The sequence below is a fragment of the Flavobacterium sp. GSP6 genome, assembly GCF_003984855.1.
Classification (GTDB): Bacteria; Bacteroidota; Bacteroidia; order Flavobacteriales; family Flavobacteriaceae; genus Flavobacterium.
Window position 1 is genome coordinate 1 of sequence record NZ_RYDO01000016.1, and the last position, 57,671, is coordinate 57,671.

The window sequence follows — 57,671 nt, forward strand, 5'->3', positions numbered from 1 at the left end:
CAAGCTACAATTACTTGCGGCAAAACAACAAAATATTCTGGTTTCCAAATCTTCGCGTTAGGGATAGTAGTGGAAAGTCAATAAAAAAACTGAAATTGCATCATTATTTAGTCAGTAGCATCTTCTAAAACTAGTAAAACAATCTCATTAACAAAAAATTCATGTCGTTAAAAATAATACACACCGCCGATTGGCATCTTGGACAAACCTTTTTGCAAAAATCAAGAATAGAGGAACACCAATATTTTATAGAGTGGTTGTTAAAAACCATACAAACGCAGGCTATTGATGCCATTATTATTGCAGGTGATGTTTTTGATGTTTCGAGTCCTTCGGTAGAAGCTATAAATAAATACCATTATTTTTTATTGGAGGCTTATAACTTAAATGTACAGGTCATCATTATTGGTGGGAATCATGATTCGGCGTCTCGATTAAATTCTTATAAAGATATTTTCAAAATTTTAAATGTAAGTATTGTCGGTGGAGATCTGAACAATGTGGGAGAATTAATCCCAGTTTACAAACGCGGAACAACAAATGCCGCAGCCGTTATTGCCGCAGTGCCTTACCTTCGTGATGGTGATATTCGTAAAATTATCGAGGGCGAAACCGTCAATGAAGCCCATGGTTTATTTACATCGGAAGTAAAAAAGCACTACGATAATTTGTTGAAACAGGCAAAAACGAATTATCCAGGTGTACCCGTTATTGGCACGGCGCATTTGTATGTAACCGGCTGTATTCTAAGTGAACCCGCCGAAAAAAGAATGCATTCTTTAGTGGGCACACTCGGACAAATCCCATCGAGTGTATTTTCAGCCGGATATGATTATATTGCCATGGGGCACATTCACAAACCTCAGATGGTCCAACATCCGGATAATGTGATTGCAAAATATGCCGGTTCCCCTATTCCACTCAGTTTTAACGAACGCAATGATCTTAAAGAAATAACTGTTTTGACGATTGCCGATAATAAAATAGCCCATGAATCTCTGTCCATACCTTTGCAAAGGAGTGTGATACGATTTGAAGGAAAGGCTGATGAAATTATTGAAAAAATAAAATTACATAAACCGTCACAAGTATTGCCAACTTGGGCAGAAATCATAATTACTGAAGCTGTCAATTTTATTGACTTTAATAACGAGATAAATGATTTATGTATTGATAGAAAAATAGAAATTTTGAACCGAACTACTAAGTATACCTCAATTAATAATCAATCAATAAGAGAAGAATATATTGCCGGTACCGATAATAATCCTTTGGATAATATCCCAAAAATCTTTACTATAAGATGCGAAAAGAAAGGAATGAATGAAGAAAGTATTGCCGGAATAATGCCGTTGTTTATGCAGATATTGAATGAAATTAATAACACACATTAGGTTTTCAAAAACATTTTTTGACCCAAGCGATAACCCACCGGCGAAGCATTACAGAATTCTGTCCGATTTCAATAAAAAAATAGCATCTTCTTATGAAATCGCTATGATTCCAAATCACAAACAGGAATGAAGAATGGCGATACCATATTCCTTTAAAAAGCAAATATTATCTTAGTATGAAAATTTTAAAAATAAACATCAACAACATACAGTCTTTGAAAGGGGTTCAACCCGAAATTAATTTTACCGATGGAATTTTAGCCCATGCGGGTTTGTACGCTATTACCGGTCAAACTGGTGCTGGAAAATCGACCATTTTGGATGCAATTACTTTGGCGTTATACGGTAAAATAAATCGATATGGTAATGACAAACCGAGTTCTGAAATAATCACCCGCAATCAAAAAGAAGCTTATGCAGAGGTTACATTCGAAGTAAATGACATCGTTTATTTGGCCAGATGGGCAGCTTCATTCAATAAAAATAACAAAATAAATGCGACGGATGACAGAAAATTGTCTAGAAAAGAGAATGGTGAATTTCGGTTAATTGCCGAAAAAGTATCAAACGTCAATCCAATGATAGAAGAAATTATTGGGCTAAAATACGAGCAATTTACCAAATCCATTTTATTGGCTCAAAATAATTTTTCAGCGTTTTTAAAAGCAAAACCGGATGAACGTGCCGAAATGTTGAGCAAAATAACGGGAACACAAATTTATGAAGAAATCTCGAAGAAGGTTTTTGAGCATACAAAAGCCTTTGAAACTGAAATTAATAACCTAAGAGCCACCATAAACGGAAATATTTTAAATGAAGAAGAATTAAATGCTATTGCCGTTTCATTTGAAGAAAAAGAAAATACGATTAAGGAAATAGAACCGAAATTAACACGAATTCTGGCGGAAATTGCTTGGTTGGCGGCTGTTGAAAACACGAAAACAGAAATCAATCAGCATAAAAATTCGCTTGAATTGGTGAAGCAACATTTTTTAGATAATATCGAATTATATCAAAAATTAGAGCATTACAGCAAAGCAACACTAATTGAAAAAGATTGGCTAGCTTTTCAAAACAGTGAAAAGGAGTGCACTAAAAATACCGTAAACACGCAAAGAACGACTGATGAAATTGAAAGTCTAAATAAAAATTTGGCTACCATTGCACCCGAATTAGAATCTGCAATCAAAAAACTAGAAGAAACTCAAAAAGAGCAATTACTTAAAAAACCATTAATTGAAAGTGCCAAAACAACTTTTGGAGCGATTGCAAATAATAATGAAACCCTAAAACAAAATGCTAAAGATTTAGTAACAGCAAAAAGCAATTTCGATTCAAACCTAGAAGATTTGAAGGCTCAAACAGCCAAAAAATCAATCTTAGATTCTGCAATTGAACAGAACCAAAAAACCATTGTACAACATGAAAAATATGGCTCATGGGAAACAGAGAAAGGAGCTGTGATTTTAAAACGGCAGGATATTGAAAAATCTCAAAAAGAAATTGAATCGTTTAATATTGAAAGTTTACAAAAACAGATTTCTGATTATGATACAAAAAATATTGGGATAGAAAAGTTATTGCAAAACACAAGACACGAAAACACTACATTAAAATCGGAAGTTGATTTATTAGAATTACAAAAAAAGGATTCAGATACCTTAGAAAATTTGTCGAAACTAAAAGACAATACAAAAACCGATTTAGAAAACTGGAAGAAATTATTAGAGTATTTTCCAAAATTAGAAAGTCAAAATGATCAATTAAGACTAAATTCTGCCGAATTAATTACCGCTAATTTATCCAGGGAAACTTTAGAAACAGCAATTTTTGACAAAAAAAAATCGCTGGGGATCTTACATGAAAATAAAAACTTAAAACAGTTATTGGCGAGTTTTGAGGAACACCGACACAATTTAAAAGAGGACGAAGATTGTCCGTTATGCGGTTCTAAAGAGCACCCTTATGCCATGAATTTACCTGAAATATTTTCTAAAAATGATATTGACGATGAAATCAAAGATCTAGATTACGAAATTAAATTAAAGGAAAATGAAAAGGAAGAAGCTGTAAAAAAAGTGGCAAGTTCCAGTCAACAAATCATAAACACGAATGCAACTATTGCTGAAATTCAGGAAGCTATTGCTAAATTAAAATACGTTTTACAAGTTGAAAAAGAGTTAAAAATGGAGGATATTGAAGCTGCAATTCTCAATTTGGAAGCTGAATTTGACTTTGTTCAAGCCCGGATTAATAAACTATCGGAATTGAATGCAGCTTATGACCGTGTTAATAAATTGTATTCCAATAAAACCAGCCATTTAAATGAAATTCATTTGTCCGATACTGCCTATCAAACTGCCAAAAAACAAATAGACGAAAAGGAAGTTAACATAGCCGAAAATTTCGCTTTTATAAAAAAGATATTCTATTCATTTGATGAGAATTTAGAAGAAAATGACATCGCAGCCGTTTCTGAAATCGGCAAGAAACTAGGGGACAATTTAAGAAAACTGAATGCCGGTAATGAAATTTTAAAAGCCAATCAGACTGAAATTGTAACCGTAAACAATGCCATAACGGCGTTTTTAACAAAAAATACCAGTTTAGAAGAGAGTGTTTCAAAGTATATAAAAGAAGATGAAGCGCTTAACACTAAAAAAGGTTTGCTAGAGAATGAATTTAGAAATCAAACGGACAATTTTGAATTGAAATCACCACAAGAGGAAGAATCCCGTTTGCAAATTAAAGGTAAAACGGAACAAGATTCGGTAACCAAATGGAAAGGTAAAAAGGAAATCACCTTGGCTTCTATCAAAAACAAACACGTTGATGTAGGGCAATTGGTTTCCGAAAAATCAGAACTAGATGATGTATTTCGTTTGGCTACAGCCCAATTGAATGATAAGCTGACTGAAAATGGTTTCGAAAACAGTGTCCAATTACAAGAAGCATTAAACTTAGAAAACAGTGCTTTGTTAATTGCACAAAAACAAACATTCGAGACTAAAAAACAACAAATTGAAGGAGCATTGAATGCTAATTTACTCAAACAAGAGGAACTCAATTCCAATCCTTTAACGGCTAAATTAGTAGAAGATTTAAATCTCCAAAAAGTGGCTTCAGAGCAAGAAAAAACAAAAATAAATCAAGAAATTGGACAATTAAAGGAACAAATTAATAATGACAATAAAATAAAAGAGGAAAATCAGCTGATAATTGATGTAATCAAAACAAAAAACAATGTATTCCAGAAATGGGATTTATTAAATAAAACGGTAGGTTCTTCCGATGGCAAGGCTTTTAAAAAATTCGCTCAAGATTTCACCCTTTCCTTATTGGTGCAACACGCCAATAAGCATTTAGAAACCATGTTCAACAGATATGAACTTTTTAAAGATGACACCTCAGATGAAATGGAATTGCAAATAAAAGACAATAATTTTTTTGGTGAAATTCGCAATATTAATTCGCTTTCTGGTGGTGAAACTTTTTTGGTAAGTTTATCGTTAGCGTTAGGATTATCCGACCTTGCGAGTAAGAATACTAAAATCCGTTCTTTATTTATCGACGAAGGTTTTGGTTCACTCGATCCCGAAAACTTGAATAATGCATTAGACACGCTCGAGTTGCTTCGCCAAAATGACGACCGCCAAATTGGGATCATCTCACATGTGGAAGAATTGAAAAAAAGAATTACCACTCAAATTCAAGTAAAAAAATATACGAGTGAGTTTAGTACTATTGAAATTGTGGATTAACAACGACGAATTAGCACCAGTATAAAGTACCATTTTGTCGCAAATATCTCGTGTTTTGCGACAAAATAAAACGATTTAAAATACTGCCAATTCGCATTCTTTTAATTAATCCTCTGCCTCTGCTGTTTTTGAAATCCACTGATTCTCGATTCCCCACTTTTTATTTGGTACAGCAGCAGTTTCAAGGATCAGAGTTCCTCCTTTGCTAATCTCCTCTTGTGTCAACCAATTTCTGTATATTGGCTGGCCGTTTAATTGGGCTGATTGAACATAAAAGTACTCTTTATTATAATTAGACACTTGTATGTGAAATGATTTTCCATTTTCCCAATTTAATTTTACGGACTCAAAGATTGGAGCTGTCAAATAATAAATGGGGCTACCAATATTTGCCGGAGACAGACCTATACTTCGCATTACAAACCAAGAGGACATCGTACTGGCATCATCATCCATAGTGCGGACATAAGCTTGGGGTTCGTTTTTATAGATCTTTTTTATATTCTTTGGTGATTTTTAGGATTTCAAACTATTTATTGAACAAAAAAAATGGTGTCTTAACATTTAAGACACCATCTTTACTTTTATATTGTAGGCAATATTATCTTTTTACTCTAACTACTCTTGTAAAATTAGGATAGTTATATTTCCCCAAAACAGATCTTTCCATTTCTAGTTTATAAACTCCCCATGGTAACTTTACTTCAGTTTTAATTAGTTCAATCTTAGCGGTAAGTGGAACATTATTAGAAACTTTTTCTGTTAGCAACTCATACATAACCCGACCGTCCATTTGTTTAGGAATTGTTAAATTATGTAGATGGAGAACAGTGGGAATTATATCTACATTTGATGTAGGCAAATTACCTTCAAACTTGTTCTTAAAACTAGGGCCATTAGCCAGTAATGCAATATGAATTTCATAAGGGCTAAATCCACCATGACCTGCAACACCTTTTGCGAAACTTGTACCTGCATATCCAGCATCATTTTTGTTATCATTCCAGTTCATGTCTACAAGAACATCTCCTGATCGGCCATGATCCCAATATATTGATTCGAAAGAAAGCGTCCCTTCTACAAAACCATTTACATCTCCTTCTTTTAAAGCTTTTGTATAAATACCGCCTATCCAGTTCTGTTCCTGTAAGGCTGCAACAATATTTTTTATGGTCTTTTCATCATGATCCTTTACATAAACTGCTCCTTCAGCAACCACTACTTCTGTTGATTCCTTGTCTTTTTTTAGTCCTTGCTGGATTAGGAAATCTGCAAGGCTTAGTTTTCCAATATGTGTCACAAAACCATGATCGGAAGAAATGATAACATTAAAGTTTTGATCAAGTCCTTTTAATTGAAGTGATTTTATAATCCTTCCAAACTGCTCATCTACATATTTGATAGACTCAATTGCTTCGGGCGATCCTATTCCGTTTTTATGAGCAGCCGAATCTGGGTCGCCATACCACAATGTACTAACTAAAGGACCATCTAACGTTAATCCATATTTTATAACGGCATCTGTTAACCATTTGTGTTTTCCAAGACCGCTTGGAACTGTTCCAATTTCACCTAGTATTTTAGATTTCATAGTCTCTGGTAAAATCATAGTGGTATTAATGATTGCGCCTCCACTGACCTTATGATTTTGCATTAAAGCTTGTCCTGTAGAACCTGAGCTAAAAACAAAAAGACTTTTACCATTTTGTTCTAAAACTTCTCCCAGCGAAACTGATGTTAATAAATGATTATCTGTAGCTTTAGCGATTTTATTTAATTCCTCTGCATCACCAGTGTTTAAACCTGATGTTTCTTTTATCTCAGGAAAATACACCGTATTTCCCATTAATCCATGACTGCCTGGATAGCATCCGGTAGATAGCGAAGATGCATTAACCCTAGTTACTGTGGGGAATACACTGTGGTGCTGTTTACCATAACTTCCTTTTTTACTGAATAAATATACATTCGGCATTAATTCAGGGGTGATATAATCCGGTCTTAAGCCATCAAAGAAGACAATTAATGTTCGAATATTGGTTTTATCAACCTTTGTTTGCGCTTTGCTAGCAGTACTACCAAAGAGCGCCAATGATAGAATTAAGAAACTTTTATTTACGATTTTCATAATAGAATGATTTAGTTTTAAATTTAATCCAACTGGAACGCCTAGGTCTTTGTGGCTCTTAGAAGTATTTCCCTGTTTCTGTTTTATTTTTATATTTAATAATGTAAAATAATTCTACTTTTTATTTAATTATTTAGCCCACCAAACTTTACTAACGGTATTATCTCCTCCCATTGCTGCTGAGGCTGCTGCAAGATTTTCAGGATTAAGCGATTGTAGATATGTTGGATAAGGCACCCGATTTGGAAATACTCTTTCTGCTGGTATACCCGTTCCTCTTGGCAAAATCGGATATCCCGTTCTTCTTTTTTCAAACCATGACTGATAGTCAACAAAAAACGAAGCGTAATATTTCTGTGTAATGATTCTCTCTAATTGCGCTTCTACTGATGCATTGGTATCATAAACTACGCCCGCTTGTGTAAGATAATTTGAAGGCATAGTTGCGCCCCATTGGATCATTGATGCAGTTATTGCTGAATCATAATGCTGCTTAGGCGATTTTCCGGTATTAAATCCTTTTAATGCTAATTCTGCTTTAATAGACTCTACCTCAGACCAAGTCATCATTATACCCAATTGGGGTAAAGTTTTCATAAGATCATTATAGCTTGTATTGGCTCCGACCTGGTATTCAGTAGTTATAGGATAACCACTTTCTATACCTTGGTATACATTTTGACCTCCAACCATTACTGTTCTAAACCATATAGTTCTTCTTGGATCGTTATCTGTATTCATTTTATTGATGAAGTATTTGGTAACATAGGTACCATCTCTCCACTCCAATTGTCGTGTATTAAAATACGGATTGTAATAAGGGTATATTCCTGTATATTTAAAAATAGCATCATCAGTATTACTAGTAAACACAGGGTATTTTACAGGGTCCGCTAATAGTGCCGTAATTTGTTCATTGATATTAATCTCGCCATTACGTTTCGATAATCGTAGCAATAATCTCATTTTTAATGAATTACAGAATTTTTTCCATTTTACAATTCCGGGATTTGCACCTCCTGAAAGGCTATTGGAATTGTATAAAAGATCACCACCATAAGTCAGCGCTTTAGAGGGATCAAGCAAAGCATTGGCTTGTTCTAAATCACTCAGGATTTTAATATATATATCCTTTTGTTTATCGAATGCAGGTTTAAGGTTGCCTTCAGTTGCTTTAACGGCTTCTGAATAAGGAACATCTCCATACAAATCTGTGATAATAGAATAAGCCCAACATTTATAGATCATCGAGATCGCTTTATAGTTATTCTCTCCTAATGCTTCGGATGTTCTATTAATATCCTCTATATCTGCCATATAACCATAGAAACTTGTCCATATTCCTGCACCAGGATTAATTACATATCGATGCACTCCCTCACCCGAAGGACTAGATCGTGGTGCATCAACTTGCATCAACTCATGGGTAAGATTTCGAGAAGCAGTGATACTAGAATTAACAATTCTATATTGCAACTGTCCCAACATAACTCCCGGTGTGATCTGTTTAGGTCGGTTTGGATCGGTATTTATATCCTCAAAATCTTTGGTACAAGAGGATAGTAGTACTACAAACAAAAAAAGAAAATTATATGTTTTATTCATTTTTATCATGATCTATTGATTTAAAATTTTAGAGTAAGATTAGTTCCTATAGTTCTCGTGGAGGGAAATTGAGCTAATTCAACTCCTGGTGTCAGTGTCCCATTATTTAGATTTCCTCCTTCAGGATCAAAACCAGGAAACTTAGTAAAATTAAACAGGTCTCTTCCGAAAAAAGCAAGACTTGCCGATTTCATTCCTATCTTTTTCAAGAGGGTTTTCGGTAAGTTAAATTCGATCCGAACCTCTCTAATCTTAATAAAAGAAGCGTCAAATATATTGGTCTCTCCATTACCGATGTTATAATAATTTTCATAATAGGAACTAGCAGCTACTCTTACAGTGTTTGGAATATAAGTTCCGTCCGATTGTAAAACGACTCCTTGTCCTACAATTCCGCCATCACGACCTGGAAGCGTTACTCGGGTTTTCCCTAAGGTATTATTCTTATGATTGGTTTGCGAATACATACTTCCTCCTTTTTGTCCGTCTAGAAGTACACTCAATCTTACTTTTCCAATGGTAAACTCATTCATGATTCCTGCTTTCCAGTCAGCAAATGCATTTCCTCTTATTTTCAACACTGGATCCAATGTTGCAGGCAAACCAGCCGAAGTATATATAATCTGCCCGTCAGGAGATCTCTGGAAACCTCTACTGTACATATCTCCCATTCTTCCTCCAACTCTAGCTTCTATGCTTACATTATTCTCGTGGTTATAAATAACTTGGTTTGTAATCCCTGGAGCCAATTCTTTTACATAACTTCTGTTTCTACTCCAAGTCAAGGTGGTATTCCATTTGAAATTGTTTTTGGCTATTATTTTTCCTGTTACAGCTAGCTCCATTCCTCTACTGTTTATTAAACCTGCATTTACGGTTGCATTAGAATAACCCGTAACTGGATCTAATGGAATTGCTAAAATCTGATTGCGACTATTATTATTGTAATAGGCCATATCAATTGATAATCGGTTTTTAAACATCCTAATATCAATTCCAGTTTCTATACTTGAAGTTATCTCTGGTTTTAAATTTGCATTAAATAAGATCGAAGTATTCGTAAAGCTATTGCCATAAATCCTGTCATAATACTTATCAGTTTGATACGGTCTTGTGTCATTACCAACCTGGGCCCAAGACAATCTAAATTTAGCAAAAGAGAAAATAGAGGGAAGATTTGTCATTTCGTGAATCAAGAAACTGGAACTGATAGAAGGGTAGAAAAAGGAATTGTTACCATATGGCAAAGTGCTTGACCAGTCATTCCGTCCCGTTACATCTAAAAATATTTTTTCCTGATAGGAGATTTGCCCTAAACCATAAAAACTGTTAATCGCTTTCTTTGTTTTTAAAGGATCTGCAACAGCTTGATCCAAGCTATTTGAAATTTGGTATATTCCGGGCTGCGATAACTGATCCGCATAAAGTCCTACAAAATCATAGTTTTGCCTCATTGAATTGGCACCTGCAATAATGCTATAATTGATATCCTTATTTAGCGCATTCTTATAGGTTAACAGTGCATCTGTATTTATTTCATAACTAAATACATTTTGTTCTCTATACATTCCACGAGCATATTTAGTCATACTAAAAGGACGTTGTTGTGATCTGAACTCATTTGACATATCTAGTCCAGAACGGACCATCAATTCAAGTTTATCATTAAACTGATAGGTAGCGGACAAGTTTCCAATTACCCCGTTTTTATTCATTTTGTTAAGCATTTCATACATACCTAGATAAGGATTATCAGGTCCCGTATTAAAAGGATTTTTTTGTTTTACACCTACTAGGCCAGGCTGCCAATAAGGTTTAAACCATTCCGGCTTAATGTTTGGAGCGGTACCAATCATTAGAAAATACATTATGGATTGATTGTTGTAACCTGCAGCTGGTAGATTATCACTTTTCTTATTCGTATAATTTACTTTACCATTTATTTTTAACTTATCAGAGATTTTTTGATTTATAGATAAGGAGGCATTTAATCTTTCGAAACCCGTATTAGGAAGAATCCAATCATTTTTTAGATGAGTAATCGATAATCGAGTAGAGCCGTTTTCATTCCCACCTTCTAATGCGATACTATTTGATTGTGTCGTTCCTGTTCTAAAAAATCCAGAAATATAATTTTTGTTGGCAACCCATGGTGAACGTTCAGTAGGTTTGCCATTTGCAGCATTAGGATTATATTGAAAATAAGATTGACCATCAAATCTTGGCCCCCAGGCTCTTCCTGCTCCTACATTTGTACTTGTATTTAGTCCGTCAGCACTATCTAAATAAGAATAGTATTTATCAGTTCGACCTTCTCCATATTCAAATTGATAATCCGGCCAACGATTCACTTGATCAAAACTAAAATTACTACTTATAGTTACTCCTATTCCTCCTCCTTTAGTTTTGCCAGACTTGGTAGTAATAATAATTGCGCCACCTGCAGCTCTTGTTCCATAAAGTGCCGTTGCACCTGGCCCCTTCAAAACTGTTATTTTCTCAATATCTTCAGGGTTAATATCTGATAATGTTGAACCAAAGTCAACTGGACTATCCTGAGAAAGGTGTGATGAAAATCCTGTACCGGTGATCTTACTACTTACAGGTACTCCGTCCAAAACAATCAAAGCTTGATTGTTATCAAGGTTAAGTGAGGATTCTCCACGAAGAGTTATTCTGGAAGAACCCATTGGACCAGCACCAGATCCCTGGATATTTAGACCAGCAACTTTTCCGGAAAGAGAATTTACCCAGTTATTTGATTTGGCATCTTTTACAGCATTTTCACCAAGAGATTGTGCTGAATATCCTAGCGACTTTTCTTCTCGTTTTATCCCTAATGCTGTTACAACCACCTCTTTTAGAGCCGTTTCATCTTGTCCTAGTATTACTTTAATTTCAGTCTTATTTTCTATATTGATTTCTTTCGTTTCAAATCCTACATAACTTATAGACAAGACTTTTGTATTTGCTGGAACACTAATCGTGAATTTTCCGTCAAAATCCGTTGTTGCAGTGATCGTGGTTCCTGCTACAAAAACAGAAGCTCCGGGTATTGGCAAATTAGATTCGTCTAAAACCACTCCTGTAATTTTTCGGTTTTCCTGATTCTTTTTTGCCGTGCTTTTTGGAGTAATCCCAACCAATTCTTTGACTAAAACTCCATTTTTTGTGACTTTAAAATCAATATTTGCCTTGGTTTTCAAAACCGCTAAGACTTGATTTAAATCTTGGTTATTTATCGTAATTGAAATTTTCTTTTGAAGAAAATTTTGGTCTGACATATAAATAAACTTATTATTTATTTGCTGTTCTATAAGAGTAAAGGTTTGCTTTATGGAAACGTCTTTTAGATTTAAATTGATTTGTTCTTTTTTAACTGCAATATTTTCAATAGCATTTGTATTTGAAGTCTTTGAATAAGATATCCCATTACCAAATAGAAGCAATAAGGATACCGTTAGAATAATTTTTTGTTTCATTTTATCTGTGATTATTTATTGTTTTTTACAAACCAAAACTGATTTTAGAATAGTTGGTTTTCTATTAATTATTAGATGGAGTTCAGCAACCCTCTTTTTTTATAGGATTCTAAAGCCTTACTAATATACTTTAGTGCAATAGCGATATGATTTTCAACCGTTTTAGGGGTGACGTTTTGAATTTCCGCAATTTCTTTGTATTTTAATCCATCGATTCTACTGAGTTCAAATGCCTGACGTGATTTTTTAGGAATAATATCTAATATTTCACGTATCAAATTAGTTTTCATTTCTTTTTGTTCATTTTCAATAATCTCCTGCTCCCTACTGGGCGAAAATATAGAGTTTATAGTTTTTGTTTCTTCGATTTGTTGGTGAAATGGCTCTGATTTTCGTATTTTTTTTAAACTATTTTTCACAATTACATAGATGTAAGATTTAGGGTTTTTAATTGTATCAAGAATATTTCTATTGGTCCACAACTGAATAAAAATATCAGCCACTTTTTCTTCAACAAGGCACGAGTTCGATTCATAACTCATTCCAAAACGACATAAAGGCGTGTAATACCTTTTAAAGAAAAGTTCCATCGCCTCGTATTGACCGTTCTGAATTTGCTTAAATAAATAATCGTCTGAAAAGCAATCACTACTAGCCATTTTTGTTGCATTAATTTTCATGGTACTTGGATATCTCGATGTTGTTTTGAATAGTTTTTGTGATGCTTACCTCTGAAATAAACTCCAGAGACGTTATAAATTCATCAATTGTCAGGTTTTTAAAAGCTCCTTTTATATGCTGATTTGCAATGTCAGCATCCTTAATGATAAAATTTACTCCATAGAATTGATTGATTTTTGGGAGTGCATCTTCAAATTTTTCATCATCCAATATAAGTATATTGTCTTTCCAAGCAGCAACCTTATTCACATCAAAATTCCTTTTGATCACTAACTTGGTTTTAGAATTCCATACTAATTCTTCATTTGGCAATAGGTTAATTTCATCCTTACTTTCTTTAAGCAATACGTTTACTTTTCCTTTTGCCAAAGAAACAGTTTGATCAATGGTATTGCTACTGACATTAAATTCTGTTCCTAAAACTTTCACATCAAAACCATTTGTATGTACAACAAAAGGAGAATTAGTATTCTTCGTAACTTTAAAGAAAGCTTCCCCTTGCAACCAGATGGCTCTTTGTGTACTGAAATCACTGGAATATTTAACTTCACTGCCTGAATTTAAAATAACGGTGCTGCTATCCGGTAACTTAAAAGTTAGCCGCTGCCCTTTAAGGGCAATTTTATGATTGGTATACCCGGAAGGAGTCATTCCTATAAAATAAAAACCCAGACAAAAAACCATAAGAAAAGCCATAGAAAAAACAGCCTTCTTTTTGATAGAAATTTTTACGGATTTTATCTTTTCTGGTTTATTATATTTTGTGATGATTTCCTCAAAAGAAATAGTTCGTATTGGTACTTCACTATTGGGATAATTCATCCAAATGGTTTGAAAATTTTCAAAAACAGCAAGGAGTTCATCATCTAAAGACAGTTCAATTTCAAACACAGATCGCTCTGCTATAGACATTTCGTTGGTAAGATACCGCACACATTTTTTTTCTTTCTGACTAACATTCAACATAAAAAATTCTCTTTACTAATAGGAGTCAAAATAAGAGAAATACCCCTAGTTTTCAATACCATCAAATCGACACGATATCGTTAATGAATTGTTAATCGTCCGGTTTAAATCAGCTTCGAATAGCTGAGCTTGAGAGAACACGCAAAGTCACAGTACTAAAAGAGATATCAAAAAAAAAGCAATAAGCTTCATTTATAAAAAAAGATCCATGATTAATACTTTCCAAAAAAACAACGAAAAGATATTTCCCATTGAAAAAAGCCTATAGTATTGCAACTGGGACAATGAATTTATCACCACTGGAAAAGCCAAGTCTTATTAGCGTGGAAAATAGTAAATAAGGGACTTACGTACTATTAGATACATTAAAAAATACTTCCATTTCATAAAACGGAACAACATAATAAATAGGGTTTTAACAGCAAGACATTCATTTAACTTCTTTTTTTATCGGACAATAATGGTTACTTTTATAAAAATTATTCAGGCTAGCCTACCACCAAAAAAAATGAAATGAAATTAACCAACCTGTTTTTCACACTGCTGATCGTATTTACTAATACCAGTTTTAAACCGGTACCCGCGCAAACGATTGTACCAACACCTGTTCAAAAACCTAGGGAATTATATCAACTCAAAACCTATATTTTCAAGACAGAACAACAAGAACAAACAACTGACAAGTACCTAAAAGAAGCTTATTTGCCGGGATTAAAAAAACTAGGAATCAAAAATATTGGGGTGTTCAAGTTAAAACCAAACGCCACAGATACCTTAAAAAAAATTGTGGTACTGATTCCGTTTTCCACTTTGGAACAATTCCTTGCACTTGACGAAAAACTAGCTAAAGACAAAACCTACATAACTGCCGGAGCAGCCTATTTGAATGCGGTTTACAATGAACCTTCATACTTAAGAATAGAATCCGTTTTGTTACAGGCTTTTTCAGACCATCCTTTCCTGACAAAACCCGCTTTGAACAGCACAAGATCCAGTCGTGTATACGAATTGAGAAGCTATGAATCAGCCACAGAAGCGATTTACGCCAACAAAGTAGCCATGTTTAACGGAGGAGGAGAAATAAAACTCTTTGATCGATTGGGATTTAATGCAGTTTTTTATGGCGAAGTGATCTCTGGTCCCAAAATGCCAAACCTTATGTACCTCACTACTTTCGCAGATCAAACAAGCCGAGAAGCACATTGGAAATCTTTTGTAGATTCGCCGGAATGGAAAGCCCTAATAGCCATGGAAAAATATAAAAATAATATTTCCCACATCGACATCACTTTTTTGTATCCAACTGAATATTCTGATTATTAGTTTTGCTTCTAGACATCTTGCAAAACCAACTACAGGTGGTTTTCTTTTAATCCTACATAGAAACCAAAAAAAAAAAATACCTCTCTTATTTTCTGTTGGAATTTGGTTTAATGTTCAGAGGTCTTTCCTTTATGAAAACGGCTATGAAAACTCAGGTACAAGACCTAAAAACGGTTAATGAGCCTTAAATTTATATCAAAAATTTAATGCCATATTTTTTTGATTTTATACTAACTTTCCTTTTTTTAATTTTGAACTTTGTTTACTTATTCCATTTGTACTTGAAATTGCAATTCTGATTTAAATTGGTTATTTTTAGCCACAAAATAAAACCACTTTTGAAAAAATATTTAAAGAAAAGTTTAAAAATTTTCCTTTGGATAATAGGATCCCTAATTCTATTGTTCTTAGTCTTGGTTGTGGCCATCCAAACTCCGTCTGTTCAAAATTATGTCAAAGAAAAAGCAGTAACCTATCTGGAAGGAAAAATCAAAACTAAAGTTACTATTGACCGAATAGAAATTGGATTTCCAAAAAAAATAATGCTGCAAGGTGTTTATTTTGAAGATCAAAAAAAAGACACCCTTTTTGCCGGAGAAAAACTAGCTGTAGATATTAGTCTTTTTCAATTGATGAATAATAAAGTCGAAATTAATTCCGTTCAGCTCGAAGGCATCACCACTAATTTGAGTCGGGATTCAAAAGCAGTTTTTAATTTTGATTATATCCTGAATGCATTTGCCTCATCAGAGGAACAAAAGAGCGATTCGCCACCCATGCAATTCTCTGTATCCGAAATTAAGCTCGACCGAATCCAGTTAACGTATTCCGATGCGATTACCAAAAATTATCTATCTACCAATCTAAATCACTTTGAAACGAAAATTAAAACTTTCGATTTAGAACAAATGAATTTCGAAATTCCAAAGGCTAAAATCAATGGACTACACTTTAAATTAAAGCAAGGTTTGGTTCAGAAATCCGCTGCTAAAGAAGTTCCCACAGGAAATACACCGGAACCCGTTTTCAAATTAAAACTAGGAGAAATTGATTTTGCAAAAATTGATTTTGATTACCAAAGTGAGGGAACAAAGTTATCTACTGCTTTTTATTTGAAAAAACTAGTAGCTAAAATTGACCGGTTGGATATCAATAACAAATTTGCGCTCCTTGAAAGTATTGAATTATCGGGTCTAAAAGGAGCTTTGGCTTTTGGTAAATCAGAACCCGCTAAAACTAAAAAAAATTCTGCTTCGGAAGAAGGCAATAACTGGCAAATCAAAATCAAGAATACGGAAATCAAGCGAGTGGATTTTAGGTATGACAACAACAATGTTGCGGCTGTTGCCAAAGGCATGGATTACAACCATTTGCATCTTACTAACTTAAACCTGCAAATTGATGCCATAAATTACGGCTCAACTAACATATCCGGAGTAGTTAATTCCTTAAGCGTTAAAGATCATAGTGGTTTGAATATCCAATCCTTCAACGCAGAATTTTACTATGGCAAAAAGAATGCGTTTCTCAAAAAACTGTATTTAAAAACACCGCAGACAGAATTGAGAAATGAAATCAGAATTGGATATCCATCTCTTGCCGCTTTGGCTGATACTCCGGGAGAATTGGGTCTGATTGCTTACTTGAAAAAAAGCAAATTGGGTATCAAAGATGTGCTGCTCTTTGTACCAACTTTAGCAAATACAGACCCATTTAAGAGTAATCCCAATGCCATCTTGCTAATCAACGGTGACATAACCGGAAAATTGAGTGCTATTACATTCCCATCTATGGAGATTAGCGGCATTGGTACTACAAAAGTAGCAGCAAGCGGCAGCATAGTAGGTTTGCCGGATGTAAATAAAGCCTATTTTGACTTGAATATCAAAAACTTACAATCAGGATCCAAAGATTTTATTGATTTTTTACCCAATGGAACAATCCCAAATTCGATCCTGCTGCCTCCGCAGTTCAATGCCAAAGGAACGTTTAAAGGAACCATTGCTAATTTCAATACGAACCTGAATCTGTCAAGTAGTTTTGGTTCTGCCAAGATCAAAGCGGCGTTGAATCAAAACAGAAAAAATTACGAGAAATATGATATTCAAACCGAGTTTACAAATTTTGATTTGGGACGCTTTATCAAAAATGATTCTATTGGAAAAATCACTCTGAAAGCAACCCTAAAAGGAACTGGATTTGATCCAAAAACAGCCAATGCCTCTTTGAATGGCAACATTCTAAAAGCAAATTACAACAAATACACCTATCAAAATTTAAGCTTAAAAGGAAACGTTCGCAACGGAAATTTCAATGCTACTGCCTACGCAAAAGATCCTAATTTAACGTTTGATTTAGTGAGTAACGGAAGCTTTAGAGACAAATATCCTACCGGAAAATTAAAACTGAATGTGGATATTGCTGATTTAGAAAAACTAAATCTCCATGCAGGACCACTAAAAATAAGAGGCGTTGTAGATGCTGACATTCAATCCGCAAATTTAGATTATCTCAACGGAAGTGTAAGTGCAAACCGCATAAGCATCACTAATGCAACAGAACAATTTGAGATAGACTCGATCACTCTTGTTGCAATATCTACTGCTCAAAAGAATACATTATTGCTGAGTTCCTCGCTTGCAAATGCAGAAATAAAAGGAAAATACACGCTGTCTAAAGTTGCTACAGCATTAACAAACTCGATTGCTAAATATTATGACAAGAATCCTACTGCTAAAAAAACAGTGGTAGGAAAGCAACAATTTGCTTTTCAAATTGGTATCAAAGACAGTCCTCTTTTAATAAAATTAATTCCTAGCATAAAAAGTCTGGAACCCATTAGCATCAGCGGAAGATACAACTCTGTCAACGACTCAATTGTTCTTAATGGCGCTGTTCCAAAATTAATTTATGGAGAAAACACGATAACCAATGTAATTTTCAAACTAGACACACAAGCAAATGCACTTGTTTACAGCTTAATTATAGACGACATTCAAAACAAACAAATTCAGCTCCCACATACGAGTATTACAGGAAAAGTAGCGCAAAATATCCTGGATTACACCTTACAGCTGAAGGATGCAAAAGACGCAGAACGATATGGCATAAGCGGAACACTAAAAGCGGCAAACGGAAATAACGAAGTTCGTCTTGACCCCGCTAAACTACTGCTGAATTATGAATCTTGGACAATAGCGGATGCTAATTTGATTCGGTTTGGCAAAAAAGGAATTTACGCAGATAATTTCGAATTAAACAAGAACGGCAGCACCATTCGCATTCAATCACATTCTGAAACTCCTAATGCGCCGATCACTATTGATTTCAAAGATTTTGACATTAAAACGATTACGAGTTTTGTGGAGAAAAAGGATTTACAACTGAGTGGTAAGATCAATGGAAACGCAGTGGTGAAAAACACAACTACATCGCCCGTTTTTACTTCGGATTTAAATATTGAAAATTTTACGTTCAAAAAAGATACCATTGGAACTATCAGTGTAAAAGTAAATAATGCCATTTTAAACCAATACGATGCTGTTGTTGCTATTACAGGTCAGGGAAACCAAGTCAAATTAGAAGGAAACTATAAAATAAACAACAGTAGTTTTGATATGAGTCTGGATATTGAAAAGCTGAATTTAAAAAGTATTCAAGGTTTTACGTTAAATAATATTACTGAAAGCACCGGTTTTTTGAATGGGAATTTTAAAATCACTGGAAATACCAACCAGCCCAAAGTAATTGGAGAATTACAATTCAATGAAATTGGTTTCAAAGCCACGCCGCTCAATTCTAAATTTAAGTCGTTAAATGATAAAATTATCTTTACTGAAAACGCTATTGTTTTTGACAATTTCATTATCAATGATTAGAGAGACAATGATTTAGCCATCAACGGAAAAATTGACAGTGCCAATTTTAGTAATTTTGGGTTCGATTTAGCCCTGGATGCGGATAACTTCAAAGCGGTCAATTCTAAAGCGAAAGACAATGATTTGTATTATGGAGAGCTGTACTTAGACAACCATTTAAAAATAACAGGAAATTTAGACAATCCTATTGTCGAAGGAACCATACGTATTAATAAAGAGACTAAATTCACTATTGTTTTGCCCCAATCAGATCCTTCAATAGCTGATAGGGAAGGAATTGTAGAATTTATTGACCAAGACAATCCAAAATTAATGGAGACCATTGTTCTGGAAGAATTCAGCAGTGAATCCACTATAAAAGGGGTTAACGCATCCGTAAACATTGAGGTAAACAAAGAAGCTGAATTATCAATGGTAATTGACAAAGCCAACGGGGATTTCTTGAAATTAAAAGGCGAAGCGCAATTAAACGGAGGAATTGATCCTTCAGGAAAAACAACGCTGACCGGACGCTATGAATTGTCCGAAGGGAGTTATGAAATGAACTTTAACGCCATCAAAAGGAAATTTGACATCAAAAAAGGCAGCTACATTCTATGGACAGGAGAGCCCACAACTGCTGATATTAATATAACTGCAATTTATAAAACAGAAGCGGCTCCAATTGATTTAGTAAATGACCAATTAGGAAGTGTTACCACCGAAGTGAGAAATACCTACAAACAAAAAATCCCTTTTGAAACCGCATTAAAAATGAATGGTGCTTTGCTCAAACCCACTATTTCATTTGATATAGTTTTGCCGGAGGGGAACAATAGTGTTTCAACAGAGATTATAAATACCACTCAGGCTAAACTGACCCAATTGCGTCAGCAACCTGATGAGCTGAACAAACAGGTTTTTGCCTTACTGCTCTTGAATCGTTTTATTGGAGAAAACCCATTTGCCAGTCAATCCGGCGGAGCTACCGTTTCCTCACTGGCCAGAGAAAGTGCCAGTAAAATTTTATCCCAACAACTGAACAACCTCGCCGGTGATTTAATTCAAGGAGTAGAGCTGAATTTTGATCTGAATACGTCCGATGATTATACTACCGGGCAACGCGAGAACAAAACAGATCTGAATGTAGGCATTTCAAAAAAATTGCTGAACGACCGATTGAAAGTTACTGTTGGCAGCAGCTTTGGGATTGAAGGGCCCCAGCAAGCCAATCAAAATACCAATAATATTGCCGGCAATGTTTCCTTAGATTATCAACTCTCAAGAGATGGAAGGTATAAAATGAGAGCCTACCGCATAAACAAATACCAAGTGGCGCTGCAAGGGGAAGTCGTCGAGACTGGAATTGCCTTTATAATCACTTTAGATTATAATAAATTCAAAGAATTATTTACAAAAAGTGAGGCGAAGAAAGCAAAGCAAAAAAAATAAATAAAAGTTTTTTTACCATTAAGAAATTAGACCAATTGATTTTCCTTAATAAAAACCTAATCTCTTAGTGGTTTAATTTTTTTTAATAAATAATAAAATTAATGAATAATAACCATTTAGTATCTTTTATTTTCTTTTCAATGTTGGCTTCATCGTGCAGCAACACTCGCTTTTTGCCAGAAGGAGAGCTGCTGTATACCGGTGCTAAAGTAACCGTAGAAGGAAAAGAAACCTCTAAAAAAGAAAACAAAGCATTAAAAACCGCTCTTGGAGAAGTGGTAAGACCAAAACCCAATTCCTCGATTTTAGGATTGAGGCCTAAGCTATACATTTATAACTTGGCTGGGACGCCAAAGAAAGAAAAAGGATGGCGCTACTGGTTAAAAACTAAAGTAGGCGAAGCCCCTGTTTTATACAGTCAGGTAGACTTAGAATACAACAAAAACGTTTTACAAAATTTCACAGAAAACAATGGCTATTTCAATACAAAAACAGCGGCTGATTCAACACGACACGGAAAAAAAGCAACTGCAGAATATCTTGTAAAACCCGCAAAACAATACAAAATCAGAGCCGTCAAATTCCCTGTAGACTCCGCAGTGATTTCGAGTGCTGTTCGCAATACCAGACTTAGAAGTTTGTTAAAAAAAGAAGAAGGATACAGCCTAAATACCATCAAAGAAGAAAGAATCAGAATCGATTCCAGGCTAAAAGAAAAAGGATTCTTTTATTTTAATCCTGATTATTTAAAAGTACAAGTAGACTCGACAGTTGCAGATCATCAGGTCGATCTTATTGTAAAGATAAAAGAGGAAACTCCGAAACTGGCCGAAACTCCGTACAAAATTAATAAAATCATCGTATATCCAAACTATTCTATTAGTTCTGACAGTTTAAAAATCAGTATCGATACCATTACAAAATATAATGATTTAACCATTATAGATCCAGAAAATTTATTCAAACCCAGGATTTTTGATCGGGCTTTATATTTTAAAAAAGGGGATCTATACAACCGTAGCGACCATAATTTATCATTGAACCGATTGGTAAACCTAGGTACTTTCAAATTTGTAAAAAATCAGTTTAAGGTTTCTGATACACTCGGAAATTATTTAGATGCCTATTATTACCTGACGCCATTGCCTAAAAAATCGCTTCGGATGGAATTATTGGCCAAAACAAATTCTGCTAATTACACCGGAACCGAACTCAATTTAAACTGGAGCAATCGCAATGCGTTCCGGGGTGCTGAATTATTAACAATCTCAGCTTTTGGGGGTGTAGAAGTGCAAGTTTCCGGACAAAATAATGGTTTCAATGTGTACAGAGTTGGTACCGAAGCTAATTTAATTTGGCCCCGATTTGTATCCCCTTTTAAGCTAAACCCGTCAAGTGGTTTTGTTCCAAAGACAAAAGCAACATTGGGATATGAATTTCAAAACAGAACCAATTTATATTCCCTACAAACATTCAAAGGTTCTTTTGGCTATTTATGGAAAGAAAACGAAAGAAAAGAACACCTTTTAAATGTTACCGAAATCACATACGCCAGTCCGCAAAACATAACTAATTTGTACCATGAACAAATTGCAAACAACCCTTCTCTGGAGAAAGTGGTTGAGAAGCAATTACTATTTGGACCATCCTATTCCTATACGTACACTAATACTTTGCAAACAAGAAAGAAAAACACTTTTTACTACAAAGCTAGCCTTGATCTGGTGGGAAATATAGCAGGATTAGTTTCAGGAGCAAATATTCGAAAAGGAGATACTATCAAATTATTTGATGTTCCGTTTAGTCAATTTATCAAAATAGAGCAAGATTTCAGACATTATTTGAAATTAGGAAAAGAGTCTCAATTAGCCAGCAGAATCATTGCAGGAGCCGGATTTACGTATGGAAATTCAAATGAAATGCCTTTTATCAAGCAGTTTTTCATTGGTGGGACCAATAGTTTGCGAGCCTTTAGAGCCCGTTCCTTGGGACCTGGAAGTTTTGATGGAGCTGCAGCTAACACCGGCACTTTTTTAGCGGATCAATCCGGTGATTTAAAACTAGAGTTTAATACCGAATACCGAACTAAAATATATGGACTGGTAAAAGGAGCTTTGTTTCTAGATGCCGGAAATATTTGGTTACTGAATGAAAATCCGGATAAACCGGGAGCAAAATTTTCCAAAAAATTCCTGAATGAACTGGCCGTTGGAGTTGGAGCCGGATTACGCTTTGATTTCTCTTTTCTGATTCTGAGAACAGATCTTGCTTTCCCGTTACGCAAACCGTATTTACCAAATGGAGATCGCTGGGTTTTAGATCAAATCAGTCTGGGAAATAGTGCCTGGAGAAAAGAAAATTTAGTTTTCAATCTCGCAATTGGTTATCCTTTTTAGAAAAACAATGAAACAAAAAAAGAGCTCGATACCTCGTGCTCTTTTTATGTAACCTATCTTGTACACTCTTTAATTGACTAAGAACAATGCATTGCTGAACAATAGATTTCCATTTTCCCAAAAACCTCTGAATAATGGATTATCTATCATATAAATTACAGATCCATCGCCTTTTTTATCAACTGCAAAGCTCACGGTATTGTTCAGTTTCTTTTTGATTTCATTACCTACAAAACCATAACTCTTATAATCTTTAGGAACATAAGCAACATTTATGGCTTTTTTCAATAGTGAATAATGTCTGTCATCCGTTTTTAGACTGAAATATGTATCGCCTAAACCAAAAGACATGGGATGTGTTTTATTCAATAGGTTTTCAATTATGGCTCCGGGAATCGATTTAGAAATATACCTGCGTTCTGAATCCTGAAAATCTAAGAAGCGTTCTTTTAGTTCCTCTTCTTCAGCGGCTTTCTCAGAGCTTAATTTGTCTTCTTCAGTTGCAAAAGGACTTAATGCATATCCTTCTTTTGCTTCAAAAAGGGTAAGCGCACTATTCATTGCAATCACTTTTCCACCGTTTTTAATCCATTCGCCAATTTTCTTTTGTTGGTCATCTGAAAAATCATAATATCCGTCTGCTAAAATCAGTGTGTTGTAGTTAAAAAGATTAAATCTATTGAAATTATTTACTTCAACCACACTCACCGGATATGCAATAGTTTCTTGCATATAATACCAAGCGGCACCAAACTCTGTAGAGCCCACCCCTTTTCCGGATAATAAAACTACTTTAGGCGCTTTCAATAAATTAAAATTTTCGCCGCCTACATCTTTAGAATTAGACGAAAAACCTGTAAGTATGTAATTATAATCGGTTTTTATTTTTACGAGTTCACTAATCGTTTTTTCAAAATCAACCACTTTGGGATTATCCGCTTTGGTCACTAACAGTCCACCCGGCTCTACAATCACATCTCCAAAAATGGCTTTTTTCATCGCAGACCTCACTTTGATATTATTTTGGTGCAACAAAGACAACACCTGGGCTGAAATTCTGTTATTCCAAGGAATATGAAACGCATAAGCATTTTTAGGAACGATCTTTTCTTTCACTTCAATAGTTGCTTTAGTCTTTATGTCCAGACTATTTTTTAACGCATAGCCTTCAACACCGTACGCCAAGGGCAAAGCCCAAGAGGTAATATCATACGATAAACTGTCATTCAACTTTTGGTCCGGTTCAAAAAGCACTTGTGCTAAAACAGCTTTTTGTTGATCTACTTTTACAATTAAATCATTGGGTTCAATAGTAAAACCTTTATCTGTTTTTGTATTGTAATTGAATCCGGATACTTTTTGACTGGCATCAGCGTAACTGAATTCTACATTATTTTTTTTCAACAAATCCGCCATTTGAACCAACTTCGGATTATTTTTCATCACATACATTTTATAATTTCCCTTCACTGTTTTTCGGGAATTATTCATAAAACCTCTGAAACCTTTCAGCAAAACATCCGCTTGTGCGGCGGCTGATTCTACCACCGTCAGGACTGCCGTAGCGTGATGTGTCAATCGGTCTTGTATCGTCAAGGTGATTCCGTTGCCCATAGTAACGGCTCTCCCCGCACCTATTCCACCTTGTTCCATCGTCATACCAACCGCGCCATTGTATGTAGGATACGTATCCCCATAACTTGGATAAAACAAATCAAAACGTTCACCGGTGTTATACATCCAGTTTTGAGCATCAAATTTTTTAGAAATATTTTTACCTAAAGTGTAGTGAAAATCTTTCTGGTATTTCTCAATATATTCGTGCAAAGGTTCCGCTGAGGGTGGAAAAAAATACGGAGAATCGTATCCCATTTCATGCACATCTGTATGAACTTGTGGCATCCATTGGTTGTACAACGCAATACGCTGTTGGGTTTCCGGTTGTGTTTGCCACGCCCAGTCTCTGTTTAAATCAAATATATAATGGTTGTATCTACCGCCCGGCCACACTTCCATGTGCTCTCTGTCTGACAATTCCGGATGCGTTTTTTTACCTGAAATTTCTCTTAACCAATTTCCGTATCTGGAATATCCATCGGGATTGATGCATGGATCCAGTATTACAATGGTATTCTCTAACCACTTTTTAGTATCGGCATTCGAAGGATTTACTAATTCGTACGCCACGGTCATAGCACTTTCGGTTCCGGCAAATTCATTTCCGTGCACATTAAAACTCAACCAAACAATTAATTTATCGCCAATCATTTGTGATTTATTTTCGGATAAACCAATGGCTGCCAAATTGTTATTCCTAATTTGTTCCAAATTAGCCAAATTCTCCGGGCTCGATATAAAGTATACATTCAAATCCCTTTGTTCCGGCGTTACACCATATTTCTGGTGTTTGATAAAAGTAGACTTTTCCGTAAGATGCTTAAAATAATTTTCAGTCTGATGGTAATAGGTTATTTGTTTTCCGTAATTGGGTATAAATTCAGAAGGACTTTGCACTTGCGAATGAACACTCAGCACCAAAGTTAGCAGTAGATAAAAAGAAAAAATAATCTTTTTCATATTGTTTTGGGTTAGTTAAGCTTCAAAAATAGCCATTTACAAAGTATTGCACAAGCTAAATTTTGGATTAAAGAAATATTGATTTTAACAAAGTATTAGTTTTGCTAAATCCTTTTTTTTGAAGAATACTAACAATACAGCAATATTAATTATTAAAAAAACAATATTATTCTATTTTCAATTCGTATCCTTGCTACATTCTATTATATTTGCAGGTAACAAAAATTCACACTTAACATGGAAGAATGTATCTCCGTTTTTGATATGCTAAAAATTGGTGTTGGACCTTCGAGTTCACACACACTTGGGCCTTGGAGAGCTGCCGAACGCTTTCTTAGTGAATTGCGAAACGAAAATTTACTTCATGCGGTCAACAGGGTGAAAATAGATTTATACGGTTCCCTTTCCTTAACCGGTAAAGGACACGCCACGGATTTAGCCGTAATGCTGGGTTTGAGCGGACAAGATCCAGAATACATTCCCATAGAAAATATTGATGCAATTATCAAATCCATTGAATCAAAAAACAAAATCAACTTAGGAAACGAAAAGCCAATTGCTTTTTATTTCCTCCAAGATATCGTTTTTAATAAAAACTTCCTTCCCTTTCATGCCAATGGAATGACTTTCACAGCCTATATGACTGATGATCGTCAATACGTTTCTACCTTTTATTCTATTGGTGGCGGATTTGTAGTAAAAGAAGAACGCATCAACGCTAAAAAGAAAATTAAAATAAAATGTGCTTTTCCATATCCAATTGAGAAAGCGGCAGAACTACTGGATTATTGCATAAAAGAAAACAAATCGATATCGGAAATCATTTATGAAAACGAAAAATCAATGCGTTCCGAAGCAGTTATCGATCAGGAACTAATACGCATTTGGCACACGATGCTCGAATGCATGTACATTGGTTGTCATTCCGAAGGGATTCTTCCCGGCGGACTAAACGTGCGTCGCCGTGCTTTTGACATGCACCAAAAACTAATTGGTTTATCCAATTATAATTCCCCTCAAACCTGGCTTGAGGAGATCAGAAAAACAGAAGTGAAATTCCGCCAAATCCTGAAATGGGTTTCCTGTTTTGCCCTTGCGGTAAATGAAGTAAATGCCGCTTTAGGACGCGTGGTCACAGCCCCAACAAATGGAAGCGCAGGCGTAATTCCGGCCGTTTTAATGTATTATTTAGTGATTGAAAACCACAATGCAGGAGAAAAAGAAATCAAACAATTCCTGATGGTTGCCGGTGAAGTAGGCAGTATTTTCAAGAAAGGTTCTACCATTTCTGCGGCAATGGGCGGTTGTCAGGCCGAAATAGGCGTTTCATCTTCCATGGCTGCTGCCGCTTTATGCGAATTGATGGGCGGAACTCCTGCACAGGTTTTAATGGCTGCCGAAATTGCCATGGAACATCACTTGGGGTTGACCTGTGATCCTATTGGCGGTTTGGTTCAGATTCCCTGCATCGAAAGAAATACTATGGGTGCCATAAAAGCCATTAATGCCGCTGAGTTAGCCCTGGAAACCGATCCGAAAAATGCCAAAGTCCCTTTAGACAAAGTCGTGGACACGATGTGGCAAACCGCCAAAGACATGAACAACAAGTACAAAGAAACCTCCGAAGGCGGATTAGCCATCACCGTGAATATGTCAGATTGTTAATTTACGTATTAAACAAAAAAACAATGAAAATCAATTGGGTAATAGTTGGACTTGTACTCTTCTTCGGAATTGCTTTGATAGTATTTCTCATCAGAAAAAATCAAAAAGACAAAAAGAAATACAAACAGTTCTTGAATAAAGATTTCAAAAAAACAACTGAAGAAGATTCTGACTGGAATGATGATACGCATTGATGAATATTTTAATCATTTTAGAAAAATTTAGAAATAAAATCCAATAACGTATTATTAAAAACAAAAACTGCTTGCAAACAGATCCGTAAAACGGTTACAACCAAAGGAAATTTCACTAGTACCATATTTTCTCTTTTAAACTTAAAATAATCCAGAAAAGCACCCTTTAAACACTTGGCAGATGGCGACTCGCTTAAATTATAATCGACTTTAACGAAAATTTACAACTATTAAGCAAGAAAATAGTGTAATTATGCAAAATGATTAAACAAATTCGACATACTCTTTTAACTCGATATTTTTGGGGTTTCATGTCGTTATACCTGCTGAACTGCTTTGTTGATTCCCCGGATGCGCAACCAAATTATTTACCTGAGGATCTGACCCACAATGATCTGGAAAGCATTATTGAAATAGTGGTTGAAAAAATATTAGGATTCGAAAATGCCATACCTGAATACGATGATAATGATACCAATCAAGATTTTGCTGCAAAAAGTGCTTTTTTTATAGATTTTTTTGTAGTACCAAACAGTGCAATTAGTCTTTATAAAAAATATTTATATTTAAAAAAGGGGGAATTAGCTGAACAAAATTCGATTCCTCCGACCCCGTATTTTGAAATACACACGCCTCCCCCTGACATTTAATTTGTTATTTAGATCATTAATCCCTGCCTTATTTTCTCATGAAAACTAGGGTTGCAATTCGTATACTAAAACATAAAACAAATTAAAATGGCTCTTCAATATTTAAAAACAGCGGTATTTACTCTGCTATTAACGGTACTTACGGGTACACATTCTCAAGCACAAACAGAAAAAAACCAACAAAATACGATCAAAGACAGTCTTTACATTCAAGAAATTGAAGGCAAAAAAAAACGTCCAAAAGTGTTACATGCTGAACCTCTGTACATCGATCTCATTAGAGATTTGGGAGCCCGAAAAGGAGAAAAAGAATGGAATTTAGGTCTCGGTTTGACAGACAATATCACTCATGATGAATATACTGCACTGCTAGAATATGAATGGGCTCCAATTGATCGATTAGGACTTGAAGTAGAATTGCCTTTTTCAATTTATTACCCTACTTCCGGCAACGGAAATTCGCCGGGAAGTAACCTGAATAGTATAAAACTAGCGGCACAATATACCTTTTTTGTTTCAGAAAAAAAGAAAATATCAATGGCTGTTGGCTATATTCACGAATTTCTATTACCCAATTTTAACAACTACAGCAATAGTACTTTGATAACCGGAAATGGATATAATCCGTTCTTGGTGATTGCTAAACGCTGGGGACAAAATTTTCATACCCTTTTATACACCGGGCCACAATTTACGCACCACTTTTCAGATAATACAACACAGACGAACTGGCAGATTAATTCAAATATCCATTACATGATCCCCGGAACGCGAAATTTTATTGGACTGGAGTTTAACAAAGAAATTAATAATGCTGATTTTGATATGACAATCCGACCTCAAATGAGAGTAGAAATTACAGATAATTTACTAATAGGCATAGTAACCGGAATTCCTATAAATAGAGAAAACCAGCGGTTTAGCTCCTTTTTACGACTCATTTATGAACCTTCGTCGCATTAAAAAAACAGTGCTTTTTTGATGCAAGTTAGTAGGATCCGATACTAAAACCTTAAAATAAAGCGACCTTTCTTTAATTAATATTACCACTAGACTAGCCGGATTTTTTTAAACACAATCCGGTTAATCAGTGATAATTAGCGGGATAGTGTCAAGAGTCTTTTTTTGCAGCTGTTGTAAAACTCTCTCTTAATACAACAACGCACAAAAATGAAATCCTATTTGTTTTCATAGGATTAAATTATATATTTACGTTCGTAAAGAACCTTAAAATTCTTGAAAGCACATGTTTTTAGCTGATTTTACGCCATAAAAACGAAAAACATAATATTCTAAAAAACAGGCCTGATATGAAATGGACAATATCCTTTTATCTTATACTAGCACTAAATTTGATAGGTTATAGTCAAAATAATGATGAATCTGAGAGCATCAAAAAACTACTTGAAAAAGAGTCTGCCACATGGAGAGCTGGCGACAGCAAGGGACATACGGACTGCTGGTACATTCAGCCCTACAGCCGAATATTAATTTCAACTGGAGACGGAACCGTACTCGACATTCCGCCTACGGCTATGATTAATACAAATCCGGAAGCAATGGGTAACGGTGGCTATTCTGTAAATACAAATTACAAAATGAGTATTCATAAGGACAACGCCTGGGTAAGCCACAACGAAGAGTCAACGGCCAAAGATGGTAAAAAAACGTTCTCGTATGAAATTCGGTTATTAGAAAAAATTGATGGACACTGGAAATTAGTGGGGCAATCCATTCATATTTCTAAACAAACAGGTGAATAACTTGTAATTGAACTGCAGCTTACACTTTTTTTTTAATTAACACTCGGCAACTGTCTATTAATCACAAAAGACAAATACATCAACATTAATCAAGGTTCTGAATCTGCATTATGCTTTTTTAAAGCGCGCTTAATCATGGAAAAATATGCAGAAAATCCATCGATTTCATTATAAATATCCAAAACTAGGTGGTAAATACGTTAATACTACTGAAGAAACTACTTTACAGCAGATTTTTTATATCGTTTTCAAAGCTGCAATAAGCAAATCGATATCTTCTTTAGTATTATAATGGCTGAATGAAATGCGCAAACTTGGTTTCTTTAAATCGTCATTCGAAAGCATTTCGGCTAATACATGAGACGGTTTTATACTCCCGGACTGGCAGGCGCTACCGCGGGAAACTGCTATCCCTTTCATGTCTAAATGAAACAAAATCATCGCTGTCTTTTCGTCTGAAAAAGGCAGTAAAACATTTAAAACCGTGTAAAAACCATCGCTATTCCCATTAATTTCGAAACCTGGAAAATCAATTTCAAGCTTGGTAATTAAATAACTCCGTACTTCAGAAATGTGCTTTCGTTCCGTTTCTAAATTGGTGTATGAAAGTTCCAGAGCTTTTGCCATTCCTGCAATTTGATGTAGAGCCTCAGTCCCGGCGCGCAATCCTTTCTCTTGTTCGCCACCAAAAAATAAGGGTTGCATTCCTGAATTTTTTCGAATAAATGCAAAACCAACGCCTTTAGGTCCATGAAATTTATGCGCACTGGCCACGATAAAATCTATAGATAAATTTTGCAAATCTATGCCGGTTTTCCCTATGGACTGTACGGTATCCGAATGAAACAAAGCACTGTGCTCTTGACAAATACGGCTTATTCGTTCTAAATCTAAAACAGTTCCAATTTCATTATTCACATGCATCAAACTGACTAATGTTTTCTTATCCTGTGATAATAACTCCACTAAATCAGTAATATCAATTGCTCCATTTGACTTTATTGCTACATAATCAATCTGAATTCCATACTCTTTTTCTAAAACTAAAGCCGTGTACAAAACCGCATGATGCTCGATTTTACTGGTAATGATTCGTTGCACTTTCAAGTCCTTAACGGCTGACCGAAGAATCCAGTTATTGGCCTCGGTACCACAGGAAGTAAAAATTATTTCCTGCGCAGTGGCATTCAGGTTTTTGGCAATTGACTTTCTGGAAAGCTCCAGAACATTTTTTGCAGAACGCCCTAAGCTGTGCGTTGAAGATGGATTTCCATAATCTTCCGTTAATACTTTAGTCATTTCCTGGATTACTTCGGGACGAATAGCAGTTGTAGAAGCGTTATCGAGATATACTTTTTTCATTTTTTAAATTATAAAATTATTTTAAAACTGGTATTTCTGAAGGGACGAGTTTTAATTTTCGGGGAAAAAGCAGTTTTTCATTAAAAACAATAATTGAAACCAAAATCAGCAAATAAGAAAACAATTGAAGCGAGCTAACCTGCTCGTTATAATAAAATATAGCCAACAAGAAATTAATAATCGGGTTAATATAAATCATAATTCCCACCGCGGAAGAGTTGATTCCTTTGAGCGCATAGAGATTTAGAAACAAAGGGATAATCGTAAAAAAAACCACAATCAGGAACATGTAGCCGTAAAACAGAGGCTCTACAGGAATTGTTCCACTGTATTTTGGATAAAAAGGGAGCAGTACAAGTGCCGTAAAAATCAATTGAATCGTCAGGCTGAGGAATTTATCTAAATCATTATTTTTACGTTGACTCACTAAATACAGCGCATAAGTAGCAGCCGTAATAAGACTGTAGAATATATCCTGAAAATGATTAAAGGATAATAAAACGCAACTAAATACACTAATTAAAACAGCAATCCACTGCCATTTGCTCAGCGTTTCTTTCAACATGAAAAAGGCAAAAACAGTTGTTACAATTGGACAAATTAAATACGCCAACGAAGCCGCATTTACACTTACGTGATTCATCACATAAATGTAAACAAACCAGTTTGAGGAGAGAAATATACCTCCGCCAAGTGTTAGCATAACAACACTCTTCTGTTGTTTGGGAGGTATCGTCTTGAAGTGATTCCAGTTTTTACGCATTACATTTCTACGGAAAACAACATTGATCAACACCATGGTAATGGCACTAAAAAACACTCGGTAAAATAATATATCCAGCGACGGATAATTGTGTAAAGGCTTTAAAGCAAAACTAAAAAAACCCCAAACAAAAAAAGCTAAAAAAGCAGCCGAATAATATTTGTTAAGTCTCATCTATCGTATTAAATTTAGACAAAGATACTGATTTCAATCGGCTTTAAATTCTCACTATCTTTCAATTTTATAACTATTAAAACAGGTACTTTATCACTTAATTGATTAGTTGCTAAAACACAATATCCTGTTAAATAATCTATTTTTAAGCGGTTATGCATTTGGAATAAATTAAAAATTCTATTTTTGTTTTAAATTTTATAAAATGAAAAGAATTGTTAGCCTGTTGGTTTTTGCATTGCTCCTAAACGGATGTGATGATGGAGATTTAATTCAAGAAACCATCACTTTTGAAGATGTAGCCACACAAAATTGCACGACAAATGGGATCATTTATAAATTAAAAGATAGCGAAGCGTTAATTCTTGAAATAAAAAATGTTGTTTTTCCGACAGAAACAAGTGTGCAAGAACTGGATATCAATGGTACAAATCGAGTTTTTTACCGTTTTTATAACGGAACTGTCACAAATGCTACAATTTGCGAAACTATTCCTCCAGCAACACCTACAGTTACAGGCCAATGGACCGCAACTGGCGGGACAATTGTAATAACTACAACGGCAATAAAACCCCTAAATCCAGATGATAACAGTACTAAAATTACAGGATACAATCATAATATAACGTTCAAAAACATCACTTTTGATAAAGGAAACGGAACGCAAGTGTACGAAACATTCTTTTTTGGAGACTATCAAATAGCAGCAATACCGCTGCCTTTTAGTTTTAATAAAACACTGGAACAATGTGCTACTTCCAAACAATTATACGATTACAACAGCAGTGAAGCGCTAATTCTGGATATTGATGCCAGTTTAATCGTGAATGCCGTAACACCGCTGAACACTCCTAGAACCGGATTGATAGGCGACACAGAAAACAAACTGACGTATCGTTTGTTCTCTGGCTTGGTTACAGGAAATTATTTTTGTAATACTACTTTTCCTACTACTCCGACATTTAGTGAAGAATGGATTGGAGTGTCAGGAATAGCAAATACCAGCGGTATTATAGAAGTAACAACTACAACAAATGGATCAGGTTTTAGACATACTGTAGTGCTGAAAAAAGTAAAAATGAAGAAAGGAAACAGTGATTTTATTCTAGGTGATGCTTATATTTATGGAGATTTATTGACTACCAATTAGGGGCCAAAAAACTTATATTTCAGATAAGAAAAAGTTGTTTTCAAGGCTACAAAAATGGTCTTATTTAAGATGATTTCTCCATTGAAATTTACTTAAATTAGACCCTTTTTTTTTAATTAAAAATCCAAAAATGAACTTACATGGCATTTTGTTTAATGAAAACTTCTGTTGCTCCTTGACCGTATTTTTGATAATTACCTTCTTGAAAAGCGATGTTATCATACCGTCCCAATAAGAAATCCAGCTCTGCTTTCAAGACTCCTTCCCCGACTCCATGTATAAAAACAATCTTTGGAATGCGATTTTTAATCGCAAATTCAATATGGCGTTTTGCTGTTTCAGTCTGTAGCGTCAGAATATCATAATTCGACATTCCGCGTTTATTAGGCACCAGTTTTTCAATGTGTAAATCAAATTCAGGAGCTGGAATTTCGTGTTTAGATTTCCTTTCTTTTACAAAACAACGGGGTTTTGGGATCTCTTTCTCTTTTGCAATTTCACTTACATTTATTCTTCTGATTGAATCCATTAAGTTACTGGAATCGTTTATTTTAAGCAATTCATTGACAATAAACGTCATCATAAAACCATCCTCCGTTTCTATCGTAACCTGCTGGTCTTTGACTGACAACACTATCCCATTCATCGCTTCATCCAGCACGGAAACTTTATCTCCTTTATTGAACATTTTCGTCTTCTTTTTCTTGATTTTTACTCGGAGTTTTAGCACTCAACTGCATCATTCCAATCATAAAAACTACAATTGCAACAACCATGATGTACACGTTTTTTTCGGCACTCACCTGCTCGTATAAAGCAACTGTGATGGCGAGAATCATTATGGGGATTATATATTTTTTCATCTTTTAAAATATCAGATTCCAAAAGTACTGAATTTAAAATTACTCTATTTACTCTTGATAAAATTTCTTACTTTTACGTATACTTGTAAAAAAGAAAAAAAATTGAATATAGAAAAATACATGCTCCCGTGTTTCAGTAAAACACTCTTTGGAATAGAGTGTTTGGGCTGTGGTTTTCAGCGAGGATTTTTATTGCTTTTACAAGGCGATTTTGGAGGTGCCTTCGATAGGTATCCGGCAATTTTCACGACCTTATTATTTCTGGGAATTCTGGCTTTGAATTTCATAGACACCAACAGAAACTACAAAAAAATAATTATCGGCGCCGCTGTCCTTAATGGTGTTTTTATGATTGCAGGGTATTATTTTAAACACTACTAATGAGTTTCTTTTTATCCCCTTTACAGCAACAACAATTATTTGATTCGGGCTAGGATATCATTCATCATTTCGATTTGTACTTTCTGAATTTCAATTAATTCTTCTTGCTGATGCATAATCAAATGATCCAGTTTTTCATGAAGCATTCTGATTTCAAGTTCTGATTTCAAATTAATCATATAATCTTTTTTAGCTCTTTCCCGATCTTTTTCTTCCTGACGGTTTTGGCTCATCATAATTACCGGTGCTTGAAGTGCAGCCAAACAGGACAAAATTAAATTCAATAAAATAAATGGATACGGATCAAAACCTTTATTCAGCAGAATATAAATATTAGCCAAAATCCACAATAAAATAAACACCCCAAAAAGAATGATAAATTTCCAGCTTCCGCCAAAAGCTGCGACCTTGTCTGCCACTTTTTGCCCTACGGTTCGATCACCATTTTCATCCTCTACAGTATTCACCAGCGATTTATCTTCGCTTAAAGAACCGATTACTTTAGCCTCCAGATTAGACAATTCCCCTATTTCGACCAATAAATAATTCGAAATATATTTTTCCCGATACCTATTAAGTTCACTTATTGCTAATAATTTATTGGCATCAAAATCAGGATAATCATTTTGAATAAGTGCTAATATTGGGTTCCGTATGGTCTTAGCAGCTACTTTATCCGCTATTGGGAATACCTTTTTAGAAATGTCACTTATAAAAGTCGAATTACTTTTCATAGCTAGTTATTTATTGGCTAATTTAAAAAACACTTCTATCGAAACTAATAATCAATTTGTATACCTTGAAAATATAAACAGTCTAGCAATAGCTGTTTATATCTTAAAATTGTAAAAAAAGCTATTGATTTAATTTTTATTAATTCCAATTAACGGATATAACAAAAATTTCAATTGCATTCAAAAGCGATAAATTTAACAAAAATGTAGCAATAAACAAGATAGCTTTATTGACTAAAAACAAATAATCCAAAATTGTTCAATACCTTTACCATTCGTTTTAAAAACCATGAAAATGCCACTGAATTATAAAAATATTCCTTTCTGCTATTGTTGTTGCTATTTTTAAAATAAGCTTGTTAAAAATAGTTTTTATAAACGAATACTTATCAAATTTAGTCAATACTCGGATTATTACAAATCAAACACAACACACCCAATAGCATGAAATCTCAAACAATACTAGATTTAATAGGCAATACACCTTTAGTTGAATCTGCCCATTTGATACAAAATGACAAGGTAAAACTTTTACTGAAACTCGAAGGAAATAATCCAGGCGGAAGCATAAAGGATCGTGCGGCATACAACATGATCAAATCAGCATTAGAAAGAGGAGAAATCAAAAAAGGAGACAAGTTAATTGAGGCAACCAGCGGCAATACCGGAATTGCTTTGGCGATGATTGCCCAATTATTCAATATCGAAATCGAATTGATACTCCCGGAAGATTCCACTATAGAACGTACGCTTACTATGCGTGCTTATGGAGCTACGGTCATTCTAACGCCTGCTGACACCGGAATAATTGGTTCCAGAGATTATGCTGATAAAAAGGTAGCCGAAGGCGGATACATAATGCTCAATCAGTTTGCTAATGATGACAACTGGAAAGCACATTACAAAACCACAGGTCCGGAAATATGGAATGATACGGAAGGAACGGTAACCCATTTCATATCAGCAATGGGAACTACAGGGACAATTATAGGAACGTCAACGTATTTGAAAGAGCGGAATCCAGAAATTCAAATTATTGGTGCGCAACCCAGCGACGGTTCGCAGATTCCGGGAATCAGAAAATGGCCTCAAGAATATTTACCTAGAATTTTTGATGCTTCAAAAGTAGATACCATCATTGAAATTTCGGAACAGGAAGCACGTGCTATGACCAAACGTTTGGCACTTGAAGAAGGCATTTTTGCAGGAATGAGTAGTGGCGGTTCCGTGGCTGCAGCACTAAAAATAGCAAATACAATAGAGTCCGGTGTGATTGTCGCTATCATTTGCGACCGAGGCGATCGGTATTTGTCTTCCGATTTATTTGATTAAATACCAATACACTATAAAATCAACCTTCCTTTTCTCTATCTTTCGGATAAGAATGGAAGGTTGTTGCGTTTTACTGCACTACCACTTATTTACTGTTTTCAAAATTTCTAATCCGGTTACAAATGAAAAACATCCAATTTATTTACAGCATCTTATTTTTATCAATCGTTATGAGAGAAACAATACAGGCGCAGGACTGGCCAAATTTAAGCAAATACCAAGAGCAGAATGTTGCGCTGAAACCACCAGCAGCTGGACAACAACGAATTGTCTTTATGGGTGATTCCATAACCGAATTCTGGAGTGCAACCAATTCTGAATACTTTTCAGGAAAACCATATATAAATAGGGGTATTAGCGGTCAAACAACCCCGCAAATGCTCATCCGTTTCAGAGCTGATGTTATTGCTTTACAGCCAGCCGCAGTACTCATTTTAGCAGGAATCAATGATATTGCCGGAAATACAGGCCCCACAACATTAGATAGGATTGAAAACAATATTATTTCGATGGTTGAATTGGCACAAGCAAACCAGATCAAAATTATTTTGTGTTCCGTATTACCCGCTTTTGATTTTCCTTGGAAACCCAATCAAAATCCGGCTGAAAAGGTTATGGAGCTTAATCAATTACTAAAGAAATATGCTGATGCGAATGGAATTATCTACCTGGATTATTTTTCAGCTATGGTCGATGAGAGCAACGGATTAAAAGCTGCCTATTCCGGTGATGGAGTACATCCTAATAAATTGGGCTATCAGGTAATGGCGCCTCTGGCTGAAAAAGCGATTGCGCAAGTTCTAGCAATGAAACACTAAAGCACAATTTTGTGCCTAAAATCTTTTCCTTTTCCCTAACTTTGAGAAAACTAAAAAAAATTAGATGAAATCAACCTCAATTCTCTGTTTGTTCCTACTATTATTCATTACTCATGCCAATTACGCACAAACCACCGTCGATGATCCCGAAATAAAAAAAATGGTGGCTGAGGTACAATCGGAAAATGTGGAAGCTACGGTCCGAAAACTAGTGTCTTTTGGAACCAGACATACCCTAAGCGACACAAAAAGTAACACTCGCGGTATTGGCGCAGCGCAACGCTGGGTTAAATCGGAATTTGATAAATATGCTTTGGCTTCTGGCGGCAGACTAACTTCGGTTATTGACTTTTTCACCATCAAAGCAGATGGAAGACGTATTGCCACCGACAGCCAATTGGGTAATGTCATGGCAACCTTAAAAGGAACTGATCCTACGGACGATCGTGTATTAATTATAAGCGGCCATTTAGATTCTCGTGCTTCGGATGTCATGGATGCTAAAATTGATGCGCCAGGTGCTAATGACGACGCTTCCGGAGTAGCCGCCATGATGGAACTGGCCCGTATAATGAGCCAAAGAGAATTCCCTTTTACACTGATTTTTGTGGCTGTAGTTGGTGAAGAACAAGGATTATACGGAGCTAAGCATTTAGCGGATGTTGCCAAAGAGGGAAAATGGAATGTTATTGCCATGATCAACAATGATATGATTGGAAACAGTTTATCCAGCGGTACTTTATTACGAGACAATACTAAAGTGCGCGTTTTCAGTGAAACAATTCCATTCTTAGAGACAGAAGCCGAGTCAAAAATGCGTAAATCGACCAATCGTGATAATGACAGTCCATCCAGACAACTAGCGCGATACATCAAAACGGTTACCAATCAATATGTGGAGCAACTGGATATTAATTTAGTGTATCGCAACGACCGTTTCTTACGTGGTGGGGATCATACTCCTTTCAGTCAAAATGGATTTACAGCTGTTCGTTTTTGTGAAATGAACGAAAACTACGACCACCAACATCAAGATGTTCGAAAAGAAAACAACATCCAGTACGGCGATCTTGCAGAATTTATGGACTTTGAATACATGAAGAAAGTAACCTGTTCTAACTTGGCTACGTTCAGTAATTTGGCTTGGTCTCCAAAAGCACCAACAAACGTAGGAATTGAAGTAAAGGATTTGACTAATTTTTCTACTTTAGTTTGGACCGCACCTGAAGGGAAATCGGTTTATGGATACAACATTCTTATTAGAGAAACGGCATCCCAACATTGGGAAAAAACAATTTTTGTACAAGATACTAAAGCTGAAATCCCATATTCTAAAGACAATTTTTTCTTTGCTGTTCAAGCAGTTGATGCATTAGGACATTCCAGTTTACCGGTTTTCCCTTTGCCAATTCGTTAAAACACTAGAAGGTTTTAAACAATTAAAGTAATTTTTTATAGACACGTTTTTATTAATGAATCTTACTTGATGGTTCAACACAACAATAAATAAAAAAGCGTTTGCTTATGCAAACGTTTTTTTTTTATGTTTCCCATTTATAAATTAAGTATAAATGGTAAATATCAATGATCCGAAAATAATTAAATCAACTCTTTAAAATATTGCAGTAAAATACTGTCGTTTTTCAAGGTTGGTGTGAAAATTTCCAAAATACTTGGTTTTTCATTTTGAGCATACAAAGCAGTCAAACTTATTGCTAAACTCGCCTCATCACTGGCAATACAGTATTCAAAACCATACATTTTAGCCAAATGTTCCGCAGTTAAACAATGTGAAGTTTCAAAGAAGGTATTAAAAACCGGTGTTTCTTTGTGTCCGGGTAAAATCCTAAATATTCCTCCTCCACCGTTATTAATCAATATAATCTTGAAATTTTTTGGAATGTAATTGTTCCATAATGCATTGCTGTCATACAAAAACCCTATATCACCTGTTATAAAAACCGTTTGTTTTTCATTGGCAACAGCCGCACCAATAGCCGTAGAAGTACTGCCATCGATTCCGCTGGTACCGCGATTGCAATATACTTCAATTGAAGGATCAACAGCTACTAATTGCGCATACCGAATTGCTGAACTATTACTGATTTGCAATTGACTGTTCGTTGGTAAACACTGCATCACTTTTTCGAAAACTTTAAAATCTGAAAAAGGAATTTTGTTTAAATAAATATCACTTTTTAGCTTTCGCAGCACTTTAACTGCGTCTAATTGCTGAAAATAATTACTTTCTGTTGCTTTTGTAAGTGGCAAGAAAGTATCAAAAAAAACATTTGGGTCTGCTTCAAAATGTTTGGTCAAAGCGCCAAACGTGTCGTAAGCTCTTAAAGAATCAATATGCCAATGGTGTTTTGGTTTGTGTTTTCTTAAAAAAGCCTTGATTCGTTTTGAAACGACCATTCCTCCAAAAGTGACTAAAATTTCCGGACTAAAATTTTCAAAATCGGCATTCGTAAAAGGCGTTATTATCGTGTCTATAGTATTGATGAAAGTATCGTGATGCAGGTTAGAAGTCGTTTCGGTCAAAACTACAATCGAAGCGTCTTTGGCGAAAGCCTCAATTATTTTTGTATTGATAGCATTTGGGGTATTCACACCAACCAAAATCATTTTTTTAGTGGAGTTGTTCCAAATTGTTGCAAATTCCGAAACGTCTTCTATGGAAATCGTCTGAGTCACTTTTGCGGAAGCGATACTATTCACTTCGATTGAAAGTTCCGAAACGGTTTCATACAATGGTTCTTCAAAAGGCGCATTGATGTGAACGGGGCCTTTTTGAGTGATGGCCGCATTGATCGCCGCATTGATTTTTAAATCATTTGCCACCGAAACATTCTCAAGTAAATTAGCATTGTATAGCGAATGGTTTTCGAATACATTTTCTTGCCGAATCGTTTGGCCGTCACCAATATCAATCTTGCTTTGGGGCCTGTCTGCCGAAATCACAATCATAGGAATCTGGCTGTAATATGCTTCCGCAAAAGCCGGATAATAATTCAATAAAGCCGAACCGGAAGTACACACTAAAGCCGCTGGTTGCTTGGTTTGTTGTGCTATTCCCAATGCAAAAAAAGCAGCCGAACGCTCGTCAGCAATACTGTAACATTGAAAAGCGGGATTGTTTACAAAACCAATTGTGAGCGGGGCATTACGAGAACCTGGAGAAATAATTATGGTAGTAATTCCTTTGGCCAAACAGATTTCAATAATGCTTTGTGCCAAAGGTATTTTAGGGTAAATCATTGTTTTAGTTTGAAAAAAACAAAGATACAAAGATGTGAAGGTTTTTCTCTAATCTTAAATAGTTTTCTTAAATTTGAAGCAAAATATATTCTTTATGGAAATCAAAATAAGACCGGCAGTTTTTACCGATTTAGATACAATATTGGAGATCATCAATCACCAAATACTGCACAGTACTTCGATTTATGATTATGAGCCCCGTGATTTTGAAACCCATAAATTGTGGTTTGAAGACAAAATAACTAATGACTTACCTGTTATTGTTGCTGAAACTGAAAATGGAACAATTGGGTACGCTACTTACGGAACTTTTCGTCATAAAATAGGATATCGTTTTACGGTAGAACATTCTGTTTATGTTGCGGAGGAGTTTTTAGGAAAAGGCGTTGGGAAATTATTACTGGCTGAACTAATTCAATTGGCAAAAAAACAAAAATACCATACAATGATTGGCGTTATTGACGCCGAAAATAAGGGCAGTATCGCTTTTCATAAAAAATATGGGTTTGAAACCGTTGGCGTTATTAAAGAATCCGGCTATAAATTTGATCGTTGGTTGAGTTCCGTTTTTATGCAATTGATTTTAGAATAATTGAATTTGTACCAGCATATAATAGTTTATTTATTAAACATGTTAGGCTTTAAAAAATTTATACCTTTAAGACTTGCCACTTTATAGTATATTTGCACAACTAAAAATTTCATGGACTACACCTTACTCTCCTCGCCTTTACAGGGATTTACTGACTTTCGTTTTAGAAATGCCCAAAACAAACTTTTTGGAGGAATTGATACATTTTACTCGCCTTATATTCGATTGCACGGAAAGATGGTAATAAAACCTTCGTATGAACGAGACCTGCTTCCTGAAAATAATCTTGATTTAGAAGTTATTCCGCAAGTGATAACAAACGATGCCGATGAATTTTTATTTGTGGCCAAGTACGTTCAAGAATTGGGATATAAAGAATTAAACTGGAATTTAGGCTGCCCGTATCCTATGGTTACTAAGTCTGGTATGGGTTCCGGCTTGATCAGCAATCCCGATAAAATAAATACTATCCTTCACAGAGCGCATACTGAATCGGATATTATTGTCTCTATGAAAATGCGTTTGGGGTATGAAAACAGTGAAGAAATACTGGATGTTTTACCTATTTTAGATACCTATCCAATCAAGAACATAGCGATTCATGCGCGTATTGGCAAGCAATTGTACAAAGGTGGCGTAAATCTAGATGCATTCCAGCATTGTGTTGACAACACCAAGCATAAATTATATTACAATGGCGACATAACCTCCGTGGCTAAATTTCATGAAATGCAGCAACGCTTCCCAACCATTGACCATTGGATGATTGGCCGAGGATTAATATCAGATCCTTTTTTACCAAGTATGATAAAAAACAATACTTCAGAATATCCTGCAAACAAAATGGAATTATTCAGTGCGTTTCACGATACTTTGTATGCTATTTATAGCGAATCCCTTTCTGGATCAACCCATATTTTACTAAAAATGTACCATTTATGGGAATACTTTTCAGCTACGTTTTCAAATCCGCACAAAGTTTTAAAGAAAATAAAAAAAGCACAGAGTATTCGGAATTACGAAGCAGCTGTAGCCGAAATTTTCAAAAATGAAAAATTCTAAGGAAAAAAATAAACGATTAAGAAATTAAGAAAAACTAAGCTCTGATTCTTAATGTAACTTAATTTCTTGATAGTTAAATTTAATCGAAGCTACATTAATACTATAAACAGCAAAAAAAAGAGATTTTCATTTGACTGAAAATCTCTTTTGATTATTTACATAATAATTAGCAAATTAGTTACATAAAATTATGTTTTAATCCAATTCAATACTTCCGGATCCGTTACTAATGTTCGTGGAGCGATCACTTTTTCTAATTCACCTTTTTCATTGATTAGGTATTTTTGAAAATTCCATTCTACAGTGGAATCTTGTAATCCGTTTTTAGATTTTTGAGTCAAAAACTGATAAATAGCAGCCATATCCTCTCCTTTTACAGAAACTTTGTCCATCATAGGAAACGTAACACCGTAATTCATTTGACAAAAAGTAGCAATTTCATCATTGGTTCCTGGCTCTTGTGACGCAAAATTATTAGCAGGAAAACCTACAATCACTAATCCTTTGTCTTTGTATTCTTTATATGTAGCTTCAAGATCTTTGTATTGAGGTGTCAGTCCACATTTTGACGCCGTATTCACAATCATGATTTTTTTTCCTTTCAAAGAAGCAAAATCAAAACTGTTTCCTGATAAATCTTCTACTTTAAACTGATAAATGGTTTCTTTTGCAATTGGAGCTGTGTTCATATTTATTTCAGATTTTTTAGGTTGTGCCTGATTTTGGCAACTAAATAACAGTAAAGCGCAAGTAGCTATAAATACACTATTTTTCATAATTGAAATTTTTTATAAAATTAGATAAATATTTGTTTTGTCAAAGTAATTTTTTGTTAAACAACAGTTAAAAAAATAAGGAGCCTAACATCATGAAAATGCTAGACTCCCAAACAAATAAACAACAAATCTTACTGTGGTATTTAAAAAGTATACGTTATTTTTCCTTTCATGAAGAAAGGCGTTCCTGGAGTTAAATGAATTTCTTCGACACTTTGTGGTTCATTTTGTAATCTGGATTCAGTGGCAAACTGGGTTTCGTTCCATTCAGTATCAAAAATATTTTCTACTGAAATTCCAAAATTCATATTCTTATATTGATAGTTAACATTCAAATCGGATATAAAATAGCCTTTGGCAACAATCGAATTATCTTCATTTGCCGGGCGATTTTTTAGATACCGATACCGAATTCCTCCCGAAAAACCATTCACTTTTTGGAAACTTAATCCGCCAGTTGTGGTAAAATCCGGTGCTAACGGAATGTAATCCTGCCCTTTGGGCTCATCAATACTTCTGGCATAAGTATAATTAGCATCCGTATCAAAATACAACCAATCGTTCAATTGATACCGCAATCCTAGTTCAGCACCCATGCGTCTTGATTGTCCGCTTGGTTCAACAATTCCAGCATCTCCCACATAAACAAATTCTTGTTCTAAGTACAAATGCCAAAAAGTGGCATTGACAATCAATTTTGGAAATGGTTTAAAAATGGTCCCTATATCCGTTCCTATTGCAGTTGGTAGTATTTGTTTCCCATTGTTTTGAACCACCACACGGGCATCATTCGAATGGAAACCCATTCCTGATTTTATAAAAAACTGCAAATTGTTATTTTGTGAATAAATAAAATTCAGTTTTGGAGAAAACTTTACTTTCGATTCGGATGCTGTTTTATAATTTTCCATCAATTTATCCTGATAATTGAATTTGAAATAATCCAATCGAATGGCCGGATTAATTATCAGTTTTCCAAAAGTAAACTCAGAGTTCAAATACGTAAACAAATTAGACTCATCAATATCTCCTAATTGTATATTTTCAAGAACGGTTCTTCTATTCGACGTATGCGAAAGTTCCGTATCAGTTGTGGCATCCGTACGGAAACCAGCTCCAAATTGGAACAAAACATCGGTATCATTCCATTTCGTTTTCTTGTTCAACTCAGCATTCATTCCATAAATATCCCTGTTTTCCTTCTGTTTAATCTGGTCCCCATTGATGGGGTCATTTAGGAAAAAAGTAAAGTTAGAATACAATTCAAAATCATATTTTGAATAAAAAGCATTTGCTTTCAGAAATGTATTTTCATCAATAGGTTTACTCAAACTGGCATTGAAGTTCGTTCGGGATGTATTTCCACCTTCAGTATCGTCAACAGAGCCAAATCTTGAAATCGTTCCATCATCAATCAGCCGTTGCGGAATTTGGCCTGAAGCATCCCATTTGCTGGAAAAGCGAGAAGCCAAGATTGAAAACTTGCTGTTATCTTTCAAAATAGCCGAATATTTACCTAATATATTGATTCGGTTAAAATTTTGGGGAGATTCAAACGGACCGTCTGTCAGGATATACTCTGTGGCAATATAAGCACTTTGTGTTTTTTGATTCCCTAAAAGGTTAAAAAGCCCAACTGTTCTTAGGGTATTGAATTGTCCGACTTCGATACCAATACTGCTTTTTTCGATTTTGTCTTTAGTTTGGAAAGCAACGTATCCCGCCGTAGCAAAATCCCCTTTGTTGGCATAATACGTTCCTTTTCCAAAATCTATTTTTTCTACTGTTTCCGGAATTACAAAATGCAAATCGGCATAGCCTTGACCGTGAGCGTGAGACACCATATTAACCGGCATTCCGTCTACTGAAATGGCAATATCTGTGCCGTGATCAATATCAAAACCTCTTAAAAATATTTGCTCTGCTTTTCCCCCACCAGCATGTTGTCCGATAAATAATCCCGGAACTTTTCGAAGAATTTCCTGCGACGAGTTTACAGGAGTGGTTTCTAAATCTATTTTTGAAATGACATTCATCGCCGAAAGTTTTGGTTGGATAACAATTTCATTCAATCTAAAAATATCGTCTTCCATCACAATTACCTCCTCGGAAAAATTCAGGATGAAATTTGTTTTTTTATACCCTAAAGCAGTTATTTTGATTACATCTCCCAAAATCGTTTTATCCAAACTAAACAATCCAAATTCATTAGTGTGGGCATGACTTTCAGAATTTGTATTGACTAAATAGGCATTTTCAATTGGATTTCCATCACGATCCAAAATTTTCCCTTTTTGGATTTGGGCGTAAGAGGACAGCCCAAAAAGGGAAATCAATACTAAAACAATATTTTTCATAATGAATTATAATTGGTTTACCTTTTTCTCAAAGTTAGGCCCCAATTCATACAAACTAGACAGTAATTCGTCCTTAATAGGTTTGGTTTTGAGTGGTAAATTATTCGATTTATAAATCATCGCTAAATGGTATTGAATCTTTGGCTCAAAGGATTTCCCTGCTACATGAAGCTGAGCAATTTCTAAAGCCTTTTTATTATCGCCTACATTTAAGTACGCCCAGGCCAATAAATCATAAGAATCAGCAGTGGGCCTGTGTGCTACTTCAATCTTAGCAATTTCTATTGCTTTTTGCGCCGTATTTTTGTCCTCAGCATAAATCAAAGCATTGTATTTGTTGTACATTGCACCATAATTATTTTTCTCCATCATCGAAAAATAAGCGTTTCTATTTTTTATTTCTTCACTTTTATTTCCATCAAATTGAGCAATTTGAGATTTTAATAAATAAAAATCTGGAGTGTTGTGTGTGGTGGCAATAGCATCAATAATTCGATTCGCCTCTTCAGTGTTTCTTTCTTTCGAAAAAACAATCCAGGCAATTCCTTTTAGAGCATAGGAATAATTAGGATCTAGTGCTACTGTTTTTAAGAAACTGTCATACGAATCCTGAATTCTGCCAGCATGACCATAAAAATCACCTAAGTTCGAATAGGACCAAATTTTAAGCACCTTATTATCTTCTTTCTCAGCAATATCTCTGGCTTTTTCCATAAAAGTAATAGCTGTTTCAAGATCGCCTTTGTGATCGTTCCATTTTGCCAAGCGAATCAAATAATCAAAACTATTCATATCCCTAATCGCATTCAAATTTTTGACTGCTTCCGGATAATTCCCAAGTTCCATTTGAACGTCGAAAAGTAATTTTTGAGTTTCTTTTTTTCCTTCACCTATAGCTAATGCTTTATTAGCTAATACCAACGCTTCTTTAAAACGATGCTGAGAGATATAATTTCTTGCTAAAGATCGAACCGTTGACACTCTGGAATAATCGTAGGCTTCGTTCGATTGTATTAATAATTCTTCCGTTTTATATAGGTTTTTAATATCGCCTGTATATTCAAAAAGGGTACTGTAATTAGCCGCTATCTGACTTAAATAACTAATTTGATTGGGTGCTGCATCGAATTTTTTTTGCCAAAAATCAATTTCATTCTGAGCAAAAGTCACTGATTTATTATCTTTTAAACCCAGATATTTCGTGTAATCATCTGCATTTGTAATTTGTTCTGATTTAGTCTCGCAACCGAATATTAATAGGATTGTGAAAACCAAAAATGGAATTATTTTTAAAGTTTTCATACTCTAATTATTTTGTTTGTTTGTTTGTTTGTTTGTTTTAAAAATAAAAAAACAGAGCGAAGATTATTAAATAAAGCGCTCTGTTTTTTTAAGAAAATACTACCAAGCAGAAGCTAGGTATGGGAAAGTTGTGCTAAATGTTTTATCATTTGAATTCACATTATCTTTAGTAAGCCCTGGATTTGAAGTACCCGCTGATCCACCAAAAACCAATAATAATTCCACATCGATTACATCATCAGCCAAAGCTCTTCCTGTCAAAATATTAGTCCCATCAAAGAAAGTTGTTTTTGCTGTTTTAGAAACTCCTAATACATCCGTAGCTAAAAGACCGGTAAACTGAGCAGCCGTTTGTCCTAATGCATTAGTGGTATACCCTGGATTCAAGGCCATTAATCTAGATTGAAAAACAGATTGATATTTAGCACCCATTGCTGAAGGAATGGTACCGTTAAATTCATCTTTAGGAGATCCTGAAGCAATAAATACAGTGTTTATTGCCGGTCTAGCCATTTGATCTTGCTGTACAAAAGTACCTGTGAAATTAATACTTGGTTCAGAAACAGAATCTGAATCGTTATTATCACAATTTACCGAAACAACTGCAGTTATTAATGCGATTGTTATAATTTTGAATTTATTTGTTTTACTCATGACGTTTGTATTTAGTTATTTTAAAAATCGTAGATTCCGATTTCATACTTTAAAATTAAAATAGTTATTGTTTTTTCTTGGTTTCTGCCCAAACATTTACTGTTCCTGAAGTACCTAGCATTGCTTTAGGAACTTCTACAACTACTGAAAGCACATTAGTCCCTGCAAAAGTATCTGTTCCAGGATTCTTGAATCCAGTTGCTGTACCAGCAAGAATAGCTTTAAATTGACCTAAGTCAAAAAAGAAGGGATCGTCTCTTGGTCCTGCAAAAAATTTCATTCCATTATTCTCTGCCGTTAATGCAGCAGCTCCATAAGAAGATATGGTAACACTTCCTGAGGCAGCAGCCGTTTTAATCGTGCTTGAAGTTCCTGGAGTACCTGGAGCTACCGGACCAAAGAAATACATCTTGTCATCTCTTTTGATAGCTTGGATCACTAAATCCTCAACATTGTCACCATTGTTGTCAATATTAATTTCGATCATTGTGTTTTCATCGAATTTTGCAGCACCAGTTGCATTTGGACTTAACAAGCCTTGTGTATTTACAGCAAAAACTAAATTATTAGTGTCTTGCCCTTGAAAAGCGTACACGTCAGTAATATCATTTGCACCACCCGATGCTGTAGCAGGAGCATCAATGTGATCCGCAGCTACTAAAATTAAGCCTGAAACCGCCACTAGCGAAAGACCTAAAATCATTTTTGATTTTTTCATTTTATTATAAATTTAAAAGGTTATACAAGCATTTACGGGATTGTACTTGATTTGGTTTTTTTTAACCCTAAAAAAAAATAGACTTTTATTTAAGTTACTTACAATCAATATTTTAAATACTTAAATAAAATTCAATTATTTTAAAAATTATTTTTTTTGGTATTACTAATCATAAAAAAGGTCAATTGTAAAGTAAGATTGTATAAATTTGTAAGAGATAAATAAAAAATAGTATGAGCCAAGAAGAATTGTTAGTCTTAATTTACAAGAAAGATGAAAGGGCATTTACACATCTATATGATATGTATTCGAAAAGCTTATTTTCCGTGATCAATGTTCTCGTAAAAAACAGAGAAGAAGCTGAAGATGTACTTCAGGATGTATTTGTCAAAATCTGGAAAAACATTGATTCCTATCACGAAAGTAAAGGTCGGTTCTACACATGGATTCTAAATATTGCCAGAAATACCTCTATTGATAAATTACGTTCTAAAAATTTTAATAACAGTCAAAAAAACCTTTCTTCAGATAATTTCGTAAATCATTTTGAAGACAGCAACAAACTGTCTGACAAAGTGGATACAATAGGGTTGCAGGAATTTGTAAAAAGACTGAAACCAAAATGTATTCAAATAATAGATTTACTTTTTTTTAAAGGTTACACCCAGCAGGAAGCTTCGGATGAGTTGGCAATACCTTTAGGAACTGTAAAAACACAAAATAGAAATTGTATTAATGATCTACGAAATTATTTGAAAGTATAATGGAAACAAAAGAATATATTGAATCAGGAATTCTGGAGCTTTACGTTTACGGTTTACTGAGTGAACCCGAAAACGAAGAAGTTACCACTATGGCGAAAAACAGTCCGGAAATAAATGCAGAAATTATTGCTATTGAGAAAGCGATTATTGCTATATCATCCAGCTTTTCACCCTTTCATTCTGTAGCTAATTTCGAAAAAATAAAAGAAAAGCTAGAACTTAAACATGCTCAAGTCATACCATTACAACCTACTAACAATAGAGCTCAGTACATTGGTTGGGCTGCAGCTATACTATTATTAGTTGGTATTGGGTACCAATACAATCAACTGGATCAGACCAATACACAAGTTGCTACTACAGCAATTGAGAAAGCTAAATTAGAAAAAGAATTTAATGTCTTAAAATTAAAAAATACAACAATTGAAACGAGTTTAGCCGTAGTAAGGGATACTAAAAATACAGTAGTAGCTCTTGGAGGGCAAACTGTAGCTCCGGAATCCTTTGCAAAAGTATACTGGAATCAAGACACCAAAGTGGTTTATATTGATGCTGCAGGCTTGCCAGAACCGCCAGAAGGAATGGTATATCAGGTTTGGGCGTTAAAATTAAGTCCGCTGACTCCTACCAGCATTGGATTATTAGAAGATTTTGATGTAAATGAACAAAAATTATTTGCAGTAAATAATGCTAATGAAGCGGAAGCCTTTGGAATTACATTAGAACCCGCAGGCGGAAGTTTGACTCCTACAATGGAACAATTATACACCTTAGGAAAAGTATAACTAATTCCTTTTTTGGATCAATATAAATAGGCTATCTCAAAAGGACAGCCTATTTATATATTCAAATTAACAGAATAAGCATTCTATTTTTACGATTTTCTGGTTTTTAATCCATACTATGTAATTTCAAAAACCTGTTTTTAAAGCCTTTCATCAAAAGCAAATAAAGCTTTAGCCTTCTTCAAGACAAGACTTAGTGCCGCTAGGCCATCTATTTCACGAAGTAATTGAAGTGAGTATACATCAAATTATCCTCAAAGCACAACCAAATACGAAAAACAAGAAGTTATTCCGGGAGAAAGAAATTCCTATTCCATCGCTGCTTTTTACTTTTTATCAAATTCACCTCCTTGAGAGTGAAATAGATCTTTGGAAATCATAGGTTTTCCCAATTCGAAATACAAACAATAGTGACTGGTTTATTTTTAATTTGAGACAACCCTTTTTTTATATCATTTATTCTCCCTAAATTTAGTCTTTAAAACACCTTATCATGGCAAATCTTTATGATGGAAAAATGGCCTCAATTTTTGACGCCATGTACCAAACCTTTATTGATTATGATGCAGAATATCAATTCTATACCAATTTAATTAAGGAACACGAGTGCAAAACAGTTTTGGAAATTGGCAGTGGAACAGGCAATCTAGCCAAACGGTTTTTACAAAATTACATCGATTATATTGGTTTGGATTACAGCCAAAGTATGATTGCAATTGCCAAAAAAAGAAATGAAAATGGGATTTTTATTCTGGGAGACATGAGGGATTTTAAACTACAAAAACCTGTTGATTCCATATTAATTACGGGACGCTCTACCAGTTATTTGATAACAAATCAAGATCTAAATAATACGTTCTGTTCTATTTATAAAAACCTGAGTAAAGAGGGAATTCTCATTTTTGACTTTATAGATGCTAATAGATTTATCCCTTTTATTAAAGAAAATCCTGTGACACTTCACGAAGCTACCTACCAAGGAATAGACTACTATCGCAACAGCAAGTGGATAACAACTGCCTTAGAAAATTTTATGCTGGATTGGACAGCTCGTTATTACACCATGAAAAATGATAAAAAAGAAATAATTGCCGATGATTTTTCTACCGTTCGTGTTTTTACCTTAAACGAAATACAACTATTTTTATATTTAAATGACTTTGAAATCATTCAAACCATCGATAGAAAAACCTACGCTTACGATACGTATGTTATTGTTGCACGAAAAAAATAGAAAAAAAATCCCGAGCATCAGACTCAGGATTTATATCAATACAAAATTATTTGCTATTCGTTGTGTAAAAACGCTTGTCTGTTCAGTAAAGTCTCTTCGCTTTCTACATGATTGTCATCCGGAATACAGCAATCTACCGGGCATACGGCCGCACATTGTGGCTCATCGTGAAATCCTTTACACTCCGTACATTTTCCGGGTACAATATAATACACTTCGTCAGAAATTGGAGTTTGAGCTTCATCGGAATCTACTTCGGACCCATCAGGCAAAATCACTTTCCCTTTCAGTTTTGTTCCGTCTTTGTATCTCCAATCGTCTGCTCCTTCATATATTGCGGTATTTGGACACTCGGGCTCACAAGCACCACAATTGATACATTCGTCTGTTATAATAATTGCCATCTTTTTATTGTTTTAAAGTCAAAATATCGAAGGTAAAATATCAAATGTTCTTTTGACATTAGGACTTTTGACTTTCGACATAATTATGCTTATTTTTGTGCAAAATTACAATCAAAACTATTCATAAGCAAACATTATGACATTAGAAACAAAAAAAAGTGTTTTTGTTGAATTAGGGAAATTTTTAAGTCAGTTTTCCGAAAACAACACGTTAAAAAATCCGACTGTTTTGCACAACGAAGCGTTTTTTGATGCTTTTGTTGACTTGATACAATTATCGCAATCGCATAATGGCTGGTACACCCCAGAAAACGTCTATTTCTCGATACATTCTTGGGCAGAAGCTCTGACAGAAAAGAACTTAAACCAATGGCTTTCCAGTTATACTATTCCAATACAAGAATCTAAAAACATCGCCTTAATTCTTGCCGGAAATATTCCGTTGGTGGGTTTTCACGATTTTCTATCGGTTCTAATTACAGGAAATAATGTGTTGGTTAAAACATCGTCAAATGACCAGCATTTATTACCTTTTTTAGCTAAATACATCATTGCAGTACAACCAGGATTAGCTAAGAATATTACCTTTGTAGATGGAAAATTAGAGAATTTTGATGCCGTTATTGCCACAGGAAGCAACAACACAGCCCGTTATTTTGAATATTATTTTAAAGACAAACCGTCTATTATTAGAAAAAGCAGAAATTCAGTAGCGGTTTTAACCGGAAATGAAACCCAAGAACAACTTACTGCTTTAGGCGAAGATATTTTTCGCTATTTCGGATTGGGTTGCCGCAATGTTTCTAAACTTTTTGTGCCAAAAGGATATTCGTTTGTTCCGTTTTTTGAAGCCATATTTGTGTACCAAGACGTCATTCATTACGAAAAATATGCTAACAATTACGATTACAATAAGGCGGTTTTTCTGATGAGTAATTTCAAATTACTGGACAATGGATTTCTGACTTTAAAAGAAGATCAAAGTCATGCCTCGCCAATTTCAAGTGTCTTTTATGAGTTTTATGACGACATTAATGAATTAAAAACAAAATTAAAATTAGAAAGTGAGCAAATACAATGTGTTGTAGCGGATAGAACGATTGATGACAATGTGGCTTTTGGACAAACTCAAAATCCCCAATTATGGAATTATGCAGATAATACCGATACTATTTCGTTTTTGTTAACAATATAGCTGAAAAAAGTACAATTATTCCGAATTAATTAACGTTTTTTAAACTCCTATTGTCGAAATTTGCACTTTAATTTTTTGGACATAAACTACACCATGAAAAAACACAACTACAGCGCAGGACCTTGTATTTTACCGCAAGAAGTTTTTGAAAAATCAGCACAAGCTATTTTAAATTTTAATGATTCCGGATTATCCCTTTTAGAAATATCACACAGAAGCAAGGATTTTGTTGCCGTTATGGACGAAGCGAGAACACTGGTTATTGAACTTTTAGGACTTGAAGGCAAAGGCTACAGCGCCTTATTTCTGGCAGGCGGAGCGAGTCTAGAATTTATTATGGCTCCCTATAACTTGATGAAAGAGGGCGGAAAAGCGGCGTATCTTGATTCCGGAACCTGGGCAGCTGGTGCTATAAAAGAAGCTAAGCTTTTTGGTGACACAGTAGTTGTTGCTTCCTCAAAAGACGAAAATTACAATCATATTCCAAAAGGATACGCAGTACCAGCAGATGCTGATTATTTTCACTGCACGAGTAACAACACTATTTTTGGTACACAAATGAAGGAATTCCCGGCATTGGACATGCCAATTGTATGTGACATGAGCTCTGATATATTTTCACGACAATTAGACTTTTCTAAATTTGATTTGATTTATGCCGGAGCCCAAAAAAATATGGGACCAGCAGGAACTACCCTGATTGTTGTAAAAGAAGAAATCTTGGGTAAAAGTGGTAGAATAATCCCAAGCATGTTGGATTACACTAAACATATCAAAGCAGAAAGTATGTACAATACACCCCCTGTTTTTCCGGTTTATGCTTCCTTGTTGACCTTACAATGGTTGAAAAATCTTGGTGGTATTGCCGCTATTGAAAAAATAAACAATGCAAAAGCAGCGTTGATTTACGGAGAAATTGACAGAAACCCATTATTCAAAGGCGCTGCAGCTGTTAAAGATCGTTCGAACATGAATGCTACTTTCTTATTAAATGATGAAGCATATGCTGCCACATTTGATGCAATGTGGAAAGCAGCGGGAATTTCAGGTTTGCCCGGACACCGTTCAGTAGGTGGTTACAGAGCTTCTATGTACAATGCACTCCCGTTAGAAAGTGTTCAAGTATTAGTGGATGTAATGCAGGCTTTGGAAAAAGGAATTTAAAAATTAAAATATTGAATGATTTAAAGATTTGAAAAATCAATTTTTAATCAATCACTACATTAAACAACATAGATTGAATCTTTAAATTTTTCAATCTTTAAATATAAAATACAAATGAAAGTATTAGCCAATGACGGAATTTCTAAAAGTGGAATTCTAGCTTTAGAAAAAGGTGGATTTGAAGTGATAACAACAAAAGTAGCACAGGAACAAGTGGCTAATTTTGTAAACGAAAATAATGTAAGTGTGGTCTTGGTACGAAGTGCAACTAAAGTTCGGAAAGATATCATTGACGCTTGCCCAGGGCTGAAAATCATAGGTCGTGGTGGTGTAGGTATGGATAATATTGATGTGGATTATGCTAAAAGCAAAGGGATTCACGTGATTAATACTCCAGCTTCATCCTCAGAATCAGTGGCTGAATTGGTTTTTGCACATTTATTTTCCGGCGTTCGTTTCTTGCATGATTCGAACAGAAATATGCCGCTTGAAGGAGATACCAACTTTGATGGTTTGAAGAAAGCTTATGCGAACGGAATTGAACTAAGAGGAAAAACACTGGGAATTGTTGGAATTGGCCGTATTGGTCAGGCTACCGCTAAAATGGCGTTAGGACTAGGAATGAAAGTGATTGCTGCCGATAGTTTTATCCCGCAAGTAGATGTTAAAGTCGAATTTTTTGACGGACAATCCATCACGACCACAATCGTTTCTCAATCATTAGAATCTTTATTCAAAGAAGCTGATTTCATTACGTTACACGTTCCTGCACAAGATGGTTACATCATTGGAGAGGCAGCACTTGCTATTATGAAAGAGGGTGTAGGAATTGTAAACTGTGCCCGTGGCGGTGTTATTGACGAAGTTGCATTAGTAAAAGCATTAGACAGCGGAAAAGTATTATTTGCAGGATTAGACGTTTTTGAAAATGAACCAACTCCTGAAATGGCTATTTTGATGCATCATAAAATCTCGTTGACTCCACATATTGGAGCGGCAACAGGAGAAGCACAAGATAGAATTGGGACTGAATTAGCTTCCCAAATTATTAGCATATTAGGTTAGTATTTTCAAATTAAATATTTAATGAGAGGCTGTTTGATACAAACAGCCTCTTTTTTTGTTTAAAATCCTACCAATCAATGATTTGTTTTTCGTAACTTTATAATTCAATTTTTTATCATGAAAAAAAGTTACTGCATCATTATCGTCATTTTTTGTGTGATTTTGGGATGCACATCTTCTAAAACTGCATTTCCAAGTACCGAGAAATCTGTTGCCGCTCAAGGCGACACAGTTCGTATTGCAAATGAGGAACTGGAATACGAGGTGATAATTATTGATCCTGGTTTTAGCCTTTGGCTTAACTCAAGGGCTTTTCCAAGAAATTATCATTCCCAACCTTTTTTGGAAAGCAAAAACCAACTTTATGTGATGGAATGGAACAGTCGGGTGTTGCAACCGCAACGCTATGATCCCAATTTGTATGAATTGACAATCAATTATGACCATAACATTGATTATGGGTATGAAGTAAATTATTTGATCTACAATTATATGATTTATTTTCAAAACACGCATAAACAAAAATTCTTTGGTTTTGTCCCCATCAGATAATGTCACTATCTTTGTATTGATTATAAATAAAAATGAACAAACTGAAACAGCGTTGGGGGATTGAAACTAATTTCCAACTTACCCTTATATTTATTGTTTTTGCAATAACCGGATCCGCATCGGCATGGTTGTCCGAACCTTTTTGTTTTTGGCTGGGAATTACTTCCGAAGAATTAGGGCATTGGTTTACTCCTGTTCGGTTAGTTCTAATTTTCCCCATCTATCAAGTATTATTAGTGTTAATAGGCTTTTTGTTCGGACAGTTCAAATTCTTTTGGACTTTCGAAAAAAAGATGCTTAAACGCATGGGATTAGAATTTATTTTTAAGAAATAACTAAAAACGCCTCGAATTACGAGGCGTTTTTGTTTTTAATTACATACTTGTAAATCCAAGTTAAGGTAAAGGTGGGAATAAAATCCGAAAACGGTAAAATTTCTTCCAGAAAAGTAATCACTCCTCCTACCCGTCCAATTGTTCCTTTATACATCCATGTCATCAAAAAACCGGCTAGAGGAGCCCAAATTACATCTGAAAACTCCCCTATAAAAGGAACAACGAACGAAAGCATACCGATGGCATCAAACAGAATTCCTAAAAAGAGATTTCTGGTCTTACTGCTTTCTGCGCTAACGGACACCTGTTCTGTCATAAAATTTTGATTTTATTTTGGAATGCGTACAAATCTCTAGTGCCAATTATTTTTTGAGTTTATCCTGATATATTTTTTTTAATTTATCAATTTTGGGTGTGATCACATAACTGCAATATCCTTGTGTTTTGTTCTGATTGTAGTAGTTTTGATGGTAATCCTCCGCTACATAAAACTTCGTTGCTGATGAAATTTTAGTAACAATTGGTTTTCCAAATGTGTTCTCAGTAGTCATCAAAGCCATATAATCCTCGGATAACTGTTTCTGGAAAGGATTGTGGTAAAAAATTTCACTTCGGTATTGCGTCCCAATATCATTCCCCTGACGGTTCAAAGTTGTAGGATCATGTGTGGCAAAGAATATTTCCAATAGCTCTCCAAAACTTATTTTATTAGGATCAAACGTAATTTCAATCGCTTCGGCATGACCAGTGTCACCAGTACCTATTTGCTGATATGTAGGATTTACTGTGTTTCCGCCTATATATCCTGAAACTACCTTGCTCACGCCGTCTAGTTGTAAAAAAACTGCTTCGGTACACCAGAAACAACCTCCCGCAAAGGTTGCCACTTCCATTTTGTTTTGTATTTCCATATTTTTTGTTTCTATACTTTTAGGCAAAGTACTATTTTTTTCTTTTGCACAAAATGAAAAAGGCAATAGTGCTAAAAAAATCCCAATTATTTTATTCATAACCTATGATTTAAGATCAAATTTATTCATTAAATCGTTGTGAATATCCACTCTTAACTAAAGTTTATAGTTTGTCAAAGGAAAATAAACGGTGTTCCAATTCATAATCATGAAAATCTTTGTTTCTTTGTAAAAATAGATTATAATGATACAAGCCAAAAATTTACATAAATATTACGATCAACTCCATGTGTTGAAAGGAGTTGATTTACATATTCAAAAAGGAGAGATTGTCTCTATCGTTGGTGCTTCAGGAGCCGGAAAAACAACACTTTTACAAATCCTTGGTACTTTAGACAAGCCAAGCCTTGAAAACGGAATTGAATTACGCATCAACAATGAGGACATTCTGACGATGAATGACAAAAACTTATCCAAATTCAGAAACTTAAATTTAGGTTTTATATTCCAATTTCACCAATTGTTACCAGAATTTAGCGCATTAGAAAATGTGTGCATTCCTGCTTTCATTGCTAATAAGCCCAAAGTTGAAACGGAAATTGAAGCTAAAAAACTACTGACTTATCTTGGTCTTTCCCATAGAATGAATCACAAACCCAACGAGCTTTCCGGCGGGGAACAGCAACGTGTGGCGGTGGCCAGAGCGCTTATTAATAAACCTGCTATCATTTTTGCTGATGAGCCTTCCGGGAATCTAGACACGGCTTCTGCTGAAAACCTACATCAATTATTTTTCAAACTGCGTGATGAACTGGGACAAACGTTTGTAATTGTGACACACAACGAGGAATTAGCCAATATGGCCGACAGAAAACTAATAATGGTAGACGGTTTGATTAGTAATTAGGAGCTATTTCCAGCTATACACTCTATCTTTTTATTTTTAAAGAAAAAATAAAAAGGATGCCGTTTCTATCTGGGCTATACCTTGAAAGAACTAGCTGTACTTCCTAAAACAAATTAGTATCCAAAGTCATCCTCTATAATGAATCCATCAGAACTTAAAGAT

At 34.9% G+C, this 57,671-nt stretch carries 48 protein-coding genes and 1 pseudogene (1 of these 49 running past the window's edge); 28 read left to right on the forward strand and 21 right to left on the reverse strand.

What is annotated here, in order from left to right:
• The first annotated feature begins 161 nt into the window (after positions 1-161).
• Both sbcD and EKM03_RS13130 read left to right on the forward strand, forming a co-directional pair.
• Complete coding sequence (gene sbcD, locus EKM03_RS13125; protein WP_126554293.1) at positions 162-1,394, forward strand: exonuclease subunit SbcD; 1,233 nt, start codon at positions 162-164, stop codon at positions 1,392-1,394.
• A 176-nt stretch (positions 1,395-1,570) separates the two neighbouring features.
• Positions 1,571-5,155 carry an AAA family ATPase gene (locus tag EKM03_RS13130; RefSeq protein WP_126740563.1) on the forward strand — a complete coding sequence of 1,195 codons (3,585 nt, stop codon included), beginning with the start codon at positions 1,571-1,573 and terminating at the stop codon, positions 5,153-5,155.
• Between the two features lie 105 nt (positions 5,156-5,260).
• Here EKM03_RS13130 and EKM03_RS13135 read toward each other — a convergent pair whose 3' ends face one another.
• From EKM03_RS13135 to EKM03_RS13160, 6 genes are all read right to left on the reverse strand, one after another.
• On the reverse strand, positions 5,261-5,611 hold the full coding sequence (locus EKM03_RS13135; protein ID WP_233584094.1) for a glycoside hydrolase domain-containing protein: 351 nt from the start codon (positions 5,609-5,611) through the stop codon (positions 5,261-5,263).
• A gap of 145 nt (positions 5,612-5,756) precedes the next feature.
• Positions 5,757-7,283 carry an alkaline phosphatase family protein gene (locus tag EKM03_RS13140; protein WP_126554289.1) on the reverse strand — a complete coding sequence of 509 codons (1,527 nt, stop codon included), beginning with the start codon at positions 7,281-7,283 and terminating at the stop codon, positions 5,757-5,759.
• 129 nt (positions 7,284-7,412) lie between these two features.
• A complete protein-coding gene (locus tag EKM03_RS13145) occupies positions 7,413-8,888 on the reverse strand; it encodes a SusD/RagB family nutrient-binding outer membrane lipoprotein (protein WP_126554287.1) in 1,476 nt (491 codons plus the stop codon).
• 20 nt (positions 8,889-8,908) lie between these two features.
• Positions 8,909-12,370, reverse strand: a complete 3,462-nt coding sequence (locus EKM03_RS13150; protein WP_199741565.1) for a SusC/RagA family TonB-linked outer membrane protein — start codon at positions 12,368-12,370, stop codon at positions 8,909-8,911.
• Positions 12,371-12,441: 71 nt separating this feature from the next.
• Positions 12,442-13,029, reverse strand: coding sequence for a sigma-70 family RNA polymerase sigma factor (locus tag EKM03_RS13155; protein ID WP_233584095.1), 588 nt, complete (start codon positions 13,027-13,029; stop codon positions 12,442-12,444).
• A 10-nt stretch (positions 13,030-13,039) separates the two neighbouring features.
• Positions 13,040-14,017, reverse strand: coding sequence for a FecR family protein (locus tag EKM03_RS13160; protein ID WP_233584096.1), 978 nt, complete (start codon positions 14,015-14,017; stop codon positions 13,040-13,042).
• Between the two features lie 513 nt (positions 14,018-14,530).
• Here EKM03_RS13160 and EKM03_RS13165 point away from each other — a divergent pair.
• The 4 genes from EKM03_RS13165 (at position 14,531) to EKM03_RS13175 (ending at position 23,045) form a co-directional block, all read left to right on the forward strand.
• Complete coding sequence (locus tag EKM03_RS13165; RefSeq protein WP_126740565.1) at positions 14,531-15,340, forward strand: NIPSNAP family protein; 810 nt, start codon at positions 14,531-14,533, stop codon at positions 15,338-15,340.
• Positions 15,341-15,678: 338 nt separating this feature from the next.
• Entirely contained in the window at positions 15,679-19,218 is a 3,540-nt protein-coding gene (locus EKM03_RS13170; protein ID WP_233584097.1) for a translocation/assembly module TamB domain-containing protein, read from the forward strand.
• An 18-nt stretch (positions 19,219-19,236) separates the two neighbouring features.
• Positions 19,237-20,649 carry a translocation/assembly module TamB domain-containing protein gene (locus EKM03_RS15305; protein WP_255416586.1) on the forward strand — a complete coding sequence of 471 codons (1,413 nt, stop codon included), beginning with the start codon at positions 19,237-19,239 and terminating at the stop codon, positions 20,647-20,649.
• Positions 20,650-20,750: 101 nt separating this feature from the next.
• Positions 20,751-23,045 (forward strand): BamA/TamA family outer membrane protein, encoded by a 2,295-nt coding sequence (locus EKM03_RS13175; RefSeq protein WP_126740566.1) that lies wholly within the window; start codon positions 20,751-20,753, stop codon positions 23,043-23,045.
• A 69-nt stretch (positions 23,046-23,114) separates the two neighbouring features.
• Here the strand turns inward: EKM03_RS13175 and EKM03_RS13180 are convergent, their stop codons facing one another.
• On the reverse strand, positions 23,115-25,622 hold the full coding sequence (locus EKM03_RS13180; RefSeq protein ID WP_126740567.1) for a M14 family zinc carboxypeptidase: 2,508 nt from the start codon (positions 25,620-25,622) through the stop codon (positions 23,115-23,117).
• Between the two features lie 237 nt (positions 25,623-25,859).
• On the opposite strand from EKM03_RS13180, the gene EKM03_RS13185 reads away from it, so the two are divergent.
• The 5 genes from EKM03_RS13185 to EKM03_RS13200 all read left to right on the forward strand — a co-directional run bounded on the left by EKM03_RS13185 (position 25,860) and on the right by EKM03_RS13200 (position 29,894).
• Complete coding sequence (locus EKM03_RS13185) at positions 25,860-27,287, forward strand: L-serine ammonia-lyase (RefSeq protein ID WP_126462207.1); 1,428 nt, start codon at positions 25,860-25,862, stop codon at positions 27,285-27,287.
• 23 nt (positions 27,288-27,310) lie between these two features.
• Positions 27,311-27,481, forward strand: coding sequence for a hypothetical protein (locus EKM03_RS15120; RefSeq protein ID WP_197037241.1), 171 nt, complete (start codon positions 27,311-27,313; stop codon positions 27,479-27,481).
• A 260-nt stretch (positions 27,482-27,741) separates the two neighbouring features.
• Positions 27,742-28,131, forward strand: a complete 390-nt coding sequence (locus EKM03_RS13190) for a hypothetical protein (protein ID WP_126554272.1) — start codon at positions 27,742-27,744, stop codon at positions 28,129-28,131.
• Between the two features lie 87 nt (positions 28,132-28,218).
• Entirely contained in the window at positions 28,219-29,094 is an 876-nt protein-coding gene (locus tag EKM03_RS13195) for an HAEPLYID family protein (RefSeq protein ID WP_126554270.1), read from the forward strand.
• Between the two features lie 347 nt (positions 29,095-29,441).
• A complete protein-coding gene (locus EKM03_RS13200; RefSeq protein WP_126554268.1) occupies positions 29,442-29,894 on the forward strand; it encodes an endo-arabinase in 453 nt (150 codons plus the stop codon).
• Between the two features lie 237 nt (positions 29,895-30,131).
• Here the strand turns inward: EKM03_RS13200 and EKM03_RS13205 are convergent, their stop codons facing one another.
• Both EKM03_RS13205 and EKM03_RS13210 read right to left on the reverse strand, forming a co-directional pair.
• Positions 30,132-31,256: a cysteine desulfurase family protein gene (locus EKM03_RS13205; RefSeq protein WP_126562011.1), complete on the reverse strand. Its 1,125-nt coding sequence runs from the start codon at positions 31,254-31,256 to the stop codon at positions 30,132-30,134.
• 16 nt (positions 31,257-31,272) lie between these two features.
• On the reverse strand, positions 31,273-32,193 hold the full coding sequence (locus EKM03_RS13210) for an EamA family transporter (RefSeq protein ID WP_126740568.1): 921 nt from the start codon (positions 32,191-32,193) through the stop codon (positions 31,273-31,275).
• A 205-nt stretch (positions 32,194-32,398) separates the two neighbouring features.
• On the opposite strand from EKM03_RS13210, the gene EKM03_RS13215 reads away from it, so the two are divergent.
• On the forward strand, positions 32,399-33,343 hold the full coding sequence (locus EKM03_RS13215) for a hypothetical protein (RefSeq protein WP_126454504.1): 945 nt from the start codon (positions 32,399-32,401) through the stop codon (positions 33,341-33,343).
• A gap of 136 nt (positions 33,344-33,479) precedes the next feature.
• Here the strand turns inward: EKM03_RS13215 and EKM03_RS13220 are convergent, their stop codons facing one another.
• On the reverse strand, positions 33,480-34,031 hold the full coding sequence (locus EKM03_RS13220; protein ID WP_126740569.1) for a Smr/MutS family protein: 552 nt from the start codon (positions 34,029-34,031) through the stop codon (positions 33,480-33,482).
• On the reverse strand, positions 34,021-34,206 hold the full coding sequence (locus tag EKM03_RS13225) for a hypothetical protein (RefSeq protein WP_126462226.1): 186 nt from the start codon (positions 34,204-34,206) through the stop codon (positions 34,021-34,023). The genes EKM03_RS13220 and EKM03_RS13225 overlap by 11 nt, the downstream gene beginning before the upstream one ends.
• 102 nt (positions 34,207-34,308) lie before the next feature.
• Here EKM03_RS13225 and EKM03_RS13230 point away from each other — a divergent pair, with 102 nt between their 5' ends.
• Positions 34,309-34,587 (forward strand): DUF2752 domain-containing protein, encoded by a 279-nt coding sequence (locus tag EKM03_RS13230; RefSeq protein WP_126462229.1) that lies wholly within the window; start codon positions 34,309-34,311, stop codon positions 34,585-34,587.
• Positions 34,588-34,622: 35 nt separating this feature from the next.
• Here the strand turns inward: EKM03_RS13230 and EKM03_RS13235 are convergent, their stop codons facing one another.
• On the reverse strand, positions 34,623-35,321 hold the full coding sequence (locus EKM03_RS13235) for a DUF1003 domain-containing protein (protein ID WP_126462232.1): 699 nt from the start codon (positions 35,319-35,321) through the stop codon (positions 34,623-34,625).
• A 444-nt stretch (positions 35,322-35,765) separates the two neighbouring features.
• Between EKM03_RS13235 and cysM the strand changes: the two genes are divergently transcribed.
• From cysM to EKM03_RS13250, 3 genes are all read left to right on the forward strand, one after another.
• On the forward strand, positions 35,766-36,653 hold the full coding sequence (cysM, locus tag EKM03_RS13240) for a cysteine synthase CysM (RefSeq protein WP_126740570.1): 888 nt from the start codon (positions 35,766-35,768) through the stop codon (positions 36,651-36,653).
• 122 nt (positions 36,654-36,775) lie between these two features.
• The gene (locus EKM03_RS13245; RefSeq protein WP_199741566.1) at positions 36,776-37,471 is read left to right on the forward strand and encodes an SGNH/GDSL hydrolase family protein; all 696 of its coding nucleotides are present in this window, start codon (positions 36,776-36,778) and stop codon (positions 37,469-37,471) included.
• Positions 37,472-37,535: 64 nt separating this feature from the next.
• Positions 37,536-38,888, forward strand: a complete 1,353-nt coding sequence (locus tag EKM03_RS13250; RefSeq protein WP_126562009.1) for a M28 family metallopeptidase — start codon at positions 37,536-37,538, stop codon at positions 38,886-38,888.
• Positions 38,889-39,070: 182 nt separating this feature from the next.
• Here EKM03_RS13250 and menD read toward each other — a convergent pair whose 3' ends face one another.
• Complete coding sequence (menD, locus tag EKM03_RS13255; RefSeq protein WP_126562008.1) at positions 39,071-40,732, reverse strand: 2-succinyl-5-enolpyruvyl-6-hydroxy-3-cyclohexene-1-carboxylic-acid synthase; 1,662 nt, start codon at positions 40,730-40,732, stop codon at positions 39,071-39,073.
• A gap of 94 nt (positions 40,733-40,826) precedes the next feature.
• Between menD and EKM03_RS13260 the strand changes: the two genes are divergently transcribed.
• Together EKM03_RS13260 and EKM03_RS13265 are read left to right on the forward strand one after the other, a co-directional pair.
• Positions 40,827-41,324, forward strand: a complete 498-nt coding sequence (locus tag EKM03_RS13260; RefSeq protein WP_126562007.1) for a GNAT family N-acetyltransferase — start codon at positions 40,827-40,829, stop codon at positions 41,322-41,324.
• Positions 41,325-41,435: 111 nt separating this feature from the next.
• Positions 41,436-42,386 carry a tRNA-dihydrouridine synthase gene (locus tag EKM03_RS13265; protein WP_126454522.1) on the forward strand — a complete coding sequence of 317 codons (951 nt, stop codon included), beginning with the start codon at positions 41,436-41,438 and terminating at the stop codon, positions 42,384-42,386.
• 188 nt (positions 42,387-42,574) lie between these two features.
• Here EKM03_RS13265 and EKM03_RS13270 read toward each other — a convergent pair whose 3' ends face one another.
• The 5 genes from EKM03_RS13270 to EKM03_RS13290 form a co-directional block, all read right to left on the reverse strand.
• On the reverse strand, positions 42,575-43,162 hold the full coding sequence (locus tag EKM03_RS13270) for a glutathione peroxidase (protein WP_126740571.1): 588 nt from the start codon (positions 43,160-43,162) through the stop codon (positions 42,575-42,577).
• A gap of 143 nt (positions 43,163-43,305) precedes the next feature.
• Positions 43,306-45,519, reverse strand: a complete 2,214-nt coding sequence (locus tag EKM03_RS13275) for a TonB-dependent receptor (RefSeq protein WP_126740572.1) — start codon at positions 45,517-45,519, stop codon at positions 43,306-43,308.
• A gap of 6 nt (positions 45,520-45,525) precedes the next feature.
• Positions 45,526-46,821, reverse strand: coding sequence for a lipopolysaccharide assembly protein LapB (locus EKM03_RS13280; RefSeq protein ID WP_126740573.1), 1,296 nt, complete (start codon positions 46,819-46,821; stop codon positions 45,526-45,528).
• Positions 46,822-46,920: 99 nt separating this feature from the next.
• Positions 46,921-47,475 (reverse strand): DUF4331 family protein, encoded by a 555-nt coding sequence (locus EKM03_RS13285; RefSeq protein ID WP_126562002.1) that lies wholly within the window; start codon positions 47,473-47,475, stop codon positions 46,921-46,923.
• A gap of 64 nt (positions 47,476-47,539) precedes the next feature.
• Positions 47,540-48,193 carry a DUF4331 family protein gene (locus tag EKM03_RS13290; protein ID WP_126462256.1) on the reverse strand — a complete coding sequence of 218 codons (654 nt, stop codon included), beginning with the start codon at positions 48,191-48,193 and terminating at the stop codon, positions 47,540-47,542.
• 233 nt (positions 48,194-48,426) lie between these two features.
• On the opposite strand from EKM03_RS13290, the gene EKM03_RS13295 reads away from it, so the two are divergent.
• From EKM03_RS13295 to EKM03_RS13305, 3 genes are all read left to right on the forward strand, one after another.
• Positions 48,427-48,957, forward strand: coding sequence for an RNA polymerase sigma factor (locus EKM03_RS13295; protein WP_126462259.1), 531 nt, complete (start codon positions 48,427-48,429; stop codon positions 48,955-48,957).
• Positions 48,957-49,742, forward strand: coding sequence for an anti-sigma factor domain-containing protein (locus EKM03_RS13300; RefSeq protein WP_126462262.1), 786 nt, complete (start codon positions 48,957-48,959; stop codon positions 49,740-49,742). The genes EKM03_RS13295 and EKM03_RS13300 overlap by 1 nt, the downstream gene beginning before the upstream one ends.
• A gap of 493 nt (positions 49,743-50,235) precedes the next feature.
• Positions 50,236-50,976, forward strand: coding sequence for a class I SAM-dependent methyltransferase (locus EKM03_RS13305; RefSeq protein WP_126740574.1), 741 nt, complete (start codon positions 50,236-50,238; stop codon positions 50,974-50,976).
• Positions 50,977-51,029: 53 nt separating this feature from the next.
• On the opposite strand, the gene EKM03_RS13310 is transcribed toward EKM03_RS13305, so the two are convergent.
• Complete coding sequence (locus EKM03_RS13310) at positions 51,030-51,380, reverse strand: 4Fe-4S dicluster domain-containing protein (RefSeq protein WP_126454541.1); 351 nt, start codon at positions 51,378-51,380, stop codon at positions 51,030-51,032.
• Between the two features lie 136 nt (positions 51,381-51,516).
• On the opposite strand from EKM03_RS13310, the gene EKM03_RS13315 reads away from it, so the two are divergent.
• The 5 genes from EKM03_RS13315 to EKM03_RS13335 all read left to right on the forward strand — a co-directional run bounded on the left by EKM03_RS13315 (position 51,517) and on the right by EKM03_RS13335 (position 55,691).
• Complete coding sequence (locus EKM03_RS13315; RefSeq protein ID WP_126554248.1) at positions 51,517-52,575, forward strand: acyl-CoA reductase; 1,059 nt, start codon at positions 51,517-51,519, stop codon at positions 52,573-52,575.
• 93 nt (positions 52,576-52,668) lie between these two features.
• The gene (serC, locus tag EKM03_RS13320; protein WP_126740575.1) at positions 52,669-53,739 is read left to right on the forward strand and encodes a 3-phosphoserine/phosphohydroxythreonine transaminase; all 1,071 of its coding nucleotides are present in this window, start codon (positions 52,669-52,671) and stop codon (positions 53,737-53,739) included.
• Positions 53,740-53,853: 114 nt separating this feature from the next.
• Entirely contained in the window at positions 53,854-54,804 is a 951-nt protein-coding gene (locus EKM03_RS13325; RefSeq protein ID WP_126554246.1) for a D-2-hydroxyacid dehydrogenase, read from the forward strand.
• Positions 54,805-54,921: 117 nt separating this feature from the next.
• Entirely contained in the window at positions 54,922-55,356 is a 435-nt protein-coding gene (locus tag EKM03_RS13330) for a DUF6146 family protein (RefSeq protein WP_126561999.1), read from the forward strand.
• Positions 55,357-55,388: 32 nt separating this feature from the next.
• Complete coding sequence (locus EKM03_RS13335; RefSeq protein ID WP_126462279.1) at positions 55,389-55,691, forward strand: DUF6787 family protein; 303 nt, start codon at positions 55,389-55,391, stop codon at positions 55,689-55,691.
• 16 nt (positions 55,692-55,707) lie between these two features.
• Here the strand turns inward: EKM03_RS13335 and EKM03_RS13340 are convergent, their stop codons facing one another.
• Positions 55,708-56,007 carry a hypothetical protein gene (locus EKM03_RS13340; RefSeq protein WP_126462282.1) on the reverse strand — a complete coding sequence of 100 codons (300 nt, stop codon included), beginning with the start codon at positions 56,005-56,007 and terminating at the stop codon, positions 55,708-55,710.
• 46 nt (positions 56,008-56,053) lie between these two features.
• Positions 56,054-56,701 carry a peptide-methionine (S)-S-oxide reductase MsrA gene (gene msrA / locus EKM03_RS13345; RefSeq protein ID WP_126462285.1) on the reverse strand — a complete coding sequence of 216 codons (648 nt, stop codon included), beginning with the start codon at positions 56,699-56,701 and terminating at the stop codon, positions 56,054-56,056.
• A 145-nt stretch (positions 56,702-56,846) separates the two neighbouring features.
• Between msrA and EKM03_RS13350 the strand changes: the two genes are divergently transcribed.
• Positions 56,847-57,509 (forward strand): ABC transporter ATP-binding protein, encoded by a 663-nt coding sequence (locus EKM03_RS13350; RefSeq protein ID WP_126454557.1) that lies wholly within the window; start codon positions 56,847-56,849, stop codon positions 57,507-57,509.
• A gap of 138 nt (positions 57,510-57,647) precedes the next feature.
• Positions 57,648-57,671, forward strand: a pseudogene (locus tag EKM03_RS13355) (DUF2400 domain-containing protein) (its annotated part continues 483 nt past the right edge of the window); the annotation flags it as partial.

Excerpts from the sequence above, each read along its gene's own strand:
- sbcD (WP_126554293.1), top strand. The coding sequence starts at position 162 with ATGTCGTTAAAAATAATACACACCGCCGATTGGCATCTTGGACAAACC.
- EKM03_RS13130 (WP_126740563.1), top strand. The coding sequence starts at position 1,571 with ATGAAAATTTTAAAAATAAACATCAACAACATACAGTCTTTGAAAGGG.
- EKM03_RS13135 (WP_233584094.1), bottom strand. The coding sequence starts at position 5,611 with ATGGATGATGATGCCAGTACGATGTCCTCTTGGTTTGTAATGCGAAGT.
- EKM03_RS13140 (WP_126554289.1), bottom strand. The coding sequence starts at position 7,283 with ATGAAAATCGTAAATAAAAGTTTCTTAATTCTATCATTGGCGCTCTTT.
- EKM03_RS13145 (WP_126554287.1), bottom strand. The coding sequence starts at position 8,888 with ATGAATAAAACATATAATTTTCTTTTTTTGTTTGTAGTACTACTATCC.
- EKM03_RS13150 (WP_199741565.1), bottom strand. The coding sequence starts at position 12,370 with ATGAAACAAAAAATTATTCTAACGGTATCCTTATTGCTTCTATTTGGT.
- EKM03_RS13155 (WP_233584095.1), bottom strand. The coding sequence starts at position 13,029 with ATGGCTAGTAGTGATTGCTTTTCAGACGATTATTTATTTAAGCAAATT.
- EKM03_RS13160 (WP_233584096.1), bottom strand. The coding sequence starts at position 14,017 with ATGTTGAATGTTAGTCAGAAAGAAAAAAAATGTGTGCGGTATCTTACC.
- EKM03_RS13165 (WP_126740565.1), top strand. The coding sequence starts at position 14,531 with ATGAAATTAACCAACCTGTTTTTCACACTGCTGATCGTATTTACTAAT.
- EKM03_RS13175 (WP_126740566.1), top strand. The coding sequence starts at position 20,751 with ATGAATAATAACCATTTAGTATCTTTTATTTTCTTTTCAATGTTGGCT.
- EKM03_RS13180 (WP_126740567.1), bottom strand. The coding sequence starts at position 25,622 with ATGAAAAAGATTATTTTTTCTTTTTATCTACTGCTAACTTTGGTGCTG.
- EKM03_RS13185 (WP_126462207.1), top strand. The coding sequence starts at position 25,860 with ATGGAAGAATGTATCTCCGTTTTTGATATGCTAAAAATTGGTGTTGGA.
- EKM03_RS15120 (WP_197037241.1), top strand. The coding sequence starts at position 27,311 with ATGAAAATCAATTGGGTAATAGTTGGACTTGTACTCTTCTTCGGAATT.
- EKM03_RS13190 (WP_126554272.1), top strand. The coding sequence starts at position 27,742 with ATGATTAAACAAATTCGACATACTCTTTTAACTCGATATTTTTGGGGT.
- EKM03_RS13195 (WP_126554270.1), top strand. The coding sequence starts at position 28,219 with ATGGCTCTTCAATATTTAAAAACAGCGGTATTTACTCTGCTATTAACG.
- EKM03_RS13200 (WP_126554268.1), top strand. The coding sequence starts at position 29,442 with ATGAAATGGACAATATCCTTTTATCTTATACTAGCACTAAATTTGATA.
- EKM03_RS13205 (WP_126562011.1), bottom strand. The coding sequence starts at position 31,256 with ATGAAAAAAGTATATCTCGATAACGCTTCTACAACTGCTATTCGTCCC.
- EKM03_RS13210 (WP_126740568.1), bottom strand. The coding sequence starts at position 32,193 with ATGAGACTTAACAAATATTATTCGGCTGCTTTTTTAGCTTTTTTTGTT.
- EKM03_RS13215 (WP_126454504.1), top strand. The coding sequence starts at position 32,399 with ATGAAAAGAATTGTTAGCCTGTTGGTTTTTGCATTGCTCCTAAACGGA.
- EKM03_RS13220 (WP_126740569.1), bottom strand. The coding sequence starts at position 34,031 with ATGTTCAATAAAGGAGATAAAGTTTCCGTGCTGGATGAAGCGATGAAT.
- EKM03_RS13225 (WP_126462226.1), bottom strand. The coding sequence starts at position 34,206 with ATGAAAAAATATATAATCCCCATAATGATTCTCGCCATCACAGTTGCT.
- EKM03_RS13235 (WP_126462232.1), bottom strand. The coding sequence starts at position 35,321 with ATGAAAAGTAATTCGACTTTTATAAGTGACATTTCTAAAAAGGTATTC.
- cysM (WP_126740570.1), top strand. The coding sequence starts at position 35,766 with ATGAAATCTCAAACAATACTAGATTTAATAGGCAATACACCTTTAGTT.
- EKM03_RS13245 (WP_199741566.1), top strand. The coding sequence starts at position 36,776 with ATGAAAAACATCCAATTTATTTACAGCATCTTATTTTTATCAATCGTT.
- EKM03_RS13250 (WP_126562009.1), top strand. The coding sequence starts at position 37,536 with ATGAAATCAACCTCAATTCTCTGTTTGTTCCTACTATTATTCATTACT.
- menD (WP_126562008.1), bottom strand. The coding sequence starts at position 40,732 with ATGATTTACCCTAAAATACCTTTGGCACAAAGCATTATTGAAATCTGT.
- EKM03_RS13260 (WP_126562007.1), top strand. The coding sequence starts at position 40,827 with ATGGAAATCAAAATAAGACCGGCAGTTTTTACCGATTTAGATACAATA.
- EKM03_RS13265 (WP_126454522.1), top strand. The coding sequence starts at position 41,436 with ATGGACTACACCTTACTCTCCTCGCCTTTACAGGGATTTACTGACTTT.
- EKM03_RS13270 (WP_126740571.1), bottom strand. The coding sequence starts at position 43,162 with ATGAAAAATAGTGTATTTATAGCTACTTGCGCTTTACTGTTATTTAGT.
- EKM03_RS13275 (WP_126740572.1), bottom strand. The coding sequence starts at position 45,519 with ATGAAAAATATTGTTTTAGTATTGATTTCCCTTTTTGGGCTGTCCTCT.
- EKM03_RS13280 (WP_126740573.1), bottom strand. The coding sequence starts at position 46,821 with ATGAAAACTTTAAAAATAATTCCATTTTTGGTTTTCACAATCCTATTA.
- EKM03_RS13285 (WP_126562002.1), bottom strand. The coding sequence starts at position 47,475 with ATGAGTAAAACAAATAAATTCAAAATTATAACAATCGCATTAATAACT.
- EKM03_RS13290 (WP_126462256.1), bottom strand. The coding sequence starts at position 48,193 with ATGAAAAAATCAAAAATGATTTTAGGTCTTTCGCTAGTGGCGGTTTCA.
- EKM03_RS13295 (WP_126462259.1), top strand. The coding sequence starts at position 48,427 with ATGAGCCAAGAAGAATTGTTAGTCTTAATTTACAAGAAAGATGAAAGG.
- EKM03_RS13300 (WP_126462262.1), top strand. The coding sequence starts at position 48,957 with ATGGAAACAAAAGAATATATTGAATCAGGAATTCTGGAGCTTTACGTT.
- EKM03_RS13305 (WP_126740574.1), top strand. The coding sequence starts at position 50,236 with ATGGCAAATCTTTATGATGGAAAAATGGCCTCAATTTTTGACGCCATG.
- EKM03_RS13310 (WP_126454541.1), bottom strand. The coding sequence starts at position 51,380 with ATGGCAATTATTATAACAGACGAATGTATCAATTGTGGTGCTTGTGAG.
- EKM03_RS13315 (WP_126554248.1), top strand. The coding sequence starts at position 51,517 with ATGACATTAGAAACAAAAAAAAGTGTTTTTGTTGAATTAGGGAAATTT.
- serC (WP_126740575.1), top strand. The coding sequence starts at position 52,669 with ATGAAAAAACACAACTACAGCGCAGGACCTTGTATTTTACCGCAAGAA.
- EKM03_RS13325 (WP_126554246.1), top strand. The coding sequence starts at position 53,854 with ATGAAAGTATTAGCCAATGACGGAATTTCTAAAAGTGGAATTCTAGCT.
- EKM03_RS13330 (WP_126561999.1), top strand. The coding sequence starts at position 54,922 with ATGAAAAAAAGTTACTGCATCATTATCGTCATTTTTTGTGTGATTTTG.
- EKM03_RS13335 (WP_126462279.1), top strand. The coding sequence starts at position 55,389 with ATGAACAAACTGAAACAGCGTTGGGGGATTGAAACTAATTTCCAACTT.
- EKM03_RS13340 (WP_126462282.1), bottom strand. The coding sequence starts at position 56,007 with ATGACAGAACAGGTGTCCGTTAGCGCAGAAAGCAGTAAGACCAGAAAT.
- msrA (WP_126462285.1), bottom strand. The coding sequence starts at position 56,701 with ATGAATAAAATAATTGGGATTTTTTTAGCACTATTGCCTTTTTCATTT.
- EKM03_RS13350 (WP_126454557.1), top strand. The coding sequence starts at position 56,847 with ATGATACAAGCCAAAAATTTACATAAATATTACGATCAACTCCATGTG.